Below are 45,559 nucleotides of genomic sequence, written 5' to 3' on the forward strand. Positions count from 1 at the left end.
GGTGGTGGCGGCGGTGGCTTGGTCGTCGTTATCTCGTCCTGTATCGCCGGCGCCGACGAGGAGGTAGTTGCCGGGTTGGCCAGTCTTTGGGATCCGGTGCGGGTGACGAGCAGCGACACCGAAACCACCAGGGCGATGGCGGCCAATATGGCGGCAACCCCGACCACCCATGGCCAGCGCGGAGCGCCATGTTCGTCGTCGGCGTCCGATGCGTCGTCGTAGTTGTCGTAGTCGTAAAGACTGAGATCGGCCGGCAGATACGGCCCGCTGATGAATTGCTCGGACTCTGGCGCCGAGTACGCACGCGAGTATGCTTCGGTCTCCCCCGTGGGATATGCCGCGTCGAAGTGGCCACTATCATCAAGCGGTTTCAGCGCTCCGCCCTCGGCACCGGCTGCCAGCTCGTCACCGGTGTCGCCCAAGGCTTCCAGTTCGGCGCTGGAATCGCCGGCGGAATCGGGTTCCTCATTTTCCCGTCCCGGCGGATTCGGCCCGCTCATGTTTGCCTACCCCGTCCAAACTGCCTCACCAGAGCGCTGGGCTCCGCGGCTGCATTTGCGCGCGTGCGCTCGGTGGATTCTCACTGTGTATCGCAAACCCTACCCAACCGGGCAGGGCACAGAAGTCGCGGCTAACTGGCCACCGATCAACTGATGCCCTGATTGTGACCTTTCCGGCTCTGATCAGTGCTTCTCGGGTCCGACGTAGTACTCGAAGACCAGTCCGGCCGCCGAGGCCAGGACGAATACCGCGCCGGCAACGATGAGCCACGGCAGCCATAGCGCGACGCCCGTCGCCACCACCGAGCCGGACAACGCAACCAGGATCGGCCACCAGCTGTGCGGGCTGAAGAACCCCAATTCCCCCGCGCCGTCGCTAATTTCGGCACCCTCGTAGTCCTCGGGCCGGGTATCCAGCCGACGGGCCACAAATCGGAAGAACGTGGCCACGATCAGCGCCATGCCGCCTGTCAGCGCCAGCGCGGTTGTGCCGGCCCACTCGACCCCACCGGTGGCGAACATCGAAGTCAGCACACCGTAGAGCACCGCACACAACACGAAGAACGCGGCGACGAACTCGAAAAGCCTGGCTTCGATATGCATTCTGCAGTGTCCTAACCTTGGCTCGGGGCCAATTGACCGCGGCGGGCGTCGAACGGATGGGTTGTCACGGCGAGGGGCGGCTGGTTGATCGCCTGCAGGGCTTCGGCGTTGGTCTTGCCGTCGATACGTTGCTGTAAGTAGGCCTTGAAGTCGTTGGGGGCCACCACGCGAACTTCGAAGTTCATCATGGCGTGGTAGGTGCCGCACATTTCCGCGCAATGGCCGACGAACGCTCCGGTTTTGGTGATCTGCTCGATCTGGAAAATGTTGACCGAATTATTCGCCGCCGGATTGGGCATCACGTCACGCTTGAATAAAAACTCGGGCACCCAGAAGGAATGGACCACGTCGGCCGAGTTCAGCTGGAATTCGATGCGCTTGCCGGCCGGCAAGACCAGGACTGGAATTTCGATCGTGGTGCCCAGCGTCTCGATCTTGTCGAAGTTGAGATAGCTGCGGTCCTCGGTGTTACGCCCGGCAACCGGCCCGACGAGCTCTTCACCGTGGGCGTCCTTGCCTTCCGGCTTGGATTCAACGGCGTGCTTGCGGGCCTCGTCGGCGCCATCGTAGGTCAAGGTGTGGTCATGGAAGTCGACCCGCTGGTAGCCGAACTTCCAGTTCCATTGGAAAGCCGTGACGTCGATCACGACCTCCGGGTCTTTGGTGGTGTGCAGCATCTTCTCCTGCACGACGACGGTGAAGTAGAACAGCACCGAAATGATGAGGAACGGCGTGACGGTCAGCACCAGCTCAAGGGGCATGTTGTAGCCGAACTGTCGAGGAAAGTCGGCGTCGCTTCGCTTCTTTCGGTGAAAGACTGCCGTCCAGAAGATCAGACCCCACACGATGACCCCGACCACCAAGGAGGCGATCACCGCACCGACCCACAACTCCCGGTTGACGTGGGCTTCCGGGGTGACGCCCTCGGGCCAGCCGAGACCCAGCGCTTCCGACCAGCTGCAACCGCTCAGGGTGATCGCCAGCGCGCCGAGGGCCCCCGTCAGTGCCGCCAGCCGCAGACGTGGGGTGAGCCCGCGCGCTCCGCGCCGCCGACCGCGGGAACGGATCTCAGAATTGCCCTGCGACAAGCAATGCGAACGACCTGGCTCGCGAAGTGTCACGTTGCGCCTCCTGTAGCACAAGCTGGGCCGACTCGGGCTAGGCGCCGCTTCCGGCGGGAATCGTCGGCTAACTCGGATTCGAATACTACGCAGCGTAGACCACGCCGCCCGCGCAGGCGACGATGCGTGCCAAAACGACCGACGGTGCCGCTACCCTGGCCCGCGGTGGGGCACCGCCGGATTGCGTGAGACGGTGCGCGAGCCCGCCCGCGGTGGCGACCAGCCGGCGCGATACGGCACCTTTGGGAACGCCACATCGTGAACCGACGAGCGCGAGATCCGGTCTCGATCACCATTACCCGCCGGCCGCGCCCGGACAGCAGCGCCTCGTGCGGCATACTGGGGCGCCGTGTGCGGACTGCTGGCCTTCGTCGCGGCTCCGGCCGGCGCTGCCGAGACCCAGGGGTCCGACGCTGCTGCCCGCAGCGCCACGGAGGCCGACAGCGCGATCGCCCGCGCGTCGCACCTGATGCGCCACCGTGGCCCCGACGAGCCGGGCACCTGGGTTGACCCGGACGCCGACGGATCGGTGATCTTCGGGTTCAACCGGCTGTCCATTATCGACATCGCCCATTCCCATCAGCCGCTGCGGTGGGGGCCGCCGGAGGCGCCGGAGCGGTACGTGCTGGTCTTCAACGGCGAGATCTACAACTACCTGGAGCTGCGCGACGAACTCCGCACCCGGCACGACGCTGTGTTCGCGACCGACGGCGACGGCGAGACGATCGTCGCCGGCTACCACCACTGGGGCACCGGCGTGCTCAAGCGGCTACGCGGCATGTTCGCCTTCGCGCTGTGGGACACCGTCACCCGTGAATTGTTCTGCGCCCGCGACCCGTTCGGCATCAAGCCGCTGTTCCTGGCGACCGGCGCCGGCGGCACCGCGGTAGCCAGCGAGAAGAAATGCCTGCTCGACCTCGTCGACTTGCTGGGATTCGACACCCGAATCGACCCCCGGGCGCTGCAGCACTACATCGTGCTGCAGTACGTGCCGGAGCCCGAGACACTGCACCGCGGGGTCCGCCGGCTCGAATCAGGGTGTTACGCCTGGATTCGGCCCGGGCGAGAGCCGGAGATCACCCGTTACTTCATGCCGCGTTTTGCCGCCACCCCGATCACGCCCGACACCGAGCAGGCGCGCTACGACGAGATCACCGCGGTGCTGGAGGACTCGGTGGCCAAGCACATGCGGGCCGACGTGACCGTCGGCTCGTTTCTGTCCGGGGGCATCGACTCCACAGCCATCGCCGCCCTGGCCATCCGGCACAATCCGCGGCTGATCACCTTCACCACCGGTTTCGAACGAGAGGGATTCTCCGAGCTCGACGTCGCGGTGGCCTCGGCCGAGGCGATCGGCGCGCGCCACGTCGCCAAGGTGGTCAGCGCCGAGGAGTTTGTGGCCGCCCTGCCCGAAATCGTCTGGTATCTCGACGAACCGGTAGCCGATCCGGCGCTGGTGCCGCTGTTCTTCGTCGCCCGGGAGGCCCGTAAGTACGTCAAAGTCGTGTTGTCTGGGGAAGGCGCCGACGAACTGTTCGGCGGCTACACGATCTACCGCGAACCGCTGTCGCTGAAACCATTCGACTACCTGCCGCGGCGGCTGCGACGGTCGATGGGGAAAGCCTCCAAGCCGCTGCCGGAGGGCATGCGCGGTAAGAGCCTGCTGCACCGCGGCTCGCTGACACTCGAGGAGCGCTACTACGGCAATGCCCGCAGCTTTTCCGACGCGCAGCTGCGCGACGTGCTGCCCGGCTTCTGCGAGGACTGGACCCATACCGACGTCACGGCGCCGGTGTACGCGCAGTCGGCCGGTTGGGATCCGGTGGCCCGGATGCAGCACATCGACCTGTTCACCTGGCTGCGCGGCGACATCCTGGTCAAGGCCGACAAGATGACGATGGCCAATTCGCTCGAGCTGCGGGTGCCGTTCCTGGACCCCGAGGTGTTCGCGGTGGCCTCGCGGCTACCGCTGCAGGCCAAGATCACCCGCACCACCACCAAATACGCGCTGCGGCGCGCGCTGGAGCCCATTGTTCCGGCGCACGTGCTGCACCGGCCCAAGCTGGGCTTCCCGGTGCCGATCCGGCACTGGTTACGCGCCGGCGAGCTGCTGGAGTGGGCATATCAGATGGTGTCCTCGTCGGGGGCCGGACATCTCATCGACCTGGGCGCCGTCAGCCGGATGCTCGATGAGCACCGGACCGGCGCCAGCGATCACAGCCGCCGGCTGTGGACCGTGCTGATCTTCATGCTGTGGCATGCGATCTTTGTCGAGCACAGCGTGGTGCCGCAGATCGGAGAGCCGCAGTATCCGGTCCAGTTATGACGGCCAGCAGACGCAGAGTCGCACGCGGAAGACCTTCCGTGTGCGACTCTGCGTCTGCTCGCGGGGCTAAGCCAGCACCGCCGTGATCTCGGCGGCCGCCTCGTCGCCGTATGCACCGGCCAGCCGGGACGCCGCTGCCTGGTGATCCCACTGCCACTCTTGGGTGCCGGTCGATTCCAGCACCAACACCGCGACCAGCGAACCCAGCTGCGCGGACCGCTCCAAGCCCAACCCGGCGCTGCGCCCGGTCAGGAAACCGGCTCGGAACGCGTCGCCGACCCCGGTGGGGTCGGTCTGGCTGGTTTCGGGGACCACGCCGACGTGGATGGTGGTGCCGTCCGGGTCCACCACATCCACCCCCTTGGGGCCCAAAGTGGTCACCCGCAGGTCGATCTGGGCCATCACCTCGGCCTCCGTCCAGCCGGTCTTCGACAGCAGCAGGTCCCATTCGTAGTCGTTGGTGAACAAGTAGCTGGCACCGCCGATGAGCTGACGAATTTCCTCGCCGGACAGCCGAGCCAGCTGCTGGGAGGGATCAGCGGCAAAGGCCAGCCCCAGCTTGCGGCATTCCTCGGTGTGTAAGAACATCGCCTCGGGGTCGTTGGCGCCGATGATGACCAGCTCCGGAGTACCGATCGCCGACACCACGTCGGCGAGCTTGATGGTGCGGGCCTCTGACATGGCCCCCGGATAGAACGATGCGATCTGGGCCATGTCCACGTCGGTGGTACAGGTGAACCGCGCCGTGTGCGCGGTGTCGGAGATCAGGACGTGATCACAGTTGACACCGTGGGCTTTGAGCCAGTCGCGGTAATCGGAGAAGTCGGCGCCGGCCGCGCCGACCAGCGCCACGTCACCGCCCAGCACGCCGATGGCAAAGGCCATATTCCCGGCCACGCCGCCGCGGTGCACCACCAGGTCGTCGACTAAGAAGCTGAGCGACACCTTGTGTAAGTGTTCGGGCAGCAGTTGCTCGGAAAATCGGCCGGGAAACCGCATCAGATGGTCGGTTGCAATCGAACCGGTTACCGCAATCGTCACAAAATCTCCGTCCTTGGTCCGTAAGGTCGTCTAGCCTCTCACAATTATCGGCGCCGCGGCCCGCCCCGTCGCGTCGACAGCCGACGGCAGGTGTTGCGCTAGCCTGCCCTAGGGAACTCACCTCATTGCCGGAATCCGCTGCCGGGCGACAAGCCCACATGTCGTTCCGTCAACCACCGTAGGAGAACCACGATGGCCGGTCAGCACCCGCCGAACCCTGCCGTCGGCACCGAAGGAGCCCGAGAGGTCCGACCGTACCCGCCGACCGGGCCCGATGAGCCTCTTGAATACCCTCATGAAGCCGCCGACCGACAACCCGCCTTTCCCCCCGCCCCGGCGGCGGGCTATCCCGGCATGCCGGGCTCCTATCCGAGGCGACGGCCGAAGCGGCTGCTGATCGGCACCCTGCTGGCCCTCGCCTTGGTCGGTGCGTTGACTGCGGCAATCGTGTACGGGGTTCGCACCAACGGGGCCAACACCGGCGGCACCTTCACGGAAGCATCGGCCAAAACGGCGATTCAGGGCTACCTCAACGCACTCCAGCATCGCGATGTCGACGTCATCGTGCGCAACGCGCTGTGCGGGATCTACGACGGGGTGAAGGACCGGCGGTCGGATCAGGCCCTGGCCAAGTTGAGCAGCGACGCCTTCCGTAAGCAGTTCTCCCAGGCCGATGTCACGTCGATCGACAAAGTCGTGTACTGGTCGCAATACCAGGCCCAGGTGCTGTTCACCATGCAGGTGACGCCTGCCACCGGCGGCCCGCCGAAGGGGCAGGTCCAGGGCATCGCGCAGCTACTCTTCCAGCGCGGGCAGATACTGGTCTGCTCCTACGTGCTGCGCACGGCCGGGCAATATTGACCGGGCCGGGATGATCCCGGCCCGGTAGACCTAACTTCGGTCGGGTCAGTTGAAAGAATCCCCACACGCGCAGGACCCCGTCGCGTTGGGGTTGTCGATGGTGAAGCCCTGCTTCTCGATGGTGTCCACGAAATCGATCGACGCGCCTTCCACATACGGCGCGCTCATCCGGTCGACCGTCAACGTCACGCCGCCGAACTCCGCCGTCAGGTCGCCGTCCAGCGTCCGGTCGTCGAAGAACAGGTTGTAGCGCAGGCCGGCGCACCCTCCCGGCTGCACCGCAATCCGCAGCGACAGGTCGTCACGCCCCTCCTGATCGAGCAGGGACTTCGCCTTGGCGGCAGCGACCTCGGTCAGGATCACGCCATGGGTCTTGGCGGTCGGCTCGTTCTGCACCGTCATTGCTTCTCCTACATGCCTCATCGTTAGGTGGGCTCTCCGGCTGTCGTGTCAGCCCGGCCCCGTGTCGGGAAACCCACTGCTACTAACGGTACCTCGCAGGCCGGGGATTCCCGAGTCGCGCGGCGACTTCCGACGCCAAACCCATCAGCTGATTGGCCGCATCAGCCAGTGCCAACCGCACCGAACCCGCATAGTCGGCGATGGACAAGGCCGACATGATGCCCGACGATCGGATCGTCGATTTATCCAGGACCACTTGCCCGGCCAGCACTATCACCGGAATGCCCAGCGGGCGGGCCGCGGCCGCGATCTCGCCGACGACCTTGCCGTGCAGCGACTGCTCGTCGAACTTGCCCTCACCCGTGATGATCAGCTGTGCTTCGGCGAGGTCGTCGGCCAAGTGGGTGTGTTCGGCGATGATCGCGGCACCGGACTCGCATCGGCCACCGAGCGCGAGCAGACCCGCGCCGATGCCGCCGGCGGCACCCGCACCGGGCTCGGCGCTCACTGCCCGACCGGCGGCCGCGTCCAGTTCCACCGCCCATGCCTCGAGACGGGCCTCCAGTGCGGCGACGGTGGCCGCGTCCGCGCCCTTCTGCGGCGCGAACACCCTGGCCGCGCCCCATGGTCCCACCAGCGGGTATTCCACGTCGGAGGCGGCGATCAGCTCGACTCCGGCGAGCCGTCGGCGGGCGGCGTCCAGGCCGCCGAGTTCGGTGATCATGCCGTACCCGCCGTCCGTGCACGCGCTGCCGCCCAGCCCGACCACGATGCGCCGCGCCCCGGCCGCGAGTGCCGCCGCGATGAGCTGGCCCACTCCCCTGCTGTGTGCGGTCAACGCGGTCTCGGTCGTTGGCGGACCACTGAGCAGGGACAGGCCGCAGGCCTGCGCACACTCTAGGTAGGCGGTTGCCGAGGCCTGATCGAACATCCATGCGGCGTCCACGTCGGTGTCCAGCGGCCCCGACACCCGCAGCAGCCGGGACTCCCCGAAGCGGCTTTGCAGCACCTCGATAAAACCGGGCCCGCCGTCGGACTGCGGAGCCACGATGAAGGTGTCGTTCGGCCGGGAGCGGGTCCAGCCGGTGGCGATCACCGCGGCGGCATCCACCGCGGACAGGCTGTCGCCGTAGCAGTCCGGGGCCACCAGTACCCGCATCGCGGGCAGCTGGATCCGGCCGGGCCCGAGGGCATCGGCAGCAGCATCCGAAGCAGACGAGCCGTCCATTACAAGCAAGAGTAGGACTAACACGGATGCTGGCGCTGGGTAACAGCAGCACAATTCCCCGGCGCCGGCCGCCCGCACAGTAACCTGTCGACTGTGAAGCTGCTGGGCCGCAAGAAGGGCCACGAAGAAGGTGCCGAGGTTTCGGCGAAGGCTGAGGACGGCCAGGGGGCGCAGACCCGTTCCCTGGCCGAGCCCGCAACTTCTCGCGGGTCGCGAGCAACCGGACCCAAGGGCCGGCCGACGCCCAAGCGCAGCGAGGCAAGGCGCAGCGCAAAGAAAGGCCCCGTCGTCCCGGCGCCGATGACGGCCGCCGAGGCGCGGGCCCGGCGCAAGTCGCTGTCCGGCCCGAAACTGAGCCGCGCCGAACGCCGGGCCGAACGCACTGCCCGCCGGGCCCGAATGAGCGAACGCCGCGACCGGATGATGGCCGGCGAGGAGGCCTATCTGCTCCCGCGCGACCAGGGCCCGATACGCCGTTATGTCCGCGATGTGGTCGATGCCCGGCGCTTTAGTCTGCTGGGCCTGTTCATGCCGTCGGCGCTGGCTTTGCTGTTCGTGATGTTCGCCGTCCCGCAGCTGCAGCTCTACATGTCGCCCGCGATGCTGGTGCTGATGGCCCTGATGACCCTCGACGGAATCATGTTGGGTCGCAAGGTGAGCAGGCGGGTCGACGCGAAGTTCCCGAACAACACCGAAAGCCGTTGGAAACTCGGCCTTTACGCTGCCGGCCGGGCGTCGCAGATGCGCCGGATGCGGGCACCGCGCCCCCAGGTGGAGCGCGGAGCCAGTATCGGTTAGCGCCGGAACGCTGGCTGACCACGCATGCGCACACTGGTTCTCGGCGGGATCAGGTCGGGCAAATCCCGCTGGGCGGAGCACACCATCGCGGATTCACTGACACCCGGCCACCCGGTCCGCTACCTGGCGCCCGCGCCGGTCACCGAGTCCGACCCAGCCTGGGCGCAGGACTGGGCGCAACGGGTCGCCAAGCATCGCGAACGCCGGACTGGCCACTGGTCGACCGTCGAAACTGACGACACCATCACCCAGTTGCGGCGGTCACCGGACGCTGCGACACTCGTCGACGACCTCGGCGCCTGGCTGACCGGCACCCTGGACCGTCATCGGGCCTGGGACAACGGATCCGTGGCCGCTCCCGTCCAAGGCCTGCTCGACGCGGTCAGCGCCTTCGAGTCGACGCTGGTGCTCGTCAGCCCCGAAGTCGGGCTGAGCGTCGTGCCGGCAACCGCATCCGCGCGCCGCTTCGCCGACGAGCTGGGCAGCCTCAACCAGCGAATGGCAGCGGTCTGCGATCAGGTGCTGGTGGTGGCCGGGCAGGCCGTCCCGATCAAGCCGTCACGCACATGATCGGATTCGCGCCGATATCGCCGCCCGACCCGGATGCCGAAGCCGCCGCACGGGCCCGACAGGACGTCCTGACCAAACCGCGGGGAGCGCTGGGCCGCCTCGAGGACCTGTCGGTGTGGGTGGCCGCCTGCCAGGGCCACTGTCCGCCGCGACAGTTCCAGCGCGCCCGGGTGGTCGTTTTCGCCGGTGACCACGGCGTCGCCCGGTCGGGGGTGTCGGCGTACCCGCCGGAAGTCACCGACCAGATGGTCGCCAATATCGACGCCGGCGGGGCGGCGATCAACGCGTTGGCCGACGTAGCCGGTGCGACGGTGCGGGTGGCGGACCTGGCGGTGGATTCTGATGCGGTGTCGGAGCGGATCGGCGCCTACAGGGTGCGCCGCGGCAGCGGCGATATCAGCACCGAAGACGCATTGACCGCCGACGAGACGGCCCGCGCCATCGCCTCCGGCCAGCAGATCGCCGACGAGGAGGTCGACGCCGGCGCAGATCTGCTCATCGCCGGCGACATGGGAATTGGGAACACCACCGCAGCGGCAGTCCTGGTGGCGGCGCTGACCGACACCGAACCGGTCGCGGTGGTCGGGTTCGGGACCGGGATCGACGACGCCGGCTGGGCCCGCAAGACGGCCGCGGTGCGCGATGCGCTGTTCCGGGCGCGGCCGGTGCTGCCCGACCCGGTGGGGCTGCTGCGCTGCTGCGGTGGCGCCGATCTGGCGGCGATGGCGGGATTTTGCGCGCAGGCCGCGGTCCGGCGGACCCCGCTGTTGCTCGACGGCATGGCGGTGACGTCCGCAGCTCTGGTCGCCGAACGCCTGGCGCCCGGCGCCCGGCAGTGGTGGCAGGCCGGTCACCGGTCCACCGAACCGGGTCACCAGCTGGCCCTGACGGCGCTGCAGCTGGATCCGATCCTGGACCTGCGGATGCGGTTGGGCGAGGGTACCGGCGCCACGCTTGCGCTGTCGGTGCTGCGCGCCGCGGTGGCCGCGCTGTCGTCGATGGCCACCTTCACCGAGGCCGGCGTGTCCGGTCCCCGCACCTCCGGTATCGGCCCGGCCTGGCCGTGATCCGTTCTCTGGCAACAGCTTTCGCCTTCGGCACGGTGATGCGGATGCCGAGTTCCCGGGCCGCTCCGATGGGACGCGGCGCGATGACGGCGCTACCGGTGGTCGGCGCGGCGCTGGGTGGCCTGGCCGCCGCTGTCACCTGGGCCGGCGCAGTGGTCTTCGGGCCGTCCAGCCCGTTGTCCGGGTTGCTGGCGGTGACGGTGTTGCTGGCGGTAACCCGCGGCCTGCACATCGACGGCGTTGCCGATACGGCCGACGGCCTGGGTTGCTACGGCCCGGCGCAGCGCGCCCTTGCCGTGATGCGCGACGGGTCTTCGGGGCCGTTCGGGGTGGCGGCCGTCGTCCTGGTCATCACGCTGCAGGGGCTGGCCCTCCCGGCGCTGGGCGCCGCCGGTGTCATCGTGGCAGTCTTCGCCGGCCGGATCACCGCGGTGCTGGCCTGTCGCCGGTCGGTTCCGGCCGCCGAAGGCAGCGTCCTGGGTGCGCGCGTCGCCGATACCCAGCCGGCGGCCGTGGTCGCGGCGTGGCTCGCTGTGCTGGTCGCGGCTTCGCTACCGGCGGGTCCACGGCCATGGCACGGGCCGGTTGCGGTACTGGTGGCGGTGTTGTGCGGTGCCGTCCTGGTCGCGCACTGCGTGCGCCGGTTCGGTGGTGTCACCGGTGACGTGATCGGCGCGGCGATCGAACTGACGACGACGGTCAGTGCGCTATTGCTGGCGGCACTGGCCCGCCTCTAGTCCTTCGCGACGTCCCCCAATCGGTGGACAAGCGTTTCCCCTAATTGTGGCCGATCGGAGGATTGTCTCGGCCGCTTAGCAGCCCTAACCTCTTCAGACATGCCGTTATCACCGTCGACCAGGCCGGTCGCTGCCGCTTCGGCGCGGACCAGCCCGTTCGGGCGATTGGTGACCCAGGGCACTTTCTACACCACCGGAATGCAACTCAGCAACAGCGCCGTGGTGCTGCCCTTCATCTGCGCACATCAGGGCATCACCTGGGCGGCCGGGATGCTGTTTCCGGCGTACAGCATCGGCTTGATCATGGGAAATTCGGCGTCGCCGGCGATCCTGCAGCGAGCCGGCCGGATGCGCCACGTGCTGCTGGCGGCGACCGCGGCGACGGTGGCTGCGCTGCTGATCTGGGATGCGGTAATCCCATGGACCGGCGTCTACGCCGCGGCGGTGTTTCTGCTGACCACGGCCGCCGCCGGAGTTGTCATCGCGGTGGCCACTGTCGCCTATACCGACATGGTCTCCAGCAAGCTGCCCGCAAGACGCCGCGGCGAACTGTTCCTGACTCAAGGTGCCGCGGGATCGACGCTGGCCGCCGGCGTCATGCTGCTGATAGCGCCCATGCTGGCCAGCGGTGATCAAATAGCCCACTACCGTGATCTGCTGTGGCTGGGTGCCCTGGCTCTGATTGCTTCCAGCGTCGCTGCGCTGCTCGTGGGTCCCATGCGGTCCGCGTCCACCACCACCCGCCCGCCACTTCGGGAAATCTATCGACAGGGTTTCGCGGTCGCCCAGGCCCAGCCGTGGTTTCGCCAGTACGCGATGACGTATCTGCTGTTCGCCCCGATCTGCCTGGGAACCACCTTCTACAGCCTGCGCGCCGCAAAGAAGATGGGCAGTTTGCATGTGCTGGTGGTCCTGTCCAGCGTCGGACTGGTCGTCGGTTCGGCGTTCTGGCGCAAGATCTACCGTCGGTTCGGAGTGCGCGGCATGCTGCTGGGCAGCGCACTGTGCAGCACGACCGCCGCCCTGGTGTGCATCGCGGCGGAGCTGTCCGGCCAGTGGTACCACCTGTGGGCGTACGGCACGGTCTTCCTGCTGGCGACGCTGGCCGCCCAACCCGTATCCGCCGCGTCGGTTTCCTGGATCAGCGAGTTCGCCGCCGAGCAGCACCGCGCGACGCTGATCGGCTTCGGAGCGACGTTGCTCGCGATCACGTTCACCCTGCTGGGCGGTGTCCTCGGCATGATCGCCCAAAAACACGCCACCGTCTGGCCGGTCGTCGTTGTGCTGGCGCTGTCCCTGGTTGCCGCTTTCGCGGCCGTCCGGGCACCCGGGCCAATGGACGACCGGGCGCACGATCGATCCTCGCGACCGCAGACCGGCGTACCAAAGCTGGTCCTTCTCGGAGATTGCGACGGCTCCGCCCGCCGCCGGCCGACCCGACGGGCCTCGGCCAGCTGGCAACCCGAGCCGGTTCGGCCGGTCGCCGCCGCAGCCGCGGCCAGCTAACCCAGCCGCGACATCCACCCGTGGGTGTCGGCGAAGGTGCCCCGCTGAATCCCGGTCAACGTGTCACGCAATGCCATGGTCAGCTCACCGGGCTGGCCGTCGGCGATGGTGAACTCGACGTCGCCGTACTTCACCCGCGACACCGGGGTGATCACTGCGGCGGTACCACAAGCGAACACCTCGGTGATCTCGCCGACGGCGGCCTTCTTCTGCCACTCGGCGATATCGATCTTGCGCTCCTCGACCGTCACGCCGGCATCGGTCGCCAAGTGCAGCAACGAATCCCGGGTGATGCCGGGCAGCAGCGAGCCGGACAGCTCCGGGGTAACCAGCCTGGCCGATCCGCCGCTGCCGAACACGAAGAAAATGTTCATCCCGCCCATTTCTTCGACATAGCGGCGCTCGACCGCGTCCAGCCACACCACTTGGTCGCAACCGTTGTCGACGGCTTCGGCCTGAGCCAGCAGCGAAGCGGCGTAGTTGCCGCCGCACTTGGCCGCGCCGGTACCGCCGGGGCTGGCTCGGACGTATTCCGTTGACACCCAGACGCTGACGGGATTGACGCCGCCCTTGAAGTAGGCACCCGCCGGCGAGGCGATCAGCAGGTAGCGGTATTCCTTGGCGGGCCGCACGCCCAAGCCGGGTTCGGTGGCGATGATGAACGGCCGCAGATACAACGCCTCCTCGCCACCGGCCTGCGGAACCCAGGCGTTGTCGAGGGCGATCAACTGGCACAGCGATTCGATGAACAGCTCGTCGGGCAATTCCGGGATCGCCAGCCGCCGGGCCGAGGAACGCAATCGCGCGGCGTTGGCCTCGGCCCGAAACGACACGATCGAGCCGTCTGTCCAGCGGTAAGCCTTGAGGCCTTCGAAGACCTCTTGCGCGTAGTGCAGCACGATCGCCGAGGGGTCCAGTTCGATCGGGCCATAGCCGATGACCCGCGCGTTGTGCCAGCCCGTGCCCTCGGTGTAGTCGATCGAGACCATGTGGTCGGTGTGGTATTTGCCGAAACCGGGGTCCTGCAGGATCGCTACGCGCTGTGCATCGCTTGCCGGACTCGCCGCGCGCGTAACGGTGAACTGTAGGGACCCGCTGGTCATGGCGCCGATTCTATCGGTGTACGAAGGGTTTTCCGCACGCGAGTGGGCGCTAACGCGTTTTCGCCTCGACGAACGGCGGGGGCACCACGGCGCAGTCGACCGCGCGCCCGCGAACGTCGACGGTGACCTGCCCGCCGTCCGGCACTTCCGCATCGGTATCGATCAGCGCCAGCGCGATGCCGGCCTGCAATGTGGGCGAAAACGTTCCCGACGTGGTGACCCCAACCGCGGTATCCCCGACCAGCACCGTCAGACCCGGACGCAACACGCCGCGGCCGACCATCCGCAGCCCCCGCAACAGCCGCCGCGGCCCGGCCGCCTTCTCCGCCAGCAGTGCGTCGCGGCCGAAGAACGCATCCTTTTTCCAGCCGATCGCCCAGCCGCAGCGAGCCTGCAACGGCGAAATGTCGGGTGAAAGCTCGTGCCCGTGCAGCGGATAACCCATCTCGGTGCGCAGCGTGTCGCGAGCTCCCAGACCGGCGGGCTGGCCGCCCGCGTCGGACACCGCGTCCACCAGGGCATCGAACACCACACCGGCAGCCTCCCAGGGCGGCAGCAGTTCGTAGCCGTGCTCGCCGGTGTAGCCGGTGCGGCACACCCGCACCGGGACTCCGGAATACGCCGAATCGGCATAACCCATGTAATCCATGTCGGTCGGCAGGCCCAATGCGGTGAGCACGTCGGCAGAGCGCCGGCCCTGCACCGCCAATACGGCATAGGAGCGATGCAGGTTGGTGATCGCCAGATCGCCCGGGGCGGCCGCCTGCAATGCGCTGACAACCGCGGCGGTGTTGGCGGCGTTGGGCACCAGGAAGATCTCGTCGTCGTCGACGTAATAGGCGATCAAGTCGTCGATGACGCCACCAGATTCGTTGCAGCACAAGGTGTATTGCGCCTTACCGGGGCCGATGCGGTGCAGGTCGTTGGTCAGCGCGGAGTTGACGAACTCCGCCGCACCCGGTCCCCGGACCAGCGCTTTGCCGAGGTGGCTGACGTCGAACAGGCCGACGGCGGTGCGGGTGGCATTGTGCTCGCTGACGGTCCCGGCATACGACACCGGCATCAGCCAGCCGCCGAACTCGGCGAAACTGGCGCCCAACGCGCGGTGCCGGTCTTCCAGGGGTCCATGCTGCAGCTCATCGGTCACGACGACACACCCTAATCCGCGTCGGCTGCTGGCACACTTGGGTAGGTGTCCGACTCCCCCGACTCTCCCGACTCCCTCGACTTCGAAGCGCTGGAAGCTGCCGGAATCGCTGATCTACGCGGGCGCGCCGACCTGATCAAGTACTTGGACGCACTGGGCTTCACCGTCGACGAGATGGCCGAAGCCGAGCGCCGCGGCCGGCTGTTCGGTCTTGCCGGTGATGTCTTGCAATGGTCGGGGCCTCCCATCCATACCGTGCAGTCGGCGGCCGCCGAACTCGGGTTGTCCGCCGAGGAGGTCGCCCGCGTCTGGGCCCTCCTCGGCCTTACCGTCGCCGGTCCCGATGTTCCGGCGTTGAGCCAGGCCGACGTCGACGCGCTGGCGACCTGGGTGGCGCTGAAAGCGGTGGTGGGTCAGGACGGGGCGTACGGACTGTTGCGGGTGGTCGGCACCGCGATGGCCCGGCTCGCCGAAGCCGAGTCGACGATGATCCGCGCCGGCATGCCGGACATCCAGATGACCCACACCCATGACGAGCTCGCCACCGCGCAGGCGTACCGGGCCATCGCCGAGTTCGTCCCCCGGATCGGGAACTTGATCGACGTCGTTCACCGGCATCATCTGACCAGTGCCCGCACGTATTTCGAAGGTGTCGTTCAGGACACGTCGGCGAGCGTCACCTGCGGCATCGGTTTTGCGGATCTGTCCAGCTTCACCGCGCTGACCCAGATGCTCACACCCGCGCAGCTGCAGGATTTGCTCACCGAGTTCGGCGCCACCGTCGCCGACGTGGTGCATGCCGACGGTGGCCGGCTGGTGAAGTTCATCGGCGACGCGGTCATGTGGGTGAGCCCGACACCCGAGCGGTTGGTGCAGGCGGCGGTTGATCTGGTCCACCATCCGCGGGCGCGCGAGGCCGACCTGCAGGTGCGGGCCGGGCTTGCTTACGGCACCGTGTTAGCCATCAACGGCGACTACTTCGGCAGCCCGGTCAACCTCGCCGCGCGACTCGTGGCCGTTGCGGCACCGGGACAAATCCTGGCCGCGAGCGAGCTCCACAACAAATTGCCGGATTGGCCCGCGACCGCGCACGGCCCGTTGACGCTGAAGGGTTTCGACGCCCCGGTGACGGCCTTCGAGCTGCGGGCCCGCGACGCCGACGGGCCAAGTCCCGTAGGGTAATTGCGCGTGACCACCGAACCGGGTTACCACAGCCCCACCGTCAACGTTGCCACGTCACTGCCGAAGCGCGGTGCGGGTTCTGCGGTACTGATCGTGCCGGTCGTCTCGACCGGTGACGACGAGACGCCGGGAGCGCTCGTGGCCGTCGCCGAGCCGTTCCTGAGCGCCGACGCGGTCGCCGAGATCGAGGCCGGCCTGCGCGCACTGCAGGCCACGGGCGCCGGCGAGCAGGTGCACCGGCTGGTCGTGCCGTCGCTGCCGGTGGGCAGTGTGTTGACGGTCGGTCTGGGCAAGCCGCGGTCGGAGTGGCCGTCGGACATCATTCGCCGGGCCGCCGGGGTGGCCGCGCGGTCGCTGGGCAGTGCGCCGGCGGTGATCACCACGCTGGCCCAGTTGCCCGGCGAGGGCGTCTGCTCGGCCACCGTCGAAGGGCTGATCCTGGGCAGCTACCGGTTCACCGCTTTCCGCAGCGCCAAAACCGCACCCAAAGACGAAGGGCTGCGCAAGATCACGGTGCTGAGCACGGCCAAGGACGCCAAGAAGGACAGCGCGCATGCCGCGGCGGTGGCTACCGCCGTCGCCACCGCGCGCGACTTGGTGAACACGCCGCCGAGCCACCTGTACCCTGCCGAGTTAGCCAGGCGGGCAAGGGTTTTGGGCGAGGCAGCCGGACTCGAGGTCGAGGTGCTCGACGAGAAGGCGCTGCAGAAGGCCGGTTACGGCGGTGTGATCGGTGTCGGTCAGGGCTCGTCGCGGCCGCCGCACCTGGTGCGGCTGATCTATCGGGGGTCGCGGCTGGCCAAGAATGCGAAGGGGGCCAAGAAGGTCGCGTTGGTCGGCAAGGGAATCACCTTCGACACCGGCGGGATCTCGATCAAGCCGGCCGCGTCGATGCACCACATGACCTCGGACATGGGCGGGGCCGCCGCGGTGATCGCCACGGTCACGCTGGCCGCGCGGCTGCAGTTGCCGATCGACGTGATCGCCACGGTGCCGATCGCCGAGAACATGCCCTCGGCGACGGCGCAGCGCCCCGGCGACGTGCTGACCCAGTACGGCGGAACGACCGTCGAGGTGCTCAACACCGACGCCGAGGGCCGGCTGATCCTGGCCGACGCGATCGTTCGGGCTTGCGAGGACAACCCGGATTATCTGATCGAGACGTCGACGCTGACCGGTGCGCAGACGGTGGCACTGGGCGCGCGTATCCCCGGCGTGATGGGCAGCGACGAGTTCCGCGATCGCGTCGCCGCGATCTCGCAGCGGGTCGGCGAAAACGGCTGGCCCATGCCGCTGCCCGATGAGCTCAAAGAAGACCTGAAATCCACGGTGGCCGACCTGGCCAACGTGAGTGGTCAGCGGTTCGCCGGCATGCTGGTTGCCGGGGTGTTCCTGCGGGAATTCGTCGCCGACTCGGTGGACTGGGCGCATATCGACGTGGCCGCCCCCGCCTACAACACCGGCAGCGCGTGGGGCTACACGCCCAAGGGTGCCACCGGTGTGCCGACCCGGACCATGGTCGCGGTGCTCGAGGACATCAGCGACAACGGCTGAACCCTCAGCTATTTGGTCAGCAGCGAGATCACCGCGCGGCTCAGCTTGCGCCGCGGCCAGCCGGTCAGGCCGGCGGCTGCCAGCGCGGCCAGCGCCGCGTTCCGTCCGCATGCGCCGTGCACGGAGCCACCCGGGGTAGCCGAAGCGCTACCCAAATACAGTCCCTCGATTGGGGTTTCGGCGCGGCCCAGTCCCGGAGCCGGACGAAATATCAGCATCTGCGGTAACTGAGCGGTGCCGCCGTTGAGCGCACCGAGATGCAGGTTGGCGTCACTGGCTTCCAGATCCGACGGCCGCTGCACGAATCGGTCGAGCACCCGGGCGTCGAACCCGGGAGCATGCCTTTCGATGACGTGGTCGATCGATTTGGCCAGCTGCTCCGCCGAACCGTCGTCGGCCACGTTGCGCGGCAGATGCGTATAGGCCCAAACACTTTCGGTTCCGGCGGGCGATCTGGTGGGGTCGGCCGTGGTGGTTTGGCCCAGCAGCAGGAACGGATGCTCGGGCACCACCCGGGTGTTCAGGTCGGCCATCCAGCGCACCAGCCCGTCCCCGTCGGCCCCAAGATGGATGGTGCCCGGCTGCCGCAACCTCTCCGATCGCCACGGGATGGGACCGTTGAGCGCATAGTTGACCTTGACCACCGGCGGATCCCAGACGTAGTGCTGGATCTCCCGGAGCAAGCCGCCGGGAACCGCATCCGCGGGCAGCATGTCACAAAACAGTCGCGGCGCGGTCACATCGGCGACGACGGCCCGTCGCGCCCGAACCGTTCGTCCTCCGGTGGTGGTCACCGACACCGCACGGCCACCGCGGACGTGGATGCGAGAAACGTTCTGGTTGCTCTCGATTCGCGCACCCGCGGAGGTGGCGCGGCGCACCAGCGCCGACGTCAGCTGACCAGAGCCGCCGACGGGCACCGGCCAGCCGCAGTCCTGGCCCAGCATCATCAGCAGAAAGCCGAACGCGCCGCTTCCCGGCGCATCCAGCGGAGCGTCGGCGTGCATGGCGTTGCCCAGCAACAAAAGTCGCGGCGCCTCACCGGCGAACATCCGGTCCACCATGATGTTGGCGGGCTGCACCAGCAGATGCGCGAGCCGCACGGCGTCGGCAGTACCGAGCTTGAGCAGCAGCCGGATCATCGGGCCCAGCGGCGGAAATGGCGCCAACATCGCATCCAGCAGCGGTGACTTGACTTTTTCCCACAGTCGCAGCACCCGCCACCAGTTTTCGCCGTCGCCGTGCTGGCGACGTTCGAACTCCGCTGCGGTGCGAGCCGCGTCCCGGTAGAGGACCGGCGGGTCGTCGTCGGTCGCACTGCGCGGATGACCTACCACCGCGGGCGCGTGCGACCATCGCAGCCCGTGGTCTTCCAGCTGCAACGCCGCGATGGCCGGCGAAGCGATCGTCATGGGATAGAAGGAACTGAACAGGTCGGTGACATAGCCGGGCGTCAGCTCGGCACTGCGCACCGCGCCACCCGGTTCGGGCTGGGCTTCCAGGACCAACACGTCCCAGCCGGCGTCGGCCAGCATCGCGGCGGCGACCAGCCCGTGATGTCCGGCACCGATAACGACGGCGTCGACCGCGTCGCAAGCGCGGGCCATGATTACCTGACCTGACTGGGCTCGAAGCGCTCCGCCATGGCCGCCAGCCGCAACAGGCATTCACGGTTGCGTGGATAGATGGCGGCCAGAGCCAGTCGATCAGGCATCAGCCCGATCGGCCCCTGTACCGGCAGTTCGATCATGTCGAGCCGGCATCCTGCCGGAATTTCATGCAGCCGCATGGTGATCCGGGCGGCACCCAACCAGCCCAGTCCGGCGTGCAAGACGAGTTCCTGGCCGGGTGCGCAGCTCTCGACCACCGTCTGGTCGTCGATCACCAACGGCCAGATCCCTATCGAGTGCCGGATGGCCGCACCCGGTTGCGGCCAGTGTGAGTCGACCGCGCGAGTGCGGCTGTTGCCCACCACCCATTGGCTGTAGGTCCATCCGTCGGCGAGCACGCCCCAGACATCGTCGCAGGATGCCGACACGTCGCGGGTCGCGATCAGTTCTCCGGTCGCTGTCATGAGCGGGTCCTTTCGCACTGTAGGTGATCCCAGCGGATACCCGCCGCGCCCGGAACTAATGCCGAGGCCGCGCCGGGCGACCGGCTAGCAAACTCCGCAGGTTTAGCCGCGCGATCCAGCGGCTAACCCGATCAGCGACCGGAAACTTCGAGGAAGGCCGAATTGTGACTCTGCGACGGTTGATCATTGCGGTGGGTGCCGTGCTGTTGGTGGCCGGTGTCATCGGCCTGCTGGTGCCGGTGTCGGTGTCCAACAGCAACGGCGGTTCGATTTCCTGCGGAAACGGGTTCGCCACCGACCTGTCCGCGGCGCGAAACGCCAACGACAGCAATGGCGCCAACATCCCGATCCTCAACCAGGTCATCCCGCACACCGACTTCGTAGCTCAATGTGAATCGGCGGTATCGAGCCGGCGCATGTGGACCATCCCGCTGGTGGTCATCGGGGTCATCGGGATAGCCGGCGCGCTGGCGGTGCGGCGTTCTCAGGCCGCAGATACCAGCGTGGGAGAGGTCAGATAACCCGCATGCGGGCGGTACTGCGCAGCGCCTGGGGCAGCACCCGGGAAATGCCGTACAGCGCGTAGGCCTCCGGCGCTACCGGGCGGATGGGTTTGTTCTTCTTGACCGCCGACACGATCGCGTGAGCAACCTTGTCGGGCCCGTAGTGGCGTAGCGCAAACATCTTGTCCAGCTGGCCGCGCCGGCCTTCGACCTGCTCTTCGCCCTTTCCGACCGGCGTGTCGAAGCGGGTGGCCGCAACGATGTTGGTGTCGATGACGCCGGGACACACGGTGGTCAGGCCGATGCCGGCGGCGTCGAGTTCGGCCCGCAAACAGTCGGAGAACATGTACGTGGCCGCCTTGGAGGTGCAGTAGGCGCTCAGCGACTGCAACGGCGCGTAGGCGGCCATCGACGACACGTTGACGATGTGTCCCCCGGTGCCGCGCTCGACCAGGCGACGGCCAAAGGAACGGCAACCGTTGACCACGCCGCCGAGATTGACGGCCAGCACCCGGTCGAACTGCTCGGCGGGAGTGTCCAGGAACCGGCCCGCCTGGCCGATGCCGGCATTGTTCACGACGATATCGGGAACGCCGTGTCGACTGCTGACCTGCTCGGCGAACGCCTCGACCGCTTCGGCTTCGGACACGTCGAGCACGTACGGATGGGCGACGCCGCCGCGTGCCGCGATCTCCGCGGCGGTGTCTTTGACCGTGGCCTCGTCGATGTCACTGATCACCACCTCGGCACCCTCGCGGGCAAACGCGAGTGCGGTTTCGCGGCCGATTCCGCTGCCCGCCCCGGTGACGGCCACCAGGATGTCACCGAAGTGCTTGCGTGGCCGGCCGACCTGTGCCCGCAGCAGCGCGCGGCTGGGCGGGTTGCCTTCGACGAGGTCGGCGATGTCGTGCACCGCGGCCGCCATCACCTGCGGGTGCGACATCGGGGAAAAGTGGCCGGCTTTGATGTCTCGTCGCCACAGTCGCGGCACCCAGCGCGCGGTCTCGTCGTAGCCGTAGGGCCGCACATAGGGGTCCTGGGTGTTGACGATGAGCTGCACCGGGACGCCGATCACGGTGATGCCGCGACTGCGCCGCTGCCGGGAGAAAGCCCGAAAGTAGTTGGCGGGATACGTCTTCACCGAGCGAGCGGCATCGCTGGGCAGGTTGTCGGAGTGGTGGATCTGGTCGGCCGGGATGTTGTCGACCATGTTGCGGCGAACCGCCGCGAGCGAAAGCGCCACCCGCAGAAACAGTGGCGCCAACATCGGCACCGAAAACAGCGCCATGTAGCTTAACCGCAGCGCCTGGGCGAGCGACCGGAGAAACCGTCGCGGCCGCCACGGCCGGCGCAGCCCGCCCCAGACGTAATCGACCAACTGTTCCTGACTCGGGCCGGACACCGAGGTGAACGAGGCGACTCGGTCCCCGGCGCCGGGGCGGGTCAGATACTCCCAGATGCCCACCGAGCCCCAATCGTGGCCCATGACGTGGACCGGCCGGCCCGGGCTCAGCTCGTCGATGACGGCGGCGAAGTCGTCGGCGAAACAAGCCATGGTGTAGGCCGAGACAGGTTTGGGCGCCGACGACAGGCCGACCCCGCGGTTGTCGTAGCGGATCACCCGGAAACGCTGCGCCAGCCGCGGAACCACGCCGTCCCACAACACGTGCGAGTCGGGAAAGCCGTGCACCAGCACCACCGCCGGACCGTCGGGGTTGCCGTCTTCGTAGACCGCGATACGAACACCGTCCGCGCTGTCGACGAACCGCTGGGGTGCCTGTTGTGCTGCCGGCATCGGACCTCCGTCTCACCTGCGACTTGCTTCGCCTACCAGTGGCCACACCGTAGCAAGGGCGCCGCACCGCCGCCGTTGCCGCCGGAAGGCGCCGCGCCCTGAATGCGTGCCGGCCGGGCGGCAGTGACAGGATAGGTTTTGACATCTACTTGGGTTCCGCACCCGGTGCACGACTGTGTGGTAAGCCAGAGGTCGGTTTGCGCCGACCGACGACCGATCGAGGAGTCAACAGAGATGGCCTTCTCAGTCCAGATGCCGGCACTCGGTGAGAGCGTCACCGAGGGAACCGTCACCCGCTGGCTCAAGCAGGAAGGCGACACGGTCGAGATCGACGAGCCCCTCGTCGAGGTGTCGACCGACAAGGTCGACACCGAAATCCCCTCGCCGGCCGCGGGCGTGCTGACCAAGATCATCGCCCAGGAGGACGACACGGTCGAGGTCGGCGGCGAACTGGCCATCATCGGCGATGCGTCGGAAAGCGGCGGCGACGAGAAGCCCTCCCAACCGGAACCGGAAGCCTCGGGTCCCGGTAAGGCCGAGCCGGCCTCCCAGGCCCAACCGGCGCCGGAGCCCGAACCGGAACCCCAGGCGGTATCAGAACCCGCCCAGCCGTCGGCTTCCGCCGGCGACACCACACCGGTGCTGATGCCCGAACTCGGCGAATCGGTCACCGAAGGCACCGTGACTCGCTGGCTGAAGAAGGTCGGAGATTCGGTCGGAGTCGACGACCCGCTGGTGGAGGTCTCCACCGACAAGGTCGACACCGAGATCCCGTCACCGGTGGCCGGCGTTCTGGTCAGCATCACCGCTGAGGAAGACGACGTCGTCCAGGTCGGCGGTGAGTTGGCGCGGATCGGCACCGGCTCCCAAGCCGCCGCGCCGGCCGCACCCAAGCCGGCACCCGCACCCGAGGCCGAGCCTGAACCCAAAGCCGAACCCGCTCCCGAACCCAAGCCGGAGCCGGCCGCCAGGCCCGCTCCCGAATCCAAGCCGGAACCCGAGCCGAAACCCGCCACCGCGCCCGCGCCGAAGGCCGAAGCGCCACCATCTCAGCCCGCGGTCCAAGGCGGAGCCGAAGGCACCCCGTACGTCACGCCACTGGTGCGAAAGCTGGCCTCACAGCACAACATCGACCTCGCCGAGGTGACCGGCACCGGCGTCGGCGGCCGGATCCGCAAGCAGGACGTGCTGGCCGCGGCAGAACAGCAGAAACCAGCCGCGCAGGCGCCGGCTCCAGGCCCTGCGCCGGCTGCCAAAGCCGCCGCCCCGTCCGCCCCCGCCCCCGTATTGGCGCATCTGCGCGGCACCACGCAGAGGGCCAGCCGGATCCGCCAGATCACCGCCAACAAGACTCGCGAGTCTTTGCAGGCGACGGCGCAGCTCACGCAGACCCACGAAGTCGACATGACGAAGATCGTGGCGCTGCGCGCCCGGGCCAAGGCGGCGTTCGCCGAACGGGAGGGGGTGAATCTGACCTTCCTGCCGTTCTTCGCCCGAGCGGTCATCGACGCCCTCAAGATTCATCCCAACATCAACGCCAGCTACAACGAGCAGACCAAGGAGATCACCTACTACGACGCCGAGCACCTCGGGTTCGCCGTCGACACCGAGCAGGGTCTGCTCTCCCCCGTCATCCACAACGCCGGCGACTTGTCGCTGGCCGGGCTGGCCCGCGCGATTGCCGACATCGCCGCCCGCGCGCGCTCGGGCAACTTGAAGCCCGACGAGTTGTCCGGCGGCACGTTCACCATCACCAACATCGGCAGCCAGGGTGCCTTGTTCGACACGCCGATATTGGTGCCGCCGCAGGCCGCCATGTTGGGTACCGGAGCGATCGTCAAACGGCCCAGGGTGATCGTCGACTCCTTCGGCAACGAATCGATCGGCGTGCGCTCCGTGTGCTATCTGCCGCTGACCTACGACCATCGCCTCATCGACGGTGCGGATGCGGGACGTTTCCTCAGCACCATCAAGCACCGTCTGGAAGAGGGAGCGTTCGAAGCAGACCTGGGTCTGTGATGGGCCGTCAAGAAGGGCCGAGAAAGGCTAGATGAAACGGTGCCCGAGACGGTTGTCGCGATAGCGGGTTCGTCCGGCTTGATCGGCTCGGCTTTGGCCGCCGCGCTTCGCGCCGCCGACCATACGGTGCTTCGCATCGTGCGCCGGACACCGGCGAGTTCCGAAGAATTGCACTGGAATCCCGACAGCGGCGAATTCGATCCCGACGTACTCACCGGCGTCGACGCCGTGGTCAACCTGTGCGGCGTCAATATCGGCCGGCGCCGCTGGTCGGGGGCGTTCAAACAGAACCTGCGGGACAGCCGGATCACGCCCACCGAGGTGCTGTCCGCCGCCGTCGCCGACGCCGGTGTCAGCACCCTGATCAACGCCAGCGCGGTGGGTTACTACGGAGACACCCGAAACCGCGTCGTCGACGAAAACGACTCAGCCGGAGGGGGTTTCCTGGCCCAGCTGTGTGTTGATTGGGAAGCCGCCACGCTGCCTGCCCAGTACGCCGGCACTCGTGTGGTGCTGGCCCGCACCGGGCTGGTGCTGGCTCCGGCCGGGGGCGCGCTGCGCCCGATGCGGCCGGCATTCTCGGTGGGCCTGGGGGCGCGGCTGGGTAGCGGCCGTCAGTACATGTCGTGGATCAGCCTCGAGGACGAGGTGCGGGCGCTGCTGTTCGCCATCTCCAACCCCGACTTGTCCGGGCCGGTGAACATGACCGGGCCGGCGCCGGTGACCAACGCCGAGTTCACCACCGCGCTCGGCCGGGCACTGAACCGCCCGACGCCGTTGATGCTGCCCGGGTTCGCGGTGCGCGCCGCGCTCGGGGAGTTCGCCGACGAAGTACTGCTCAGCGGTCAGCGCGCCATCCCGGCTGCACTGGAAGAAACTGGTTTTCAGTTCCACCACAACACAATTGGCGAAGCCCTGCGCTACGCCACCGCGCGGCGCGACCACGCTTAGCGCTCAGCTGTTTTTTGCTCGGCGTATCCCCTTCCGATACACATCCATTCGTGTACTCTTCGCTTGCGGTCTCATCGAAATTCCACCAGCGGCCAACAAATGGAGAAACGCGTGGCGACGTCGGTATTCCACGACCTGAAAAAGGAAGGGCCGCTCTACGCGCTCTTTCTGAACTGCACCCTGAAAAATGCACCCGAAGTTTCGAACACCGAGGCGCTGTGCAATCTGCTGATCGAGCGTCTACGGGCTCACGAACCCGACATCGAAACCGAGATCGTCCGGGTCGTCGACTACAACATCAAGCCCGGGGTGATGAACGACGAGGGCGACGGGGACGAGTGGCCGGCGATCCTGGAAAAGGTCAAGCGCTGCAACATCATCGTGGCCGCAATGCCGATCTGGATGGGCGTGCGGTCGTCGCTGATGCAGCGGGTGATCGAACGGCTCGACGGCACCACCAAGACGGTGATGTGCGAACGGACCGGACAGTTCCCGCTCTACGGGTCGGTGGCGGGCATCGTGGTCACCGGCAACGAGGACGGTAGCCATGACTGTGTGGCCAACACGTTCGCCAACCTCCTGCACTTCGGCGCGACGGTCCCACCCAATACCGACGTGTACTGGGTCGGTGACGCCGGACCCGGAGCCAGCTACATCGAGGCCGGCGGCGAGTTGTCCCCGTACGTGCGCCGGAACGCCGAGCTGACCGCGCTCAACCTGCTCTTTGCGGCAAAGCTGTTGCGAGCGAACCCCTACACCATCAACATCGCCGAACATAACGCAAAGATGATGGCACGCAACAAGGTCAAGGAAGCGGCCATGAAGCTCGCGATCAAGCATATGCGCGAAAACATGCCAGACTGAACCGGCAGCGATTTAGTCTGAAAGCCAGCGTTATGCGGTCTTCCGGAGATCCGGTTCCCAGTATCAGCGAGGCCGCGGCCACTGGGGAAATCGCGGACCTCTATGCCGACATCCGCCAAACGCTCGGAATGACTTTCGTCAATCTGATCTGGCGTAATCTCGCCTCGATCCCCGGTGCGTTGCGCTGGACCTGGGAGACGATGAAACCCCTCTATGCCAATGGCGCGGTGTACTGGGAAGCCGACGCGCTGCGCCAGGGGCAAGAGTTGCCGCCGGTACCGCAACTCAGTGCTGCCGCGCTGCAATCCGTCGGAATCGGAGCCGATGACCAAAATGTCATCCGCACAACACTTTCCGGGTATGACACCGGCAATCCGCTCAACCTGGTGGGGTTCTGCGCCGTCCGGGCCCGGCTGCACGGCCTGACCCCGCCCGCGTGCCCATGGATTCAGCAGCCACCCCGCCGGCCACCGCCGGCCGCATGTGCGCTGTTGATGAACCTGGACAAGATGCCGCCGCATGTCGCGGAAATGGTACGCATCGTGAATCTGATCGGAGCCCGCGGCCGGGCGCGCGACCTACAGGTCAGCCTGCCCAGAAACCTTGCTCATTGGCCGGGCATGCTGGTGCTCTACTACACCGCCCTGCAACCCCTGCACGACAACGGCTCGCTGCTGGCCGCGATCGACGCGGTGATCGCCGACGGCAGACGACGCGGGCACGCAGTCAGCGGCGCGCTGGGGAACACCGACCTGCCGGACGCCGAAATCGCTACGGCCATCAGGGATTCACTGGAAAACCTGGTGCCGAACGCGATGGCACGGATGATCCCGGTGGTGAGCCTGCTACTTCGCTTGCTGCCTCGTGAAACCGACAATGCGCGCTAACAGAAGGGATTGGACGAAGTCATGCAACTCATGGAACTGGTAGCTGGTCTCGGCGTCGCCGACGTCGTCGACGCGATGATGATGATGACGCATCAACACCGTGCGCACATCATCGAACTGCGCAGCCCCGACCCGGATCGCGTCCTCGTCGGCCCGGCGGTGACCATCTCCTTTCTGCCGGTACGCAAGGACCTGATGGATCCGCAGAAGCACAGCCTCGGGCCGGCCATCTACCGCGCCGTCGCCGAACATGAGGCCAACGGTGCCGTCCTGGTGATGGCGTCCAATGGATACCAGCAGACCTCGCTCGGCGGCGGCACCAAGCTCAGTCGCGTTGAAAACCTGGGCATGGCAGGCATTCTCGCCGACGGCATGCTGCGCGACTTTGAGGAACTGAGCACCTACAACTTCGCGACGTACTGCCACGGCGAAACGGTGCGCGCCGGCGGCAATGAGATTCAGCCCTATCTGGCCGATGTTCCGGTGGCGGTCGGCGGGGTCACGGTGGTACCAGGCGACGTGATCTTCGCCAAGGGGTCGACGGCCGTGGTCATCCCCGGCGCCGAGGCCGAGACGATCCTGACCAAGGCGCGCCAGGTGATGCAGAAGATGGACCAGATGAAAGAGGGCCTGAAATCCGAAGACCCGCAGGCGGTGCTTAGCCACGGCAGCGGTGAGCTCTGATGCCGCCGTCGAATACCAGCGAGCAGATCGTCGAGGCGCTCGCGGCCGAAGGCGTCGAGTATGTGTTCGGTATTCCCGGCGATGAGAACCTGCATTTCATGGAGGCGCTGCGCAAGGACGGGCGGATCACATTCGTCCTGTTCCGCCACGAACAGGCCGCGGGTTTCGCGGCCGCGGCCTACGGCCGCCTGACCGGCAAGCTCGCTGTTGCCATGTCGACGCTGGGCGCCGGGGCGATGAACCTGACCACCCCGGTCGCCCACGCTTATCTGGCGGCCATGCCGATGCTGGTCATCACCGGTCAAAAAGCGGTGCGCGACAACCGCATGGGGCAATACCAGCTTGTCGACGTGGTCGACGTGATGCGCCCCATCACCAAGTTCGCGGCCAAGATTCCGTCCGGGCATATGGCCGGCTCGCTGCTGCGGCAGGCGATGATGTCGGCGTTGGGCGGCCGTCAGGGGCCAGCGCACCTGGAACTGCCCGACGATGTAGCCCAGGAGACCGAGCTGGGCCCGCTGGTTCCGTGCCGGCACGGCGACATTCCGGTAGCCACCCAGGACAGCATCGTGGTCGCGGCCAAGCTGATCCAGAACGCGAGCCGGCCATTGATCATGGTGGGCGGTGGCACCCGCGCCAACCGGCCCGCCGTCGCGGCGGCGGTACGGGAATTGATCACCAAGACGCAGATCCCGTTCGTGGCGACGATGATGGGCAAGGGCGTCGCCAACGAGGACGACCCGAACTATCTGGGCTGTTCGATCATGCCCGGCGACTATCCGAACTGCGCCATCCAGTCCGCCGACGTCGTGCTCAACATCGGTCACGACGTGATGGAGAAGCCGACCATGTTCATGCAGCCCGACGACGGGCGCACCGTCATCCATCTCAATCCCTTTGCCGCCCAGGGGGACAACTCGTATTTCCCGCAAGTACAGGTGGTCGGCGAGATGGCCGACGCGCTGCGCCGACTGACCGCGCAGCTCGCCCCGAACCCGGCGTGGGATCACAACGGCTTCCGCAACCTCGGAAAAGCCATGCAGGACAGCATCAAACGCTCCGTCGCGGACACTTCGTTCCCCGCCAAACAGGGACATCTGATCGCCACCCTGCGCGAGTTCATGGCCGACGAGGACATCCTCTCGCTCGACAACGGCATTCACATGATGTGGGCCACGCGAAACTTCAACGCCCGCCAACCCAACACCATGCTGATCGATCATGCGCTGGGATCGATGGGGATCAGCCTGCCGGCCGCGATTGCCGCCAAACTTGTTCATCCCGAACGCAAGGTAGTGGTGCTCACCGGCGACGGCGGTTTCGCGATGAACAGCCAAGACCTGGAAACGGCCGTCCGCCTCGGGCTCGATCTGATTGTCGTGGTGTTCAACGACAGCAGCCTTGCCATGATCGCGCTCAAGCAGATGGTCGACGGCTACCAACGCTACGGCGTGGACTTCGCCAACCCGGATTTCGTCGCGTACGCCCACAGCTACGGAGCCACCGGCCATCGGCTTGACGATCCCGCCAAGTTCCGCGCCATACTCGATCAGGCCGCGGCGGCCGGCGGTGTGCACATCATCGATGCGCCCGTCGACCCACAACAGAACCTGGCGCTGATGATGGAAATGCGCTCGGTCGACTGCCAAAAGCTGCTGTCCGGCGGCGGGCAGTAACCGCGGTACCGAGCCCGGTGGCTACAGCTCACGAAGAGCGGCCACCAAGGTCAGCAATTGTCCGGTGTTGGCGTTGATCTCGGCGATCCCGCCGACGGTTCCGGTGGCATTACCCAAGATCACGTGTTCCAGGCCGTGGTCGGCGTAGCCACTGACCCTGCCGGCGATCTCGGCGGCATTCCCGACGAACATGAACTCCTCGACGAGCTCGAACGGGATGGTAGGCGCAATCTCACGAAGCAGTTCCGGATCGAGGTCGTGATAGACCAGGTCCACTAGGCCGCGGCATTGGTCACCCGCCGGATGGCTCAGTCCATGCTTGCTCCACAGCTCAGCGGAGCACATCAGTGCGCCGAGTTTACCGAGCGGATCACGTTCCATGAGTTCGACGACATGGTCCCGCGATTCGCCGACGATCACCGCGATATGCAGCGCACACTCCGGCATCGCACGTCCGGCCCGAGCGGCGTACTTGGCGACGGTGTCGCGTCTGTCGCCATAGCTCGACGGGCTCATCGGCCATGCCGGAACCCATCCATCGCCGTACTCGCCGGTGAGCCGCAACATGCGTGGGCCGTGTCCGGCCACCCACACCTTCGGCGGACCCAAGCCGTCGCGCCGCAGCGGCAGACCGATCCGGCCGCATGACCCAGAGGCCGTCATCCCGTAGTCCAGCAGCGCTCGCAGCTCTTCCAAAAACCCTTCCAATTCCGCTACCGGAGCTGTGAAGTCGTAGCCGAACGGAACCAAGTTCTCGGCCTCTCCCGCACCCACACCCAAGCTGAACCCATTGCGGCACAAGTGATGTAAGGTCAGCGTCGTGCGTGCGACATCGACTGCCCGGCGGCGGATCGGGTCGGTGACACACACCCCCATCGACAGATTCGATTCCCGGCCGATCACCGCGATACAGGCGAACGGGTCATACCAGGCGTCGGCATCGGGCGACAGCGACGCCAGCGCCATGTCGGGCCACAGGGCAGGATGCGCGCAACCGAGCAAATGGTCGGGAATCCACGCGGAGTCGGCGTTGGCGTCCTCGGCGAGGCCGATCATCGCCCGGTACGACTCGAACGGGTGCATCGGCGCTACCAGCAATCCGACTTTCATCGCTTCATAAATACGCGAAAGAATGCGTGGTCGCGTGGTAACGGAGGTTTATTGTGCCGTCGGACCGGCGACCTAGGCTTTTGCGGCGACCTCGCCCGGCGTCGCGGAATCCGTCTTGTTGTTCTGCTGCCAGGGCCACCGTCCGGTCATCTCCACGGTGAGCGAGAAGCTCAAGAAGGTCCGAATGGCAACGATGCCGGCCAGGGCGGCGACACTTTGTGCGTTGGGTTTCAGGGCAATCGTCTTGATGATGTCACCGGCCACCAGAAGCTCCAAGCCGACCAGGATGGAGCGCCCGAGCTGTACCCGAAACTCTCGGTATGCCCGGGCGGCATTGCGCGGCGCTCGGCACAGGAACAGCAGGATAGCGCCCACAGCGCCGATGATGATCACCGCGACGCCCAGGCCGTCGATCGCCATGCCCACGCGGACAACGGTTTCGATGAAGCTCATTGCAGGCACACTATCTCGGCACAGCGCTTTTTCCCGGCATCCAACCGGCGGTTCCGCCGGGTCGCCTCAGCGCGACCACGAACCCGCTGCGGCGGTCACGAGTAGCCTCGTCATCGTGGCTGGTTCTATTCGGTCGAGCCGGACCCAGATCGACGTCCGTCAGCTGGGGACCGTCGACTACCGGGATGCCTGGCAGTTGCAGCGGGAACTCGCCGACACCCGGGTCGCCGGCGGACCGGACACCCTGCTGCTCCTGGAACACCCGCCCGTCTACACCGCCGGACGGCGCACCGAACCGCACGAACGCCCCATGAACGACACCGCCGGCACCCCCGTCGTCGACACCGACCGCGGCGGCAAGATCACCTGGCACGGCCCCGGACAGCTGGTCGGTTATCCGATCATCGGGCTGGCCGAACCGCTCGACGTGGTGAATTACGTTCGGCGCCTTGAGGAATCGCTGATCAAGGTGTGCGCCGACCTGGGTCTTGAGGCCGGCCGGGTCGACGGCCGGTCGGGGGTATGGCTGGCTGCCGACGCCGGGCGCCCGGCGCGAAAGGTCGCCGCGATCGGGGTGCGGGTAACGCGTGCGACGACGCTGCACGGGTTCGCGCTCAACTGTGACTGCGATTTGGGTGCGTTCACCACCATCGTGCCGTGCGGCATCACCGACGCCGGCGTGACGTCGCTGTCCGCCGAACTCGGACGCAAGGTAACCGTTGACGATGTCCGATCGGCCGTCGCCGAGGCCGTGTGCGACGCTCTGGACGGTGTCCTGCCCGTCGGTGAACACCCCGTCGCACGCGTAGCATCAGCGACATGACTGTCGCGCCCGAGGGCCGGCGCCTACTGCGCCTGGAGGTGCGCAACGCGCAAACTCCGATCGAGCGCAAACCGCCGTGGATCCGCATCCGGGCCCGCATGGGCCCGGAATACACCGAGCTGAAAAGCCTGGTCCGGCGCGAGGGCCTGCACACCGTCTGCGAGGAGGCCGGCTGCCCGAACATCTTCGAATGCTGGGAGGACCGGGAAGCGACCTTCCTGATCGGCGGCGACCAGTGCACCCGTCGCTGCGACTTCTGCCAGATCGACACCGGTAAGCCCGCCACCCTGGATCGTGACGAGCCGCGACGGGTCGCCGAGAGCGTGCACACCATGGGATTGCGGTATGCGACCGTCACCGGGGTGGCCCGCGACGATCTGCCCGACGGCGGTGCCTGGCTGTATGCCCAAACCGTGCGGGCCATCAAGGAGCTCAATCCGCAGACCGGCGTCGAGCTGTTGATCCCCGACTTCAACGGCGAGGCCGGCCGGCTTGCGGAGGTGTTCGCGTCCCGCCCGGAGGTGTTGGCGCACAACGTCGAAACGGTGCCTCGCATCTTCAAACGGATCCGGCCCGCGTTCACCTACCGGCGCAGCCTGCATGTGCTCACCGCGGCCCGCGACGCCGGCCTGGTCACCAAGAGCAACCTCATCCTCGGTCTGGGTGAAACTCCCGACGAGGTGCGTACCGCCTTGGCCGATCTCCATGGCGCCGGCTGCGACATCGTCACCATCACCCAATATCTGCGGCCGTCGCCGCGCCACCACCCGGTCGAGCGGTGGGTCAGGCCCGAGGAATTCGTCGAGTACGCGCAGTACGCCGAGGGGCTGGGCTTCGCCGGGGTATTGGCCGGGCCGCTGGTGCGTTCGTCCTACCGGGCGGGCCGGCTCTACCGGCAGGCCCGCAGCTCGGCGGCCTCGGACTCCCGTTAGCCGGCGCGTACGTATTCTTGAGGACTATGGCAAAACCCCGAAAAGCCGCTGAGAGCAAGGCCGCCAAAGCTGCGGCAAGTGCTGCCCGCAGGGCCGCCGCCCGGCAGCGCCGCGCTCAGCTGTGGCAGGCGTTCAACATCCAGCGCAAAGAGGACAAGCGCCTGCTGCCGTACATGATCGGCGCGTTCGTGCTGATCGTCGGTGTGTCGGTGGGCGTCGGGGTGTGGGCCGGCGGCTTGACCATGATCACGCTGATCATCTTCGGCGTGGTGCTGGGGGCGCTGGTGGCGTTCATCATCTTCGGCCGCCGCGCCCAGCGCAGCATCTACCGGCAAGCCGAAGGTCAAACCGGCGCCGCGGCCTGGGTGCTGGACAACCTGCGGGGCAAGTGGCGGGTCACCCCGGGCGTGGCCACCACCGGACACTTCGACGCGGTGCATCGGGTGATCGGCCGGCCGGGTGTCATCCTGGTCGGCGAGGGGTCGGCGGGCCGCGTCAAACCACTGTTGGCCCAGGAGAAGAAGCGCACCGCTCGCCTGGTCGGCGATGTGCCGATCTACGACATCGTCATCGGTAACGGCGACGGCGAGGTGCCGCTGGCCAAGTTGGAACGCCACCTCACCAAACTTCCGGCCAACATCACCGTCAAGCAGATGGACACCCTGGAATCGCGTCTGGCCGCCCTGGGTTCCCGCGCGGGTTCCGGCGCCCTGCCGAAGGGCCCGTTACCCAACGCCGGCAAGATGCGTGGCGTCCAGCGCACCGTGCGCCGCAAATAGCCGCGCATAGCGGCAAGTAGCCCCGAACACCCGGGCGCTGTCCGTGCGGCGACCATGCGTGCGGCGCGGCCGCACGAGGAGGAACCGCACAAATCAAGTGTTTAGCGCCGCACCACCGCCGTGCCGGTCAACCGGTCATGCAACCCGCGCCCGTCCGAGTCGGCGAACAGCGGTGGGATCACCAGCGCGATCAGCAGACCCCGCGCCACCAGCCGGCCGACCCCGACGGGCAGCCGGCCGTCCACCGTCACAACCACCAGACCCAGTAGCAACTGGCCGGGGGTGAATCCGAACAGGCGCACCGCAGTAACACCCAGCAGCAGCCATATCACCAGCACCATCGACGACAGCATGGCCTGGGACCAGGCGCCGGCGCCCAGGCCCAGCAGTGCCAGTCCGTACGCCACCAGCCAGTCGATGCACAGCGCGCCGAGCCGGCGCCCCATCGGCGCCAGCGAACCCGGACCGGTCCGCGGAAAACCGAGTGTCTTGCCGGGATATCCGGTCGATTCCGCCGTCATCGGCCCGGTCCGATCGGCTGGCTCCGCATCCCGCCGGGACGCCCGCAGGACGGCCCGGACAACCCCATCGACTGACCGGTTACGATCTTGCAGGCCATGGCCCCACATAGGACCCACAATAGGACTAGCACACACACCGGGGACGGTTGGTGGGCGTATGGTCACGTAACGTCTGCGCAACACGGGGTTGACTGGCGGGCAATAACTCCTCCATACCGTCGGCCGCGAATCACCTAGTAAAGGAGCACTCTGTGACGGATAAGACGCCCGACGACGTCTTCAAAATTGTCAAGGACGAGGGCGTCGAATTTGTCGACGTCCGGTTTTGTGACCTGCCCGGCACTATGCAGCACTTCACGATTCCGGCTTCGTTCTTCGACGAGAGCGTGTTCGAAGACGGCTTGGCTTTTGACGGCTCGTCGATCCGCGGGTTCCAATCGATTCACGAATCAGACATGCTGCTGCTTCCCGACCCGGTAACGGCGCGCATCGACGCGTTCCGGGCGGCCAAGACGCTGAACCTTAACTTCTTCGTGCACGACCCGTTCACCCTCGAGCCGTACTCGCGCGACCCCCGCAACGTCGCCCGCAAGGCCGAGAACTACTTGATCAGCACCGGCATCGCCGACACCGCGTATTTCGGTGCCGAGGCCGAGTTCTACATCTTCGACTCGGTGAGCTTCGATTCGCGCACCAACGGCTCCTTCTACGAAGTGGATGCGATCGCCGGGTGGTGGAACACCGGCGCACCCAACGAGGCCGACGGCAGCCCCAACCGCGGCTACAAGGTCCGCCCCAAGGGCGGCTACTTCCCGGTGGCGCCCGTCGACCACTACGTCGACCTGCGCGACACGATGCTGCGCAATCTGATCAACGCCGGCTTCAGCCTGGAGAAGGGCCACCACGAGGTGGGCACCGGCGGGCAGGCCGAGATCAACTACAAGTTCAACACGCTGCTGCACGCGGCCGACGACCTACAGCTGTACAAGTACATCGTCAAGAACACCGCGTGGCAGGCGGGCAAGACCGTCACGTTCATGCCCAAGCCGCTGTTCGGTGACAACGGCTCCGGCATGCACACCCACCAGTCGCTGTGGAAGGACGGCAGCCCGCTGATGTACGACGAGACCGGGTACGCCGGTCTGTCGGACACGGCCCGTCATTACATCGGCGGTCTGCTGCATCACGCGCCGTCGCTGCTGGCCTTCACCAACCCGACGGTGAACTCCTACAAGCGGCTGGTTCCCGGCTATGAGGCGCCGATCAACCTGGTGTATAGCCAGCGCAACCGGTCGGCGTGCGTGCGGATCCCGATTACCGGCAGCAACCCGAAGGCCAAGCGGCTGGAGTTCCGGTGCCCCGACTCCTCGGGCAACCCGTACCTGGCGTTCTCGGCCATGCTGATGGCGGGCCTGGACGGCATCAAGAACAAGATCGAGCCGCAGGCTCCGGTGGACAAGGACCTCTACGAACTGCCGCCGGAGGAGGCCGCGAACATCCCGCAGGCACCCACCCAGCTGGCCGCGGTGATCGACCGGCTGGAGGCCGACCACGAATACCTCACCGAGGGAGGCGTTTTCACGTCCGACCTGATAGAGACGTGGATCAGCTTCAAGCGCGAGAACGAGATCGAGCCGGTCAACGTCCGGCCGCACCCGTACGAGTTCGCGCTGTACTACGACGTTTAGAGACGTGTAACCCCGGGTACAGCAGCCCGCTTGGCGATTACCTCATCGATCGCCAAGCGGGCTGTCGGTATTCGCGCCTCGCGCCGAAACATAAGCCAGCGCGCACGTTTTCGGCGTGTCGTCGCAGCTGGTTAAGTGTCGCGGAGTGCGTCACGGCGCCAAACTAATTGTGCAGAAACGGGGCAGTCATCCTTGGCGCGCCGTGCCGCAACGCCTCGGGTTGTCGACGCCCCGCTGAGAGTCACGCTCCTACGCTTGTCGCTGCAAGCCGGGCAAACCGGGTACCGCCCGGTCGAGACGGCCATGTGGCAGATGGCAGCGCCGTCTTAGCCCGTCTTAGCCGTCCAGCGCCAGGTCTTTGCGGAATCGCCGCATGGCGTCCACCTTTTCGGACAGGCCGGCATCCGGCCCGGTATAAAACATCCACGGCATGGTGAGGATCCCGGTGATTCCCGCCTCCGCGGCCCGCCGATAGTCGGCGGCGGTGAACGCATCGGTGAGTGGTGTCAGAATGGTGAAATCCTCCACGGGCAGGCCGTTTTCGACGCGCAACTCGCGCAGCCGGCCGGCGGCCTCGATCGCGCGGTCGGTCTTGATCAAGTCCCCGATCCAGCCGTCGTAGCGGGCGGCGCGGCGCAACGCGATGTCGCTGAGCCCGCCGACATAGACCGGTATCGGCGGGGGCGTCGGCTGCATCTCCAGCCGCGGAGTTCGGTAGAACCGGCCGTCGAATTCCGTCCAGCCCGGTTTCCATAGTTCCCGCATCAGCGCGAGCATTTCGTCGGTGCGTTGTCCGCGGGCCGCGAACTGCTCCCCCATCAGGGTGAACTCCTCTTCGCACCAGCCGACCCCGACCCCCAGCTCCACCCGGCCGGAAGCCAAAAACGCTGCGGTGCCAATGGCTTTGGCCGCCGAGTAGGGGTTTCGCATGGCCGGAATGTAGACCGTGGTGACGAACTTCAGCCGTCGCGTGACCTGCGCGAGCGCGCCGACGAGAACCCATGGATCGGGCCAGTCGGTGAACGGCGGCCAGCGTCGTTGCCCGTCCTTGGTGTAGGGATACGGGGTGGTCAGGGTTTCCAGGTTGACGACGTGGTCCGGGATACCGATGCCGTCGTAGCCCAGATCGTCGGCGGCTTTGGCGATCTCGATGATCTCCGCGGTTTTCAGGAAGGCGCTGCTGATGTAGAACTTCATTCGGCCGCTCGCGCCCACGCCGGTTTGATGAAGATTCCTTCGGCCTCCACGGTGATGCCGGCATCGTCGGAAATGAATCCGCGCGCAAAGGCTTTCACTCCTTCGGTGCGGTCTATCCAGGCTTCGGAACGCAGCGGTCCCAGCGGCGTGCCGCGCAGGTACTTCACCGTGATGGTGCCGGTGAACAGCGGCCGGGTCAGCCCCTGGCTGGCCGCCTCGCCCAGCATGTGGTCCAGCACCAAGGCGCACACGCCGCCGTGCGCCAAACCGGGCGGCCCCTCGTAGGCCGCGCCCAGCACGAACTCGCTCCAGCACCGCCGCTGGGCGTCGTGGTGAACAACCAGCGGCGGGGCGATCGGATTGCATTGGCCCACAGCGGCGTTGCCCAATGGGACGGGCCGCCCGTCGACCCGGTAGCTGATACCCGACGGGCGGATCCGTTGACTGCGCAACGACCGCGTCACCGCTTCGATCGCGGTGCGCGCCCGCGCGATGACGTCGTCGTCGGCCTGGGTCCGGATGGTGGCGTCGATGAGGTCCCGAACGGCCTCGGTCAACGGTGCATACGTCGCAGTGACGCGATCGTGTTCCACATCGCTCAATACCTCGAACGCGGCATCCAACTCCACCCTCCCCTGCTCAACTCCCGAACACCTTGCGCACGACCGCTTTTGCGCGCCGCGTCACCCGCAGATAGTTGTCCAGGAACTCGCCACCGTCGTCGTTGTGCCAGCCTGCGGCCACCGCGACCGCATTGAGCTGACGTCCCGGTCCGGGTAGCTGATCGGTGGGCTTGCCCCGGACCAGTACCAACGCGTTGCGGGCCCGGGTAGCGGTCAGCCAGGCCTGCCGCAGCAGGTGCACCTCATCTTCGGGGACCAGCCCGGCCGCGGCGATCGCGTCCAGGGATTCCAGCGTCGACGTGTTGTGCAGGGCCGGCGCCTCGTGCGCATGGCGCAGCTGCAGCAGCTGCACGGTCCACTCGATGTCGGTCAGTCCGCCGCGGCCCAGCTTGGTGTGGGTGTTGGGGTCGGCGCCGCGGGGCAACCGCTCGGACTCGATGCGCACCTTGATCCGGCGGATCTCGCGCACCGCCTCGGCGGACACGCCGTCGGGCGGATACCGCGTCCTGTCCGCCATCAGCAGGAACCGCCGCCCCAACTCCGCGTCGCCGGCCACCGAATGGGCGCGCAGCAGCGCCTGGATTTCCCACGGCTGCGCCCACTGCGCGTAGTACGCCTCATAGGAGGCCAGGGTGCGGACCAGCGGGCCGTTGCGGCCCTCGGGCCGCAGGCTGGTATCGACCTCCAGCGGCGGGTCGACGCTGGGGGTGCCCAACTGCGTCCGCACCTGCTCGGCGACCGATGTCGACCACTTGACGGCTTGCGCGTCACTGCAACCGCTGGCCGGCTCGCACACAAACATCACGTCGGCATCCGACCCGTAGCCCAGCTCCGAGCCGCCCAGCCTGCCCATGCCGATGACGGCGATGGCCGCCGGGGCCTGGCCGTCCTCGGGCAGGTTGGCCCGGATGGTCGCCTCCAGCGCGGACTGCAGCACCGCCACCCACACCGAGGTGAGCGCCCGGCACACGTCGGTGACCTCGAGCATGCCCAGCAGATCCGCCGAACCGATGCGGGCCAGCTCCCGGCGGCGCAGGGTGCGTGCGGCCGCGATGGCGCGCACCGGGTCGGAGTGGCGCCCGGCCGAGGCGATCAGCGCCCGGGTAACCGCCGCGGGTTCGGTCTCGAGCAGCTTCGGTCCGGTGGGGCTGTCGGTGTAGTTCTGAATCACCTCGGGCGCGCGCATCAACAGATCAGGTACGTAGGCCGACGTGCCCAGCACATGCATCAGCCGCTTGCCCACGGTCGGCTTGTCACGCAGCGTGGCCAGGTACCAACTCTGGGTGGCCAGCGCCTCACTGAGTCGCCGGTACGCCAGGAGACCGCGGTCGGGATCCGGGGCATATGACAGCCAGTCCAGCAGCCGGGGCAACAGCACCGACTGCACCCGACCGCGGCGGCCACTCTGGTTGACCAGCGCCGACATGTGTTTCAACGCGGTCTGCGGACCCTCGTAGCCCAGTGCCGCCAGCTGCCGCTCGGCGGCTTCGGACGTCATGCCGCGGCCCGCGATCTCCAGCCCGGCCGGGCCGATCGACTCCAGCAGCGGCTGATAGAAGAGTTTGGCGTGCAACCGGGACACCCGCACGTTCTGGTGCTTGAGCTCCTCGCGCAACACCCCTGCGGCGTCGTGTCGTCCATCGGGCCGGATGTGTGCCGCCCGCGCCAGCCAGCGCACCGCCTCGTCGTCGTCGGCTGGGGGCAACAGGTGAGTGCGCTTGAGCCGCTGCAGCTGCAGTCGATGCTCGAGTAGCCGCAGGAACTCGTAGGAGGCGATCATGTTGGCCGCGTCCTCACGCCCGATGTAGCCGCCGTCGCCCAACGCCGACAGCGCGTCGACGGTGGAGGCGACGTGCAGTGACTCATCGCTGCGGCCGTGCACGAGCTGCAGCAGCTGCGCGGCGAACTCCACGTCGCGCAGGCCGCCGCCGCCGAGCTTGAGCTCGCGGCCGCGGATGTCGGCAGGTACCAGTTGCTCCACCCGGCGGCGCATGGCCTGCACCTCGACCACGAAATCCGCGCGCTCGCAGGCGGTCCACACCATCGGCAGCAGCGCGTCTAGGTAGCGCCTGCCGAGTTCGGGGTCGCCTACCGCCGCACGGGCCTTCAACAGCGCCTGGAATTCCCAGGTTTTGGCCCAGCGCTGGTAGTAGGCGATGTGCGATTCGACCGTGCGGACCAGCTCCCCGCTGCGGCCCTCCGGCCGCAGCCCGGCGTCCACCTGGAAAAACGCCGACGACGCGACCCGGATCATCTCGCCGGCGACGCGGGTGGTGACCGGGTCGGCGCGCTCACCGACGAAGATGACGTCGACGTCGCTGACGTAATTCAGTTCGCGCGCACCGCATTTGCCCATCGCGATGACCGCCAGCCGCGGCGCAGCGCCCGCACCGCACACCGTTTTCTCGGCCACCCGAAGCGCTGCCGCCAGCGCCGCGTCGGCGATATCGGCCAAGTGGGCAGCCACCACGGTGAAAGGCAACACCGGCTCGTCTTCGACGGTGGCGGCCAGGTCCAGCGCGGCCAGCACCAGCAGGTGATCCCGGTACAGGGCGCGCAGCCGGTGCACTACCGAAGCCGGCGCATCCGACGATTCCTCGACACACGCGAGGAAAGACTGCTGCATCCGGTCGCGTGACGGCAGCGCGATCTTGCCACTGAGCAGCTTCCAGGACTGTGGGTGCGCGACCAGATGGTCCCCCAGCGTCAGCGAGGAACCCAGCACCGCGAAGAGCCGTCCGCGCAGGCTGCGTTCGGTGAGTAGAGCAGTGTTCAGCTCTTCCCATCCGGTGTCGGGTTTTTCGGCCAGCCGCACCAGCGCTCGCAGTGCGGCGTCGGCGTCGGGTGCGCGCGACAGCGACCACAGCAGGTCGACGTGGGCCTGGCCGTCCTCGTCGGTCCAACCCAGCTGGGTCAGATGGGCGCCGGCATGGGGGTCGACCAATCCGAGACGGCCGACGCTGGGCAGCTTGGGTCGCTGCGTCGCGGGCTTCGTCACGACCTCGACGGTAGCGCACCACGGCGCGGGTCCGGCGCGAGCGGCCGCGTTGAGCTAGAGCGACAGGTAGGTGCGCAGTTCGTAGGGCGTGACGTGGCTGCGGTAGGTGGCCCATTCGCGGCGCTTGTTGCGCAGGAAGAAGTCAAAGACGTGCTCCCCCAAGGCCTCCGCGACGAGTTCGGAGGCTTCCATGGCGCGCAGCGCGCTGTCCAGGCTGGACGGCAACTCCCGGTAGCCCATGGTGCGGCGTTCCTCGGGGGTGAGGTCCCAGACGTTGTCCTCGGCCTGCGGGCCCAGCACGTAGCCCTTCTCCACGCCGCGCAGTCCGGCGGCCAGCAGCACCGCGAACGTCAGGTAGGGGTTACAGGCCGAGTCGGGGCTGCGCACCTCGATGCGCCGCGACGACGTCTTGTGCGGGGTGTACATGGGCACCCGCACCAGGGCCGAGCGGTTGGCCGCGCCCCACGACGCGGCGGTGGGCGCCTCACCGCCCTGCACCAGCCGCTTGTAGGAGTTGACCCATTGATTGGTCACGGCGCTGATCTCGGAGGCATGCTCGAGGATTCCGGCGATGAACGACTTGCCGACGTCCGACAGTTGCAGCGGATCGTCGGGGCTGTGGAAGGCGTTGACGTCGCCCTCGAACAGGCTCATGTGGGTATGCATCGCCGAGCCCGGATGCTGCCCGAACGGTTTGGGCATGAACGTGGCCCGCACACCTTCTTCCAGCGCGACTTCTTTGATGACGTAGCGGAAGGTCATCACGTTGTCGGCCATCGACAACGCGTCGGCGAAGCGCAGGTCGATCTCCTGCTGGCCGGGTGCGCCCTCGTGGTGACTGAACTCCACCGAGATGCCCATGAACTCCAGCGCCTCGATCGCATGTCGGCGAAACTTGGAGGCCGATTCGTGCACCGCCTGGTCGAAATAACCGGCGTTGTCGATCGGAACGGGCTCCGTCCCGTCTTCGGGACCGGGCTTGAGCAGGAAGAACTCGATTTCGGGATGCACGTAGCAGGAAAAGCCGAGTTCGTTGGCCTTGGTCAGCTGCCGGCGCAGCACATGCCGGGGATCAGCCCACGAGGGTGAGCCGTCCGGCATAGTGATGTCGCAGAAGATCCGCGCCGAGTGGTGGTGGCCGGAGCCCGTCGTCCACGGCAGCACCTGGAAGGTCGACGGATCCGGGTTGGCCACGGTGTCGGATTCCGATACCCGGGCGAAGCCCTCGATCGAGGACCCGTCGAAGCCGATGCCCTCCTCGAAGGCGCCTTCGAGTTCGGCAGGGGCGATGGCGACCGACTTGAGGAAGCCGAGCACGTCGGTGAACCAGAGCCGGACAAAGCGGATGTCACGTTCTTCGAGCGTGCGCAGGACGAATTCCTTTTGCCGATCCATAACTGGAACACTATGCAAGCTCTGTTAATACCGTGTTACCAATGCCCGGCCAGACACGTTGCCAAGCCGGCTCAGGACCCGCAGCGAAGATTCGCCGGCGGCAACGTCAAATCGACAAAGTAGCGCACCACCGCGGTGTCCACACAGTCGTTGCCGTCGAACACCGCCGTGTGCTGGGTCCCGTCGAAGGTGATCAGCGCGGCGCCCAGCTGCCGGGCCAGGTCTACCCCGGCCTGATACGGGGTGGCCGGGTCGTGGGTGGTGGAGACCACCACGACCTTGCCCGGCAGAGCGGGTGCGGCGGCGTGCGGCGCCGACGTCGCCGGTACCGGCCACAGCGCACACAGATCGCGCGGCGCGAAGCCGGTGTACTGCCCGTAGCTGAGGAACGGCGCGGCCTGGCGGAACTGCTGATCGGCCGACACCCACGACGCGGCGTCCGTCGGCGCCGGCGCGTCGACGCAGCGAATCGCGTTGAACGCGTCCTGGTCGTTGTCGTAATGGCCGTCGCGGTCGCGGCCGTAGTAGTCGTCGGCAAGCACCAGCAGGTCGTCGGCGGCGGTGCCGCGCTGCAGCCCCAGCAGGCCACTGGTCAGGTACTTCCAATGCTGCGGAGTGTAAAGCGCGTTGATGGTGCCGGTGGTGGCGTCGGCGTAGCTCAGGCCGCGCGGATCCGAGGTCTTGCCCGGGTTGGCTGCCAGCGGGTCGACCAGCGCGTGGTAGCGGTTGACCCACTGGGTCGGGTCGGTGCCCAGCGGGCAGGCCGCCGAGCGCGCACAGTCCGCGGCGTAGTCGTTGAAGGCGGTTTGAAATCCGGCCAGCTGCTTGACGTTTTCCTCGATCGGGCCGATGGTCGGGTCGATCGCGCCGTCGAGCACCATCGCCCGGACGTGGGCGCCGAACCGCTCGACGTAGGCGGTGCCCAACTCGGTGCCGTAGCTGTAGCCGAGGTAGTTGATCTGGTCGTCACCCAGGGCCTGGCGGATCAGGTCCATGTCACGCGCCGCCGACGCGGTCCCGACGTTGGCCAGGAACCCGGGGCCCATCCGGTCGGCACACTGCTGCGCCAGCTCTCGGTACACCTGCTCGATGTGGGCCACACCGGCCTGGCTGTAGTCGACCATCGGGTCGCGCCGGTAGATGTCGAACTCGGCGTCGGTACGGCACCGCAGGGACGGAGTCGAGTGGCCGACACCTCGGGGGTCGAAGCCCACCAAGTCGAAGTGACGGGCGATGTCGGTGTCCTTCAGTTCGGGCGCCATCCCGGCGACCATGTCGACCGCGGAGGCCCCGGGCCCGCCGGGGTTGAGCAGCAACGACCCGATCCGCTGCCCGGTCGCGGGAACCCGGATCATCGCCAGCGTGGCCTGCGCAGCACCGGGATGGTCGTAGTCGACCGGGACCGACACCGTCGTACAGCGGGCCGTCGGAATGTCTCTGGTGTCGGGGACGAAGGCGGAACACGAGCCCCAGTTCTGCTGCTGCGCCGCGGCCGCGGGCGTTACCGGGCTTTGGGTCTGACCGGTGTCGGCCTCGGGAGTCGCACGGGCCGACGGCAGTTGACCGCCGAGCACGAGCCCGAATGACAGCAGCGCCGAGCTGAACGGTCTCAGACGCGACATGGCCAGCATCGTCTCACCCATGGATACCCGTCGCAGCGCGAACTGGTCACGCCTTGATCTCGTATCGGCGTGGTGCGCGGTGGGTGCGCGGCGGCCCTCAGCCGGCGCCGACGGTCTCTGCTTCCGCCACTTCTTCGTGTCGGCCGACGTGGGCTTCGGCGCGCATGCGTTTCACCATGTGCGGGTAGTGCAGCTCGAAAGCCGGCCGCTCCGAACGGATTCGGGGCAGCTCGGTGAAGTTGTGCCGCGGCGGCGGGCAGCTGGTGGCCCATTCCAGCGAGTTGCCGTGGCCCCAGGGGTCGTCGACCAACACCGGTTCGCCGAAGCGCCAACTCTTGAATACGTTCCACGCAAACGGCAGCACCGAGATGCCGAGGATGAATGCCCCCACCGTGGAGACCACGTTCAGCGTTTGGTAACCGTCGGTGGGCAGATAGTCCGCGTAGCGGCGGGGCATCCCGGCATTGCCCAGCCAGTGCTGGACCAGGAACGTGGTGTGAAAGCCGATGAACGTCAGCCAGAAATGCAGCTTGCCCAGGCGCTCGTCGAGCAGCCGTCCGGTCATCTTCGGGAACCAGAAGTAGACGCCGGCGTAGGTGGCGAAGACGATGGTGCCGAACAGCGTGTAATGGAAGTGCGCCACCACGAAGTAGCTGTCGCTGACGTGGAAGTCCAGCGGCGGGCTGGCCAGCATCACACCGGTCAAGCCGCCGGCCAGGAAGGTGACCAGGAACCCGAACGAGAAGAGCATCGGCGTCTCGAAGGTCAACTGGCCCCGCCACATGGTGCCGATCCAGTTGAAGAATTTGAGACCGGTGGGGACCGCGATCAGAAACGTCATGAAGGAGAAGAACGGCAGCAGCACCGCGCCGGTGACGAACATGTGATGGGCCCACACCGCCACCGACAGCGCCGCGATGGACAGGGTCGCATAGACCAGCGTGGTGTAGCCGAAAATCGGCTTGCGGGCAAACACCGGGATCACCTCGGAGATGATGCCGAAGAACGGCAGCGCGATCACATACACCTCGGGATGCCCGAAGAACCAGAACAGGTGCTGGAACAGGATCACCCCGCCGTTGGCCGCGTCGTAGATGTGGGCACCGAGGTGGCGGTCGGCGGCCAGGCCGAACAGCGCGGCGGTCAACAGCGGGAAGATCATCAGCACCAGCACGCTGGTGACCATGATGTTCCAAGTGAAGATCGGCATCCGGAACATCGTCATGCCCGGGGCGCGCATGCACACCACGGTGGTGAGCATGTTGACCCCACCCAGGATGGTGCCCAGACCACCCACACCCAGGCCCAGGATCCACAGGTCGCCACCGGGTCCGGGACTGTGGATCGCGTTGGACAGCGGGGTGTAGGCCGTCCACCCGAAGTCGGCAGGGCCGCCCGGGACGATGAAGCCGCTCAGCGCGATCAGCGCGCCGAAGATGAACAGCCAGAACGACAGCGCGTTGAGCCGCGGGAAGGCGACGTCGGGGGCGCCGATCTGCAGGGGCAGCACCAGGTTGGCGAAGCCGAAGACGACGGGGGTGGCGTAGAACAGCAACATCGCCGTGCCGTGCATGGTGAACAACTGGTTGTACTGCTCGTTGGACAGAAATTGCAGCCCCGGCGCGGCGAGTTCACCGCGGATCAGCAACGCCATCAGGCCGGCGATGAAAAAGAAGATATAGCAGGCGACCATGTACATGATGCCGATCATCTTGTGATCGGTGGTGGTGATGATCTTGTAGAGCAAGTTGCCCTTCGGCCCGACCCGGGCCGGAAACGGCCGGCGGGCCTGAAGGTCTTGGGCGGGCGGCGCTTCAGTGGTCATGGGTTGACTCCAGGGGGTCTCATGATCGGAGCGGCATTCGGAGCAGCGTCGGAACAGCATCGGACAAGCCGCCCAAGTATTCCGGCGGGCCACCGCCGCGCCCTAGGGCCAAACGTCCCTATTTTCCGCGGGGACTTAGTGGTCGCAGTCGCTGATTCGTCGGGGGTCGGTCTGTCCTGTTAGGAGGGCGGCACTCAACCCGACACGCGTCGAGATCGACGCCACCGCGATCCCCCACCCTCGACGAACTTACGAGGGTGCCCACTTAGTGGTCGCGCCCGTAAGTTCGTCGGGGGTCGCATTCAGGCTGCTCGGGGCTGGATCGGATTGTGCTGGGGTTCGTGGTTGTCGAGCTTGGTCAGCAGGTCGTTCAGGTCGGTGGTGGTGAACTTCC

39 protein-coding genes and 1 pseudogene are annotated in these 45,559 nt (G+C 67.1%); 20 read left to right on the forward strand and 20 right to left on the reverse strand.

The features are described from left to right. From EET03_RS15770 to ctaC, 3 genes and pseudogenes are all read right to left on the reverse strand, one after another. A pseudogene (locus EET03_RS15770) lies at positions 1 to 500 on the reverse strand (MmpS family transport accessory protein); the annotation flags it as partial. A 183-nt stretch (positions 501 to 683) separates the two neighbouring features. Continuing rightward, positions 684 to 1,103, reverse strand: coding sequence for a cytochrome c oxidase subunit 4 (locus EET03_RS15775; protein ID WP_063470196.1), 420 nt, complete (start codon positions 1,101 to 1,103; stop codon positions 684 to 686). An 11-nt stretch (positions 1,104 to 1,114) separates the two neighbouring features. Then, positions 1,115 to 2,224 (reverse strand): aa3-type cytochrome oxidase subunit II, encoded by a 1,110-nt coding sequence (gene ctaC, locus EET03_RS15780; protein WP_075544367.1) that lies wholly within the window; start codon positions 2,222 to 2,224, stop codon positions 1,115 to 1,117. A gap of 349 nt (positions 2,225 to 2,573) precedes the next feature. Here ctaC and asnB point away from each other — a divergent pair, with 349 nt between their 5' ends. Continuing rightward, positions 2,574 to 4,550 carry an asparagine synthase (glutamine-hydrolyzing) gene (asnB, locus tag EET03_RS15785; RefSeq protein ID WP_099193582.1) on the forward strand — a complete coding sequence of 659 codons (1,977 nt, stop codon included), beginning with the start codon at positions 2,574 to 2,576 and terminating at the stop codon, positions 4,548 to 4,550. 66 nt (positions 4,551 to 4,616) lie between these two features. On the opposite strand, the gene EET03_RS15790 is transcribed toward asnB, so the two are convergent. Continuing rightward, positions 4,617 to 5,591 (reverse strand): carbohydrate kinase family protein, encoded by a 975-nt coding sequence (locus EET03_RS15790; protein WP_075544369.1) that lies wholly within the window; start codon positions 5,589 to 5,591, stop codon positions 4,617 to 4,619. Between the two features lie 192 nt (positions 5,592 to 5,783). Between EET03_RS15790 and EET03_RS15795 the strand changes: the two genes are divergently transcribed. Further along, complete coding sequence (locus EET03_RS15795; RefSeq protein ID WP_075544370.1) at positions 5,784 to 6,452, forward strand: Rv0361 family membrane protein; 669 nt, start codon at positions 5,784 to 5,786, stop codon at positions 6,450 to 6,452. Between the two features lie 45 nt (positions 6,453 to 6,497). Here the strand turns inward: EET03_RS15795 and EET03_RS15800 are convergent, their stop codons facing one another. Further along, complete coding sequence (locus tag EET03_RS15800; protein WP_075544371.1) at positions 6,498 to 6,854, reverse strand: HesB/IscA family protein; 357 nt, start codon at positions 6,852 to 6,854, stop codon at positions 6,498 to 6,500. Positions 6,855 to 6,936: 82 nt separating this feature from the next. Next, complete coding sequence (locus EET03_RS15805) at positions 6,937 to 8,013, reverse strand: glycerate kinase family protein (protein ID WP_099194206.1); 1,077 nt, start codon at positions 8,011 to 8,013, stop codon at positions 6,937 to 6,939. 252 nt (positions 8,014 to 8,265) lie between these two features. On the opposite strand from EET03_RS15805, the gene EET03_RS15810 reads away from it, so the two are divergent. The 5 genes from EET03_RS15810 to EET03_RS15830 all read left to right on the forward strand — a co-directional run bounded on the left by EET03_RS15810 (position 8,266) and on the right by EET03_RS15830 (position 12,760). After that, a complete protein-coding gene (locus EET03_RS15810; protein WP_244232387.1) occupies positions 8,266 to 8,880 on the forward strand; it encodes a DUF3043 domain-containing protein in 615 nt (204 codons plus the stop codon). Positions 8,881 to 8,904: 24 nt separating this feature from the next. Next, complete coding sequence (locus tag EET03_RS15815; RefSeq protein ID WP_075544374.1) at positions 8,905 to 9,450, forward strand: bifunctional adenosylcobinamide kinase/adenosylcobinamide-phosphate guanylyltransferase; 546 nt, start codon at positions 8,905 to 8,907, stop codon at positions 9,448 to 9,450. After that, the gene (cobT, locus tag EET03_RS15820) at positions 9,447 to 10,517 is read left to right on the forward strand and encodes a nicotinate-nucleotide--dimethylbenzimidazole phosphoribosyltransferase (protein WP_075544375.1); all 1,071 of its coding nucleotides are present in this window, start codon (positions 9,447 to 9,449) and stop codon (positions 10,515 to 10,517) included. Before EET03_RS15815 ends, cobT begins: the two co-directional genes overlap by 4 nt. Further along, on the forward strand, positions 10,514 to 11,254 hold the full coding sequence (locus EET03_RS15825; RefSeq protein ID WP_075544376.1) for an adenosylcobinamide-GDP ribazoletransferase: 741 nt from the start codon (positions 10,514 to 10,516) through the stop codon (positions 11,252 to 11,254). The genes cobT and EET03_RS15825 overlap by 4 nt, the downstream gene beginning before the upstream one ends. 99 nt (positions 11,255 to 11,353) lie before the next feature. Further along, positions 11,354 to 12,760, forward strand: a complete 1,407-nt coding sequence (locus EET03_RS15830; RefSeq protein ID WP_075544377.1) for a hypothetical protein — start codon at positions 11,354 to 11,356, stop codon at positions 12,758 to 12,760. Here EET03_RS15830 and EET03_RS15835 read toward each other — a convergent pair. Beyond that, the gene (locus EET03_RS15835) at positions 12,757 to 13,863 is read right to left on the reverse strand and encodes a branched-chain amino acid aminotransferase (protein ID WP_075544378.1); all 1,107 of its coding nucleotides are present in this window, start codon (positions 13,861 to 13,863) and stop codon (positions 12,757 to 12,759) included. The genes EET03_RS15830 and EET03_RS15835 overlap by 4 nt on opposite strands. A gap of 49 nt (positions 13,864 to 13,912) precedes the next feature. Next, on the reverse strand, positions 13,913 to 15,010 hold the full coding sequence (gcvT, locus tag EET03_RS15840; protein ID WP_075544379.1) for a glycine cleavage system aminomethyltransferase GcvT: 1,098 nt from the start codon (positions 15,008 to 15,010) through the stop codon (positions 13,913 to 13,915). Between the two features lie 45 nt (positions 15,011 to 15,055). Here gcvT and EET03_RS15845 point away from each other — a divergent pair, with 45 nt between their 5' ends. After that, the gene (locus EET03_RS15845) at positions 15,056 to 16,192 is read left to right on the forward strand and encodes an adenylate/guanylate cyclase domain-containing protein (protein WP_075544380.1); all 1,137 of its coding nucleotides are present in this window, start codon (positions 15,056 to 15,058) and stop codon (positions 16,190 to 16,192) included. 6 nt (positions 16,193 to 16,198) lie between these two features. Beyond that, positions 16,199 to 17,746, forward strand: coding sequence for a leucyl aminopeptidase (locus EET03_RS15850; protein WP_075544381.1), 1,548 nt, complete (start codon positions 16,199 to 16,201; stop codon positions 17,744 to 17,746). 8 nt (positions 17,747 to 17,754) lie between these two features. Here the strand turns inward: EET03_RS15850 and EET03_RS15855 are convergent, their stop codons facing one another. Both EET03_RS15855 and EET03_RS15860 read right to left on the reverse strand, forming a co-directional pair. Continuing rightward, the gene (locus tag EET03_RS15855) at positions 17,755 to 19,353 is read right to left on the reverse strand and encodes a phytoene desaturase family protein (protein ID WP_075544382.1); all 1,599 of its coding nucleotides are present in this window, start codon (positions 19,351 to 19,353) and stop codon (positions 17,755 to 17,757) included. Between the two features lie 2 nt (positions 19,354 to 19,355). Continuing rightward, positions 19,356 to 19,820: an SRPBCC family protein gene (locus EET03_RS15860; RefSeq protein WP_063470213.1), complete on the reverse strand. Its 465-nt coding sequence runs from the start codon at positions 19,818 to 19,820 to the stop codon at positions 19,356 to 19,358. Between the two features lie 164 nt (positions 19,821 to 19,984). Between EET03_RS15860 and EET03_RS15865 the strand changes: the two genes are divergently transcribed. Beyond that, positions 19,985 to 20,341, forward strand: coding sequence for an aminopeptidase (locus EET03_RS15865; RefSeq protein ID WP_075544383.1), 357 nt, complete (start codon positions 19,985 to 19,987; stop codon positions 20,339 to 20,341). On the opposite strand, the gene EET03_RS15870 is transcribed toward EET03_RS15865, so the two are convergent. Continuing rightward, on the reverse strand, positions 20,334 to 22,118 hold the full coding sequence (locus tag EET03_RS15870; protein ID WP_075544384.1) for an SDR family oxidoreductase: 1,785 nt from the start codon (positions 22,116 to 22,118) through the stop codon (positions 20,334 to 20,336). The genes EET03_RS15865 and EET03_RS15870 overlap by 8 nt on opposite strands. Positions 22,119 to 22,352: 234 nt before the next feature. Here EET03_RS15870 and sucB point away from each other — a divergent pair, with 234 nt between their 5' ends. From sucB to EET03_RS15900, 6 genes are all read left to right on the forward strand, one after another. Beyond that, positions 22,353 to 24,137, forward strand: a complete 1,785-nt coding sequence (gene sucB, locus EET03_RS15875; protein WP_075544385.1) for a 2-oxoglutarate dehydrogenase, E2 component, dihydrolipoamide succinyltransferase — start codon at positions 22,353 to 22,355, stop codon at positions 24,135 to 24,137. Between the two features lie 39 nt (positions 24,138 to 24,176). Beyond that, positions 24,177 to 25,088, forward strand: coding sequence for a TIGR01777 family oxidoreductase (locus tag EET03_RS15880; RefSeq protein WP_075544386.1), 912 nt, complete (start codon positions 24,177 to 24,179; stop codon positions 25,086 to 25,088). A gap of 111 nt (positions 25,089 to 25,199) precedes the next feature. Then, positions 25,200 to 25,952, forward strand: a complete 753-nt coding sequence (locus tag EET03_RS15885; RefSeq protein ID WP_063470248.1) for a flavodoxin family protein — start codon at positions 25,200 to 25,202, stop codon at positions 25,950 to 25,952. A gap of 32 nt (positions 25,953 to 25,984) precedes the next feature. Then, entirely contained in the window at positions 25,985 to 26,839 is an 855-nt protein-coding gene (locus EET03_RS15890) for a hypothetical protein (RefSeq protein WP_075544387.1), read from the forward strand. Positions 26,840 to 26,869: 30 nt separating this feature from the next. Continuing rightward, the gene (locus EET03_RS15895) at positions 26,870 to 27,523 is read left to right on the forward strand and encodes an RraA family protein (RefSeq protein ID WP_244232386.1); all 654 of its coding nucleotides are present in this window, start codon (positions 26,870 to 26,872) and stop codon (positions 27,521 to 27,523) included. Next, positions 27,523 to 29,199: an acetolactate synthase large subunit gene (locus EET03_RS15900; protein ID WP_075544388.1), complete on the forward strand. Its 1,677-nt coding sequence runs from the start codon at positions 27,523 to 27,525 to the stop codon at positions 29,197 to 29,199. The genes EET03_RS15895 and EET03_RS15900 overlap by 1 nt, the downstream gene beginning before the upstream one ends. Before the next feature lie 21 nt (positions 29,200 to 29,220). Here the strand turns inward: EET03_RS15900 and EET03_RS15905 are convergent, their stop codons facing one another. Together EET03_RS15905 and EET03_RS15910 are read right to left on the reverse strand one after the other, a co-directional pair. Beyond that, positions 29,221 to 30,309 (reverse strand): LLM class flavin-dependent oxidoreductase, encoded by a 1,089-nt coding sequence (locus tag EET03_RS15905; RefSeq protein WP_075544389.1) that lies wholly within the window; start codon positions 30,307 to 30,309, stop codon positions 29,221 to 29,223. A 72-nt stretch (positions 30,310 to 30,381) separates the two neighbouring features. Then, positions 30,382 to 30,762 carry a DUF1622 domain-containing protein gene (locus tag EET03_RS15910; RefSeq protein WP_075544390.1) on the reverse strand — a complete coding sequence of 127 codons (381 nt, stop codon included), beginning with the start codon at positions 30,760 to 30,762 and terminating at the stop codon, positions 30,382 to 30,384. Between the two features lie 115 nt (positions 30,763 to 30,877). On the opposite strand from EET03_RS15910, the gene lipB reads away from it, so the two are divergent. From lipB to EET03_RS15925, 3 genes are read left to right on the forward strand one after another with little or no spacing between them, the layout of a single operon-like run. Then, on the forward strand, positions 30,878 to 31,585 hold the full coding sequence (gene lipB / locus EET03_RS15915) for a lipoyl(octanoyl) transferase LipB (RefSeq protein WP_075544391.1): 708 nt from the start codon (positions 30,878 to 30,880) through the stop codon (positions 31,583 to 31,585). After that, positions 31,582 to 32,517 carry a lipoyl synthase gene (gene lipA, locus EET03_RS15920; protein WP_075544392.1) on the forward strand — a complete coding sequence of 312 codons (936 nt, stop codon included), beginning with the start codon at positions 31,582 to 31,584 and terminating at the stop codon, positions 32,515 to 32,517. The genes lipB and lipA overlap by 4 nt, the downstream gene beginning before the upstream one ends. Positions 32,518 to 32,543: 26 nt before the next feature. Next, positions 32,544 to 33,296, forward strand: a complete 753-nt coding sequence (locus EET03_RS15925; protein WP_075544393.1) for a DUF4191 domain-containing protein — start codon at positions 32,544 to 32,546, stop codon at positions 33,294 to 33,296. Positions 33,297 to 33,397: 101 nt separating this feature from the next. Here EET03_RS15925 and EET03_RS15930 read toward each other — a convergent pair whose 3' ends face one another. After that, complete coding sequence (locus EET03_RS15930; RefSeq protein WP_075544394.1) at positions 33,398 to 33,817, reverse strand: RDD family protein; 420 nt, start codon at positions 33,815 to 33,817, stop codon at positions 33,398 to 33,400. Between the two features lie 251 nt (positions 33,818 to 34,068). On the opposite strand from EET03_RS15930, the gene glnA reads away from it, so the two are divergent. Continuing rightward, entirely contained in the window at positions 34,069 to 35,505 is a 1,437-nt protein-coding gene (glnA, locus tag EET03_RS15935) for a type I glutamate--ammonia ligase (protein WP_075544395.1), read from the forward strand. A gap of 336 nt (positions 35,506 to 35,841) precedes the next feature. Here glnA and EET03_RS15940 read toward each other — a convergent pair whose 3' ends face one another. The 6 genes from EET03_RS15940 to ctaD form a co-directional block, all read right to left on the reverse strand. Next, the gene (locus tag EET03_RS15940) at positions 35,842 to 36,702 is read right to left on the reverse strand and encodes a TIGR03619 family F420-dependent LLM class oxidoreductase (protein ID WP_075544396.1); all 861 of its coding nucleotides are present in this window, start codon (positions 36,700 to 36,702) and stop codon (positions 35,842 to 35,844) included. Further along, on the reverse strand, positions 36,699 to 37,325 hold the full coding sequence (locus EET03_RS15945) for a PaaI family thioesterase (protein ID WP_075544408.1): 627 nt from the start codon (positions 37,323 to 37,325) through the stop codon (positions 36,699 to 36,701). Before EET03_RS15945 ends, EET03_RS15940 begins: the two co-directional genes overlap by 4 nt. 16 nt (positions 37,326 to 37,341) lie before the next feature. Continuing rightward, positions 37,342 to 40,323, reverse strand: a complete 2,982-nt coding sequence (locus EET03_RS15950) for a bifunctional [glutamine synthetase] adenylyltransferase/[glutamine synthetase]-adenylyl-L-tyrosine phosphorylase (protein ID WP_075544397.1) — start codon at positions 40,321 to 40,323, stop codon at positions 37,342 to 37,344. Positions 40,324 to 40,377: 54 nt separating this feature from the next. After that, complete coding sequence (locus tag EET03_RS15955) at positions 40,378 to 41,718, reverse strand: glutamine synthetase family protein (RefSeq protein WP_063470228.1); 1,341 nt, start codon at positions 41,716 to 41,718, stop codon at positions 40,378 to 40,380. Positions 41,719 to 41,789: 71 nt separating this feature from the next. Further along, on the reverse strand, positions 41,790 to 43,349 hold the full coding sequence (locus tag EET03_RS15960; RefSeq protein WP_122508790.1) for an alpha/beta hydrolase: 1,560 nt from the start codon (positions 43,347 to 43,349) through the stop codon (positions 41,790 to 41,792). Between the two features lie 88 nt (positions 43,350 to 43,437). After that, positions 43,438 to 45,165, reverse strand: coding sequence for an aa3-type cytochrome oxidase subunit I (gene ctaD / locus EET03_RS15965; protein ID WP_075544398.1), 1,728 nt, complete (start codon positions 45,163 to 45,165; stop codon positions 43,438 to 43,440). Positions 45,166 to 45,559 lie beyond the last annotated feature (394 nt).

This window comes from Mycobacterium innocens (assembly GCF_900566055.1).
GTDB lineage: Bacteria > Actinomycetota > Actinomycetes > Mycobacteriales > Mycobacteriaceae > Mycobacterium > Mycobacterium innocens.

Bases quoted from the DNA above. Each gene is read 5' to 3' on its own strand.
- EET03_RS15910 (WP_075544390.1), bottom strand. From the start codon at position 30,762: ATGAGCTTCATCGAAACCGTTGTCCGCGTGGGCATGGCGATCGACGGC.
- EET03_RS15895 (WP_244232386.1), top strand. From the start codon at position 26,870: ATGGAACTGGTAGCTGGTCTCGGCGTCGCCGACGTCGTCGACGCGATG.
- ctaD (WP_075544398.1), bottom strand. From the start codon at position 45,165: ATGACCACTGAAGCGCCGCCCGCCCAAGACCTTCAGGCCCGCCGGCCG.
- EET03_RS15805 (WP_099194206.1), bottom strand. From the start codon at position 8,013: ATGCGGGTACTGGTGGCCCCGGACTGCTACGGCGACAGCCTGTCCGCG.
- EET03_RS15955 (WP_063470228.1), bottom strand. From the start codon at position 41,718: ATGGATCGGCAAAAGGAATTCGTCCTGCGCACGCTCGAAGAACGTGAC.
- EET03_RS15795 (WP_075544370.1), top strand. From the start codon at position 5,784: ATGGCCGGTCAGCACCCGCCGAACCCTGCCGTCGGCACCGAAGGAGCC.
- EET03_RS15860 (WP_063470213.1), bottom strand. From the start codon at position 19,820: ATGACAGCGACCGGAGAACTGATCGCGACCCGCGACGTGTCGGCATCC.
- EET03_RS15930 (WP_075544394.1), bottom strand. From the start codon at position 33,817: ATGACGGCGGAATCGACCGGATATCCCGGCAAGACACTCGGTTTTCCG.
- EET03_RS15940 (WP_075544396.1), bottom strand. From the start codon at position 36,702: ATGAAGTTCTACATCAGCAGCGCCTTCCTGAAAACCGCGGAGATCATC.
- EET03_RS15815 (WP_075544374.1), top strand. From the start codon at position 8,905: ATGCGCACACTGGTTCTCGGCGGGATCAGGTCGGGCAAATCCCGCTGG.
- cobT (WP_075544375.1), top strand. From the start codon at position 9,447: ATGATCGGATTCGCGCCGATATCGCCGCCCGACCCGGATGCCGAAGCC.
- sucB (WP_075544385.1), top strand. From the start codon at position 22,353: ATGGCCTTCTCAGTCCAGATGCCGGCACTCGGTGAGAGCGTCACCGAG.
- EET03_RS15830 (WP_075544377.1), top strand. From the start codon at position 11,354: ATGCCGTTATCACCGTCGACCAGGCCGGTCGCTGCCGCTTCGGCGCGG.
- EET03_RS15800 (WP_075544371.1), bottom strand. From the start codon at position 6,854: ATGACGGTGCAGAACGAGCCGACCGCCAAGACCCATGGCGTGATCCTG.
- EET03_RS15900 (WP_075544388.1), top strand. From the start codon at position 27,523: ATGCCGCCGTCGAATACCAGCGAGCAGATCGTCGAGGCGCTCGCGGCC.
- EET03_RS15835 (WP_075544378.1), bottom strand. From the start codon at position 13,863: ATGACCAGCGGGTCCCTACAGTTCACCGTTACGCGCGCGGCGAGTCCG.
- EET03_RS15960 (WP_122508790.1), bottom strand. From the start codon at position 43,349: ATGCTGGCCATGTCGCGTCTGAGACCGTTCAGCTCGGCGCTGCTGTCA.
- lipA (WP_075544392.1), top strand. From the start codon at position 31,582: ATGACTGTCGCGCCCGAGGGCCGGCGCCTACTGCGCCTGGAGGTGCGC.
- EET03_RS15775 (WP_063470196.1), bottom strand. From the start codon at position 1,103: ATGCATATCGAAGCCAGGCTTTTCGAGTTCGTCGCCGCGTTCTTCGTG.
- EET03_RS15855 (WP_075544382.1), bottom strand. From the start codon at position 19,353: ATGGCCCGCGCTTGCGACGCGGTCGACGCCGTCGTTATCGGTGCCGGA.
- EET03_RS15870 (WP_075544384.1), bottom strand. From the start codon at position 22,118: ATGCCGGCAGCACAACAGGCACCCCAGCGGTTCGTCGACAGCGCGGAC.
- EET03_RS15905 (WP_075544389.1), bottom strand. From the start codon at position 30,309: ATGAAAGTCGGATTGCTGGTAGCGCCGATGCACCCGTTCGAGTCGTAC.
- EET03_RS15925 (WP_075544393.1), top strand. From the start codon at position 32,544: ATGGCAAAACCCCGAAAAGCCGCTGAGAGCAAGGCCGCCAAAGCTGCG.
- EET03_RS15890 (WP_075544387.1), top strand. From the start codon at position 25,985: ATGCGGTCTTCCGGAGATCCGGTTCCCAGTATCAGCGAGGCCGCGGCC.